The organism is Paenibacillus sp. J31R109 (assembly GCF_059692055.1).
Genome location: NZ_JCAUAR010000002.1, coordinates 1 through 57,671, shown reverse-complemented (window position 1 = coordinate 57,671; position 57,671 = coordinate 1). Strand labels below are relative to the sequence as shown.

The 57,671-nt window shown below is 44.9% G+C and carries 53 protein-coding genes and 1 riboswitch (1 of these 54 running past the window's edge); of the genes, 44 read left to right on the top strand and 9 right to left on the bottom strand.

What is annotated here, in order from left to right; genetic code table 11:
• Positions 1–281, bottom strand: partial view of a helix-turn-helix domain-containing protein gene (locus tag AC58QT_RS05835; protein ID WP_497408140.1) — the 5' portion only. Its footprint begins 616 nt before the window's first position; the window shows 281 of its 897 coding nt (coding positions 1–281); the start codon lies at positions 279–281; its stop codon lies off the left edge, out of view.
• 172 nt (positions 282–453) lie between these two features.
• On the opposite strand from AC58QT_RS05835, the gene AC58QT_RS05830 reads away from it, so the two are divergent.
• From AC58QT_RS05830 to AC58QT_RS05775, 12 genes are all read left to right on the top strand, one after another.
• On the top strand, positions 454–2,565 hold the full coding sequence (locus AC58QT_RS05830; protein ID WP_497408139.1) for a glycoside hydrolase family 52 protein: 2,112 nt from the start codon (positions 454–456) through the stop codon (positions 2,563–2,565).
• 103 nt (positions 2,566–2,668) lie between these two features.
• Entirely contained in the window at positions 2,669–3,121 is a 453-nt protein-coding gene (locus AC58QT_RS05825; RefSeq protein WP_497408138.1) for an NUDIX hydrolase, read from the top strand.
• Positions 3,121–4,119 carry a phosphotransferase enzyme family protein gene (locus AC58QT_RS05820; protein WP_497408137.1) on the top strand — a complete coding sequence of 333 codons (999 nt, stop codon included), beginning with the start codon at positions 3,121–3,123 and terminating at the stop codon, positions 4,117–4,119. Before AC58QT_RS05825 ends, AC58QT_RS05820 begins: the two co-directional genes overlap by 1 nt.
• A 37-nt stretch (positions 4,120–4,156) precedes the next feature.
• On the top strand, positions 4,157–4,738 hold the full coding sequence (locus AC58QT_RS05815) for a YdeI/OmpD-associated family protein (RefSeq protein WP_497288946.1): 582 nt from the start codon (positions 4,157–4,159) through the stop codon (positions 4,736–4,738).
• 23 nt (positions 4,739–4,761) lie between these two features.
• Positions 4,762–5,094, top strand: coding sequence for a low molecular weight protein tyrosine phosphatase family protein (locus tag AC58QT_RS05810; RefSeq protein WP_497408846.1), 333 nt, complete (start codon positions 4,762–4,764; stop codon positions 5,092–5,094).
• Between the two features lie 58 nt (positions 5,095–5,152).
• Positions 5,153–6,325, top strand: coding sequence for an alanyl-tRNA editing protein (locus AC58QT_RS05805; protein ID WP_497408136.1), 1,173 nt, complete (start codon positions 5,153–5,155; stop codon positions 6,323–6,325).
• Positions 6,326–6,481: 156 nt separating this feature from the next.
• Positions 6,482–8,374: an SH3-like domain-containing protein gene (locus AC58QT_RS05800; RefSeq protein WP_497408135.1), complete on the top strand. Its 1,893-nt coding sequence runs from the start codon at positions 6,482–6,484 to the stop codon at positions 8,372–8,374.
• Between the two features lie 59 nt (positions 8,375–8,433).
• Positions 8,434–8,886, top strand: a complete 453-nt coding sequence (locus tag AC58QT_RS05795) for a hypothetical protein (RefSeq protein WP_497408134.1) — start codon at positions 8,434–8,436, stop codon at positions 8,884–8,886.
• Between the two features lie 66 nt (positions 8,887–8,952).
• Entirely contained in the window at positions 8,953–9,351 is a 399-nt protein-coding gene (locus AC58QT_RS05790) for an RrF2 family transcriptional regulator (RefSeq protein WP_497408133.1), read from the top strand.
• Between the two features lie 77 nt (positions 9,352–9,428).
• Entirely contained in the window at positions 9,429–10,346 is a 918-nt protein-coding gene (locus AC58QT_RS05785; RefSeq protein ID WP_497408132.1) for an NAD(P)/FAD-dependent oxidoreductase, read from the top strand.
• A gap of 47 nt (positions 10,347–10,393) precedes the next feature.
• Positions 10,394–11,095, top strand: coding sequence for a class I SAM-dependent methyltransferase (locus AC58QT_RS05780; RefSeq protein ID WP_497408131.1), 702 nt, complete (start codon positions 10,394–10,396; stop codon positions 11,093–11,095).
• Positions 11,096–11,110: 15 nt separating this feature from the next.
• A complete protein-coding gene (locus AC58QT_RS05775) occupies positions 11,111–11,614 on the top strand; it encodes a GNAT family N-acetyltransferase (protein ID WP_497408130.1) in 504 nt (167 codons plus the stop codon).
• A gap of 42 nt (positions 11,615–11,656) precedes the next feature.
• Here AC58QT_RS05775 and AC58QT_RS05770 read toward each other — a convergent pair whose 3' ends face one another.
• Positions 11,657–13,462, bottom strand: a complete 1,806-nt coding sequence (locus AC58QT_RS05770) for an ABC transporter ATP-binding protein (RefSeq protein WP_497408845.1) — start codon at positions 13,460–13,462, stop codon at positions 11,657–11,659.
• Positions 13,463–13,493: 31 nt separating this feature from the next.
• Positions 13,494–15,242, bottom strand: coding sequence for an ABC transporter ATP-binding protein (locus tag AC58QT_RS05765; RefSeq protein ID WP_497408129.1), 1,749 nt, complete (start codon positions 15,240–15,242; stop codon positions 13,494–13,496).
• Positions 15,243–15,654: 412 nt separating this feature from the next.
• Between AC58QT_RS05765 and AC58QT_RS05760 the strand changes: the two genes are divergently transcribed.
• The 11 genes from AC58QT_RS05760 to AC58QT_RS05710 all read left to right on the top strand — a co-directional run bounded on the left by AC58QT_RS05760 (position 15,655) and on the right by AC58QT_RS05710 (position 29,659).
• Positions 15,655–16,983: an ABC transporter substrate-binding protein gene (locus AC58QT_RS05760; protein ID WP_310224169.1), complete on the top strand. Its 1,329-nt coding sequence runs from the start codon at positions 15,655–15,657 to the stop codon at positions 16,981–16,983.
• 72 nt (positions 16,984–17,055) lie between these two features.
• Positions 17,056–17,952 (top strand): carbohydrate ABC transporter permease, encoded by an 897-nt coding sequence (locus AC58QT_RS05755; RefSeq protein WP_497408128.1) that lies wholly within the window; start codon positions 17,056–17,058, stop codon positions 17,950–17,952.
• A gap of 6 nt (positions 17,953–17,958) precedes the next feature.
• The gene (locus AC58QT_RS05750) at positions 17,959–18,789 is read left to right on the top strand and encodes a carbohydrate ABC transporter permease (RefSeq protein ID WP_497408127.1); all 831 of its coding nucleotides are present in this window, start codon (positions 17,959–17,961) and stop codon (positions 18,787–18,789) included.
• Positions 18,790–18,823: 34 nt separating this feature from the next.
• The gene (locus AC58QT_RS05745; protein ID WP_497408126.1) at positions 18,824–19,882 is read left to right on the top strand and encodes a glycoside hydrolase family 43 protein; all 1,059 of its coding nucleotides are present in this window, start codon (positions 18,824–18,826) and stop codon (positions 19,880–19,882) included.
• Between the two features lie 319 nt (positions 19,883–20,201).
• Positions 20,202–21,479, top strand: coding sequence for an ABC transporter substrate-binding protein (locus AC58QT_RS05740; protein ID WP_497408125.1), 1,278 nt, complete (start codon positions 20,202–20,204; stop codon positions 21,477–21,479).
• Between the two features lie 10 nt (positions 21,480–21,489).
• On the top strand, positions 21,490–23,265 hold the full coding sequence (locus tag AC58QT_RS05735) for a cache domain-containing sensor histidine kinase (protein WP_497408124.1): 1,776 nt from the start codon (positions 21,490–21,492) through the stop codon (positions 23,263–23,265).
• Positions 23,258–24,874 (top strand): response regulator, encoded by a 1,617-nt coding sequence (locus AC58QT_RS05730; RefSeq protein WP_497408123.1) that lies wholly within the window; start codon positions 23,258–23,260, stop codon positions 24,872–24,874. Before AC58QT_RS05735 ends, AC58QT_RS05730 begins: the two co-directional genes overlap by 8 nt.
• A 340-nt stretch (positions 24,875–25,214) precedes the next feature.
• Positions 25,215–28,157, top strand: coding sequence for a CBM96 family carbohydrate-binding protein (locus tag AC58QT_RS05725; protein WP_497408122.1), 2,943 nt, complete (start codon positions 25,215–25,217; stop codon positions 28,155–28,157).
• On the top strand, positions 28,144–28,494 hold the full coding sequence (locus AC58QT_RS05720; RefSeq protein ID WP_310224186.1) for a zinc ribbon domain-containing protein: 351 nt from the start codon (positions 28,144–28,146) through the stop codon (positions 28,492–28,494). Before AC58QT_RS05725 ends, AC58QT_RS05720 begins: the two co-directional genes overlap by 14 nt.
• Positions 28,495–28,649: 155 nt before the next feature.
• On the top strand, positions 28,650–29,111 hold the full coding sequence (locus tag AC58QT_RS05715; protein ID WP_497408121.1) for an SRPBCC family protein: 462 nt from the start codon (positions 28,650–28,652) through the stop codon (positions 29,109–29,111).
• Between the two features lie 2 nt (positions 29,112–29,113).
• Positions 29,114–29,659, top strand: coding sequence for a GNAT family N-acetyltransferase (locus tag AC58QT_RS05710; protein WP_497408120.1), 546 nt, complete (start codon positions 29,114–29,116; stop codon positions 29,657–29,659).
• A gap of 527 nt (positions 29,660–30,186) precedes the next feature.
• On the opposite strand, the gene AC58QT_RS05705 is transcribed toward AC58QT_RS05710, so the two are convergent.
• A complete protein-coding gene (locus tag AC58QT_RS05705; RefSeq protein ID WP_497408119.1) occupies positions 30,187–31,149 on the bottom strand; it encodes a helix-turn-helix domain-containing protein in 963 nt (320 codons plus the stop codon).
• A 146-nt stretch (positions 31,150–31,295) separates the two neighbouring features.
• Between AC58QT_RS05705 and kdgD the strand changes: the two genes are divergently transcribed.
• The 4 genes from kdgD to AC58QT_RS05685 all read left to right on the top strand — a co-directional run bounded on the left by kdgD (position 31,296) and on the right by AC58QT_RS05685 (position 35,933).
• The gene (gene kdgD / locus AC58QT_RS05700) at positions 31,296–32,222 is read left to right on the top strand and encodes a 5-dehydro-4-deoxyglucarate dehydratase (protein ID WP_497408118.1); all 927 of its coding nucleotides are present in this window, start codon (positions 31,296–31,298) and stop codon (positions 32,220–32,222) included.
• A gap of 12 nt (positions 32,223–32,234) precedes the next feature.
• Positions 32,235–33,236 (top strand): mannonate dehydratase, encoded by a 1,002-nt coding sequence (locus AC58QT_RS05695; RefSeq protein WP_497408117.1) that lies wholly within the window; start codon positions 32,235–32,237, stop codon positions 33,234–33,236.
• A gap of 1 nt (position 33,237) precedes the next feature.
• A complete protein-coding gene (gucD, locus tag AC58QT_RS05690; protein ID WP_497408116.1) occupies positions 33,238–34,695 on the top strand; it encodes an alpha-ketoglutaric semialdehyde dehydrogenase GucD in 1,458 nt (485 codons plus the stop codon).
• Between the two features lie 425 nt (positions 34,696–35,120).
• The gene (locus AC58QT_RS05685; RefSeq protein ID WP_497408115.1) at positions 35,121–35,933 is read left to right on the top strand and encodes a metallophosphoesterase; all 813 of its coding nucleotides are present in this window, start codon (positions 35,121–35,123) and stop codon (positions 35,931–35,933) included.
• 74 nt (positions 35,934–36,007) lie between these two features.
• Here AC58QT_RS05685 and AC58QT_RS05680 read toward each other — a convergent pair whose 3' ends face one another.
• Positions 36,008–37,330 (bottom strand): UDP-glucose dehydrogenase family protein, encoded by a 1,323-nt coding sequence (locus AC58QT_RS05680; RefSeq protein WP_497408114.1) that lies wholly within the window; start codon positions 37,328–37,330, stop codon positions 36,008–36,010.
• Positions 37,331–37,345: 15 nt separating this feature from the next.
• Positions 37,346–38,503 carry a glycosyltransferase family 4 protein gene (locus AC58QT_RS05675; RefSeq protein WP_497408113.1) on the bottom strand — a complete coding sequence of 386 codons (1,158 nt, stop codon included), beginning with the start codon at positions 38,501–38,503 and terminating at the stop codon, positions 37,346–37,348.
• A 140-nt stretch (positions 38,504–38,643) separates the two neighbouring features.
• Between AC58QT_RS05675 and AC58QT_RS05670 the strand changes: the two genes are divergently transcribed.
• The 3 genes from AC58QT_RS05670 to fosB are packed head-to-tail and all read left to right on the top strand — an operon-like array spanning position 38,644 to position 40,804.
• Positions 38,644–39,468 (top strand): VOC family protein, encoded by an 825-nt coding sequence (locus tag AC58QT_RS05670; RefSeq protein ID WP_497408112.1) that lies wholly within the window; start codon positions 38,644–38,646, stop codon positions 39,466–39,468.
• Entirely contained in the window at positions 39,465–40,385 is a 921-nt protein-coding gene (locus AC58QT_RS05665; protein WP_497408111.1) for a DMT family transporter, read from the top strand. The genes AC58QT_RS05670 and AC58QT_RS05665 overlap by 4 nt, the downstream gene beginning before the upstream one ends.
• Entirely contained in the window at positions 40,382–40,804 is a 423-nt protein-coding gene (fosB, locus tag AC58QT_RS05660; protein WP_497408110.1) for a metallothiol transferase FosB, read from the top strand. Before AC58QT_RS05665 ends, fosB begins: the two co-directional genes overlap by 4 nt.
• A gap of 21 nt (positions 40,805–40,825) precedes the next feature.
• Here fosB and AC58QT_RS05655 read toward each other — a convergent pair whose 3' ends face one another.
• Positions 40,826–41,704, bottom strand: coding sequence for a LysR family transcriptional regulator (locus tag AC58QT_RS05655; protein ID WP_497408109.1), 879 nt, complete (start codon positions 41,702–41,704; stop codon positions 40,826–40,828).
• A gap of 108 nt (positions 41,705–41,812) precedes the next feature.
• Between AC58QT_RS05655 and AC58QT_RS05650 the strand changes: the two genes are divergently transcribed.
• The 10 genes from AC58QT_RS05650 (at position 41,813) to AC58QT_RS05605 (ending at position 50,849) form a co-directional block, all read left to right on the top strand.
• Complete coding sequence (locus AC58QT_RS05650; RefSeq protein ID WP_497408108.1) at positions 41,813–43,093, top strand: adenylosuccinate synthase; 1,281 nt, start codon at positions 41,813–41,815, stop codon at positions 43,091–43,093.
• A 106-nt stretch (positions 43,094–43,199) separates the two neighbouring features.
• A complete protein-coding gene (locus AC58QT_RS05645; protein ID WP_497408107.1) occupies positions 43,200–43,652 on the top strand; it encodes a YoqH family protein in 453 nt (150 codons plus the stop codon).
• Between the two features lie 146 nt (positions 43,653–43,798).
• Positions 43,799–44,215, top strand: a complete 417-nt coding sequence (locus AC58QT_RS05640; protein WP_497408106.1) for a hypothetical protein — start codon at positions 43,799–43,801, stop codon at positions 44,213–44,215.
• 47 nt (positions 44,216–44,262) lie between these two features.
• A complete protein-coding gene (locus tag AC58QT_RS05635) occupies positions 44,263–44,721 on the top strand; it encodes a RidA family protein (RefSeq protein WP_497408105.1) in 459 nt (152 codons plus the stop codon).
• Between the two features lie 11 nt (positions 44,722–44,732).
• Positions 44,733–45,659 carry an apurinic/apyrimidinic endonuclease family protein gene (locus AC58QT_RS05630; RefSeq protein ID WP_497408104.1) on the top strand — a complete coding sequence of 309 codons (927 nt, stop codon included), beginning with the start codon at positions 44,733–44,735 and terminating at the stop codon, positions 45,657–45,659.
• A 52-nt stretch (positions 45,660–45,711) separates the two neighbouring features.
• The gene (locus AC58QT_RS05625) at positions 45,712–47,340 is read left to right on the top strand and encodes a hypothetical protein (protein WP_497408103.1); all 1,629 of its coding nucleotides are present in this window, start codon (positions 45,712–45,714) and stop codon (positions 47,338–47,340) included.
• Positions 47,341–47,400: 60 nt separating this feature from the next.
• Positions 47,401–47,478, top strand: a riboswitch (ZMP/ZTP riboswitch).
• Between the two features lie 51 nt (positions 47,479–47,529).
• Complete coding sequence (locus AC58QT_RS05620; protein WP_497408102.1) at positions 47,530–48,381, top strand: bifunctional 5,10-methylenetetrahydrofolate dehydrogenase/5,10-methenyltetrahydrofolate cyclohydrolase; 852 nt, start codon at positions 47,530–47,532, stop codon at positions 48,379–48,381.
• An 18-nt stretch (positions 48,382–48,399) separates the two neighbouring features.
• Positions 48,400–48,924: a DUF6886 family protein gene (locus AC58QT_RS05615; RefSeq protein ID WP_497408101.1), complete on the top strand. Its 525-nt coding sequence runs from the start codon at positions 48,400–48,402 to the stop codon at positions 48,922–48,924.
• 104 nt (positions 48,925–49,028) lie between these two features.
• The gene (locus AC58QT_RS05610) at positions 49,029–49,793 is read left to right on the top strand and encodes a sugar phosphate isomerase/epimerase family protein (protein WP_497408100.1); all 765 of its coding nucleotides are present in this window, start codon (positions 49,029–49,031) and stop codon (positions 49,791–49,793) included.
• A 114-nt stretch (positions 49,794–49,907) separates the two neighbouring features.
• Positions 49,908–50,849 (top strand): methylenetetrahydrofolate reductase, encoded by a 942-nt coding sequence (locus AC58QT_RS05605; RefSeq protein WP_497408844.1) that lies wholly within the window; start codon positions 49,908–49,910, stop codon positions 50,847–50,849.
• A 67-nt stretch (positions 50,850–50,916) separates the two neighbouring features.
• Here AC58QT_RS05605 and AC58QT_RS05600 read toward each other — a convergent pair whose 3' ends face one another.
• Entirely contained in the window at positions 50,917–53,553 is a 2,637-nt protein-coding gene (locus AC58QT_RS05600) for a WD40/YVTN/BNR-like repeat-containing protein (RefSeq protein ID WP_497408099.1), read from the bottom strand.
• Between the two features lie 193 nt (positions 53,554–53,746).
• Between AC58QT_RS05600 and AC58QT_RS05595 the strand changes: the two genes are divergently transcribed.
• Both AC58QT_RS05595 and AC58QT_RS05590 read left to right on the top strand, forming a co-directional pair.
• Positions 53,747–54,460 (top strand): aspartate/glutamate racemase family protein, encoded by a 714-nt coding sequence (locus AC58QT_RS05595; protein WP_497408098.1) that lies wholly within the window; start codon positions 53,747–53,749, stop codon positions 54,458–54,460.
• Positions 54,450–54,995 carry a GNAT family N-acetyltransferase gene (locus tag AC58QT_RS05590; protein WP_497408097.1) on the top strand — a complete coding sequence of 182 codons (546 nt, stop codon included), beginning with the start codon at positions 54,450–54,452 and terminating at the stop codon, positions 54,993–54,995. The genes AC58QT_RS05595 and AC58QT_RS05590 overlap by 11 nt, the downstream gene beginning before the upstream one ends.
• 20 nt (positions 54,996–55,015) lie before the next feature.
• Here the strand turns inward: AC58QT_RS05590 and AC58QT_RS05585 are convergent, their stop codons facing one another.
• The gene (locus AC58QT_RS05585; RefSeq protein WP_497408843.1) at positions 55,016–56,077 is read right to left on the bottom strand and encodes an AbrB family transcriptional regulator; all 1,062 of its coding nucleotides are present in this window, start codon (positions 56,075–56,077) and stop codon (positions 55,016–55,018) included.
• A gap of 132 nt (positions 56,078–56,209) precedes the next feature.
• Here AC58QT_RS05585 and AC58QT_RS05580 point away from each other — a divergent pair, with 132 nt between their 5' ends.
• Together AC58QT_RS05580 and AC58QT_RS05575 are read left to right on the top strand one after the other, a co-directional pair.
• Positions 56,210–56,863: a hypothetical protein gene (locus tag AC58QT_RS05580; protein ID WP_497408096.1), complete on the top strand. Its 654-nt coding sequence runs from the start codon at positions 56,210–56,212 to the stop codon at positions 56,861–56,863.
• 23 nt (positions 56,864–56,886) lie between these two features.
• Positions 56,887–57,375 carry an NUDIX hydrolase gene (locus tag AC58QT_RS05575; RefSeq protein WP_497408095.1) on the top strand — a complete coding sequence of 163 codons (489 nt, stop codon included), beginning with the start codon at positions 56,887–56,889 and terminating at the stop codon, positions 57,373–57,375.
• The last annotated feature ends 296 nt before the right edge of the window (positions 57,376–57,671 follow it).

Sequence of the window (57,671 nt, the reverse complement as noted above, 5' to 3'; positions counted from 1 at the left end):
ACAGCACCCAAGCTGGCATGAACTTCATTCGGCAGAATCCAGACCAAATCACCTTGCTTCTGTACAAAATGCTTGTCACCAACCCGCATACGCTGGGAACCGTCTACAACAAGATTCAGCTCAAACATCGGATGCTGATGCTCTGGGAATGACCATTGCGCGTTAACCTTGCGAAGATGCGCGGCAAAGATACGAAAGGATGCTTGCACATCAGGCAGCATGCCGCCATGAACGACGTTGTCGAGTCCACTAGGTAAAGGTTTTTGTTGATAAACTTCCATATATAAGGCTCCTTAGTAAGGTTATGATCTACTTGTACAACTACTATCTCACCTAACGAAGGTGAAAATCAAATGTTTCTTTTGTCCAAATGAAAGATTGTATTGCCCATGGGTTCAAGGTTTCGGTCATTGTATAATAAGGGCAAATGACGGAGAGGGGCATCATTCTGATATGAAGAATCAATTTTTTAACGCACACCATTCACCTGTTGGTGCATTTGCAAGCTTTACACTTGGATTTCCTGGGAAAAGTGGAGGCTTCGACTTAGAGCAAGCGCGTCCTCCTAAGCAAAATATATATATTGGTCTCGAAACCACCCAAGGTGGTACCTATGATGCACTGCCATTCTTTGAGAATGTTGGTGAAGACGAGAGTCTTCGTTACGATATTGAGAATCCAGATCCAAGACCGAAGAGGAAAAAGCTGTTGTTTCCATTCGCAGACGAGGAGATTCGTCGAGATTTCAAAGTAAGCACAGATACGTGGAGAGCTGGTGATTTGGAATTTAGTCTTATTTCACCGACACAATCGGTGCCAGATCCAGCTACTGCTAGTGAAGATGAGCTTCGTTTAGCGCTCGTGCCGGCTGTTCTCGCTACAATTACTGTTGATAATACAAAAGGTACTTCCCCTAGAAGAGTTTTCTTTGGGTATCAAGGAACGGATCCATACAGTGCGATGCGTAGGTTGGATGATACGATGGAAGGCGCCGCGGGTGTTGGACAAGGTCGGATTACGGCGATTGTTTCACGAGATCCAGAAGTGCGTTCGGGGATGTATTTCCGAATTGAAGATATTTTGGGAATGAAAATTGTGGAAAACTTGACCTTTGGTCTGGGTACTGTCGGCGCATTGTTCGCAGATACACCTGCGGGTGAAAAGCGTACCTATCAGTTTGCGATTTGCTTCCATCGTTCAGGAATTGTTACCGCGGGAAAAGATGCCTCCTACACGTATGCACGTTTATTCAAAAATATAGAAGCCGTAGCTGATTACGCCTTGGGCAATTTCGACAAGCTAGCAGCACTAGCTCAAACCGCAGACGCCAACATCGCAGATTCTAGCTTGTCAGCGGATCAGAAATTTATGCTTGCGCATGCCATCCGTAGTTATTATGGAAATACGCAGCTTCTGGATATGGATGATGAGCCATTCTGGATCGTCAATGAAGGCGAATATCGCATGATGAATACGTTCGATTTGACAGTTGATCAGTTATTTTATGAGTTGGCTGTGAATCCATGGACCGTTCGTAATGAACTGGATATGTTCGTGAAACGGTACAGCTATGAAGACATGGTTAGTTTTCCAGACGATCCTACCGAATATCCTGGTGGTATCTCGTTCACACATGATATGGGAGTAGCCAACACGCTATCACGCCCAAGTTTCTCTGCCTATGAGCTTTATGGTTTGGACGACTGTTTCTCCCATATGACGCATGAGCAGTTGGTGAATTGGACGTTGTGTGGAGCAACCTATGTGGCGCATACGAATGATCAAGCGTGGCTGCAAGCGAATCTTGATATATTTGACAAGTGTTTAACAAGCATGCTCAATCGGGACAATCCAAATCCAGAGCTGCGAAATGGCATTATGTCGTTAGACAGCTCACGCACCATGGGTGGAGCAGAGATTACGACTTACGATAGCCTAGACGTCTCGCTAGGACAGTCACGAAACAATATTTACATGGCGGGCAAATGTTGGGCTGCTTATGTGGCCATGGAGTCTATTTTTGCTCAAAATGGCAGAGAAGATCTGGCGCTTATTGCAAGCGAGCAGGCGTTGAAGTGCGCGAAGACGGTTACATCATTCGTTACGGAAGATGGTTACATCCCTGCCGTCGTTGGCGAAGGGAATGATTCCAAAATCATTCCTGCGATTGAAGGCTTGGTATTCCCTTACTTCACAGGCAATAAGTCTGCACTTGATGAAAATGGGCGTTACGGCTTCTATATCGAAGCATTGAAGAAGCATCTAGATGTTGTGCTTGTTGAAGGCACTTGCTTGTTCGAAGATGGCGGCTGGAAGCTTTCCTCAACGAGCAACAACTCTTGGTTAAGCAAAATTTATTTGTGCCAATTCGTAGCACGTGAAATCCTTGATTTGGCTTGGGATGAGACAGGTGCTGCAGCGGATGCAGCCCATGTAGCTTGGCTAACACATCCAACCTTGTCTATTTGGAGCTGGAGTGATCAAATTATTTCCGGTGAAATCACGGGCAGTAAGTATTATCCTCGTGGTGTAACAAGCATTTTATGGCTGCAAGAAACGAAATAATGGCCTGTGAGCAACCAAAGCTAACCGCTTTGGTTGCTTTTTTGTTGGCACTATTTGTAAAATGGAGGAGAAGTGTGTGTTGGACTGGGGGTAGATGAAACGAATGACGAAGAAGGAAATCTCAGCAGGCGGTGTCGTTTACCGTAATATAGGGCAAGAAGTTCACATATTGCTCATTGTGGATCGGTATCGTAAGCTGGCTTTTGCAAAGGGAAGAATGGAAGCTGGAGAGACCATTGAGCAGGCTGCGCTTAGGGAAATTAGAGAAGAAACGAACATTGTCGGCAGGATCATTCAGCCGCTGACCATTAACTATTATCAGTTTGAGCATTCGGAGCATGGACATGTTGAGAAGGAAACTAATTATTTTCTAGTTGAGGCGATCAGTGGAGAACTCAAAGCTCAAACCGAGGAGATCCGTGATGTTCAGTGGCATACTGCGGAGGAAGCGTGGACTTTACATAATCAGAATGGCTATGAGAATAATCGTGTTATTTTGAAAATGGCGTTAGAAAGCTTAGGTTTCTTAGGTGATAGAAACGAGATGGAGCTATAATGAATGGGACTCCAGAGATTCGAATCGATCAGGTGTTGGATGAAATAATCACAAGTATACACATGCAATTTGGGATGAACGTTGTGGGAACAAGTATCCTAACCAAGGGTTGGCTAAATGTGAAATGGCGTTTTGATATTCAACCCGATAGCACGTCTGTGTTTGTTAAATATTATCACCCTGATCGTTACAAACTGCATCTACCGGAAAGACGGGCTAAGATTGAAAGAACACTCTTCTTGCAACAGCGCTTACATGAGCGAGGATTTACTTGTCCAAGGGTCTATGAAGGAAATGGAGCATACATCCAAGAAACACCTAGTGGCTTTTTGTTTGCCATGATGGATTGGGTTCAGGGAAATGTTAGAGAAGCAGGGAAAATGAGCAGATCTGACATGTACGATTTTGGGCAAAAGACAGGACGAATGCACCAGCTTCTCTGTGACGAAGAACTGGATGCAAGTGCTTGGCATCCTGATCAAACAGCATGTTTGGCTGATTTACAAAGTAACTTGAAACAAGCAAAAGATGAGCAATGCCATCCATTAATTGAACTTCTAGAGCAAGCGATACATCATGTAGAGATGTTGGATTTTCGTATTTTTGAGGGTAGTCGGATAGGTTGGACACATTGGGATTTGTGGGCGGATAATGTCATATTGGACGAAAACAAAATTGCAGGCTTTGTTGATTTTGACAGAATGGCTGTGGCTTACCCGGAAATTGACGTAGCGCGTGCGATCCTATCAGGTGCATTTGATGCAGGAGGCATCCGAGTAGATGCCGTTCAAGCCTATGTTGCCGGATATCGTGAGTATATAGAAATACCGTCTGGACTTATTTTACGCAGTTTTAAAATGTTATATCTCATTGAGTCTATCTGGTGGCTACGTACGCCAGTATTACGTGATACTGCTGTTCCTAAGCGGTTTCTGGAGGAAATGATTTGGCTGACGCAGCATTGGGACGAGCTACCATACCTATTCAGTGATTATTAATAAACAATTGGTTACACGATGACTAGGAGGCGATAGATTGAACACGAAAAACGAATTGCCGCAGATGCATTTTGAGGATCAACTTGCTTTTGAAAATTGGCTTGCGCTTCATCATAACTCTTCACCTGGACTTCGATTGCAGATCGCGAAGAAAGGTGCTCGCATGAAATCAGTTTCTTATGATCAGGCACTTGAGAGTGCGTTGTGCTATGGTTGGATTGATAGTCAAAAAGAAAAAGCAGACGAGCATTCATGGCTTCAACGCTTTACGCCACGTGGTGTTAGAAGCATTTGGTCCAAAGTGAATAAAGACAAGGCTGAGCTTCTGATTGCAAATGGGAGAATGAAGCCTTCCGGCTTGAAGGCGATTGAGGCTGCCAAGAAGAATGGACAGTGGGAAAAAGCCTACGAACCGCAGAGTAATGCCTCCTTGCCAGCAGATTTTGCTTTAGAATTAGAGAGAAATCGTGAAGCAAAAGCCTTCTATGATACACTGGATCGGCAGAACCAATATGCCATCACGTTCCGAATTCATACGGCGAAGAAGCAAGAAACTCGTGTGAAGCGAATACAAGAATTTATTTTGATGCTGGAAAATGGGGAGAAGATTTATCCTTAGCATTGAACCTAATTTACTCAGGAGTGGTTAATACGAAAATCTTGTTTATTTGTAGTAAAAATAAATGGAGAAGTTTAACGGCTGAGAACATTTTTGATAAGCGTAATGATTACATCGTTAAATCTGCGGGCACAGAAGATGGCGCAAGAATTCGAGTGACGGAAGGCCATATTGGTTGGGCAGATTTAATTTTTGTGATGGAAAAAAAGCATTTGAGAAGATTAAAAGATAAATTTCAAACGGAAATCGCTAATAAACGGATTATTAATTTGGATATACCGGATGATTATCAATTCATGGATGAAGAATTAATCGAAATTCTAGAAGCGAGAGTATCGGAGTATATTGAGATTTAAGTGAAAGTCCGGAGTCGATCATCAAACGATTGCACCATGATGGAGGAAAACGAACAACATGACGAAAAAACTATATTATGATTCAGCCTATAAGAAGGAATGGCAAACTACTATCCGCGAAAAGATTGAACGAGAGGATGGCAGCTATGTCCTCTTGGAGGAGACAGCGTTTTATCCGCATGGGGGTGGACAGCCCTGTGATGCCGGTGAAATCAACGGAATTCCTGTCTTGGATGTACTTCTGGAGGAGGATGAAGTTCTCCATAAGGTAGACAGAATGCCAGAAGGAACAAGTGTGACTTGCCAAATAGATTGGAAGCTTAGATTTGATCATATGCAGCAGCATAGCGGGCAGCATCTGCTTTCGGCTGTATGTAGAGATCTATTTGAAGCGAATACGGTGAGTTTTCATCTTGGGACCGACTACTGCACGATAGATGTGGAGACGCTCGACTTGGAGCCGAGAAAGTTGGTAGCCATAGAGTTCGAAGTTAACCGTAACATCTACGAGAATCGAGCGATTACCAGCTATTTCGTTAGTCCGGAGAAGTTGGCGCAGCTGCCGCTAGTCAAACAACCGAAGGTGACGAAGAACATCCGTATCGTTGAGATCGCTGATATCGAGTATAATGCATGCGGTGGTACGCACGTGAAGTCGACGGGTGAAATCGGGATGATTAAGCTGTTGAAAACGGAGAAACAGAAAGGAAATACACGTATTTACTTCCTCTGCGGATTCCGCGCATTAGCTGAGTTTAACGAGAATGTCAGAATTCTAGGCACGTTATCCGCCAAATTCAACACGGGTAAAGATGAGATTATGGACCGTATTGAGAAGTGGGAAAATGACCACAAGCAGGTTCAAACGGAACTCAATGAGCTAAAAGAGAAGCTTGATAATTATCTGGCTGACGGACTTTTGGCTGAAAGTAAGGATGTCATTTCACAACAGTTCGTCGATAAATCCTTAAAAGACATGCAGAGCTTAGCAACAAAATTAGCATCACGAACTGATCTGCCTATCTTATTTGTAACAACGATGGAGAACAAGGTTGTATTAGCGCATAGTGGGAACTATTCGATTGCTTGCGGAGCTTTTTTCAAAACCAATTTGGGGATTTTCCAAGGCAAAGGTGGTGGCAGCGATAAAATGGCCCAAGCCGGATTCGCTAGTAACGAGGAAGCTTTAGCGTTTTATCGTTTCGCAGAAGAGCATTTTAGAGGCAATTAAACTTGTGGCATGCATGACGCTAAGGAGGTGTCGGTCATTAAGCATAGCAGAAAACGCCCTATCGCCTTATTAGCTTCACTAATTGTAGTCGCCTCATTATGTGGGGGAATCCTCCTCCCGCAAACTTCAAAGGCAGCCGAGATCACCTTACAAAATATGGCGAATTGGACTGTGTACGGTGGATCGCAAGTTCCAGAAGGTCTACGGATACCCGATACGATTGAGCTTCTGAAAGACACGCCTTACTATGCGAACCCGGATGATCCTCAGGATAAAGCGGAAGGTATCTTTGCACCGCAATCCGTGCGTGTTCTTAAGGGAGAAGCTACCTGGTCCGTAAGCAGTGGCTCCCAGTGGCAGATCGAGACGATGTACGGTCCAAGGTGGGTTCGTCCTTTTATGTGGGACATTAGCATTTCGCAGCCGGATTCAATTCTGCTGACGGAAGTGACGCAACTCTACCGAAGTCAGAATGACAAAGCAGCATCCGTTGCTTCTTTATCACCTCAACTCGTGGAAGTCGTTGATATGGAGGATAAATGGTTCGTCGGCGACAGCCGGAGCGGTAAAGCTTGGGTGCAGATTCACACGACATGGCTTGGCGATCTGTGGGCCCATATACCAATCAATAGTATCAGCACTGTGCATCCGAAATCTCAACGTACACATTATAACGATGAGCCCTACTACACCGAAGTCGGTACAGCGCTTCAAGATAATGATCATACCGCCGGTGTCAATCAACTTGCCGTTGGTAAGTTAAAGAATGGTGATTATGAGATCATTTCCGAATTAACGACCGTATATGATCGCAGTTTTCTTGTTCGTACGGCAGAGGGAGATCGATGGGTGCGTGGCACAGGATCGTTCATCACAGATACGAATGAGAAACTCGAATTGAAAGTAGAAACACCTCTTTTGTCTGATGTATGGTCGACGGAAAACCAAGAACTTGGTGTATTAAAAGGTGTTACAGTAAGTGCATTTGAAACGATACAAGATCCGTTCAATGGGACTTGGTACCATGTCAGAACGTCAGATGGCACGATCGGCTGGGTAAATAAACGACGAGCTGAGCCGGAACAAGCTGTTCCTATCCAATGGAAGATTAAGCTGTCTGGCGTAAAAGCGCCGTTTCGTTACCCTGGGGTGAATTTTGCAGAGGAAAAGCCCAATCTGACACCACAAACGGTGACAGCGATCGCATATTGGGATGAACCTTCAGGAAGTAAGTGGATTAAAATTCATACGGCTGACGGGTATGTCTGGGTCACGATTTCACCGGATGACAGGATACAAGATCCGGAAGCTACACTTCAGATCACCTATAATGAGCGAAATCTCGGGTATGTGATGATTATTCCAAAAGGTGAAGATCTGACACTGTTCGGTCAGAACAAGATTGGCTATCACTCAGAGAAGGGTACCGATTATCTATCTGTCATTCAGCTTGCCAAAGCACTTCGTTACGAGTCGAAATCAGATGCTATCACGCATTCGCTTTCCATTTCCAAAGGGGATTATACGTTTGTACTCCAAGCAGGCAAACCAGAAGTCCAAATTTACTGGCACCATGTTTTTGAGAAAAAAATACAGCTTAAAGAGCCCCCTCAAGATTCGGACCGTGAGTGGTATTTGAACTTGGAAGACCTGCGCAATTTGTTTGGCTTATCGCTAGAAAGTTCGCGAAATCCAGATAATTATTCATTAATCGAAAAAGACTATCTGGTCGAGCTCGCCAAATTCCCAGCGGTCAGCGCAGATAAGAAAATTGAGTTGCAGGCTTGGCTTTATGAGGCGTGGAGTCTACCGATAAATAAAATGCGATTGCCTGCGCTGTTAACAATCGAAGAGGCAGACGATGATTCTGCCGACCGTTCAATTGCGCGGCAAGAGAGAATAGGGACGGAAGCGAAAGTAGCCATGGTATGGTATCAGCTCCATGCTTCTCGGACCTTGCTTCCTGGATTTCATCAGCTGAACGCTGTTCTTCGTGTAGGTGAGCGGATCGTCTGGAAGCAAACATTTTCAGTGGATGTGCCTTCGTGATTTAAATACGTCATCTGCGGGTTTTCGGAGTTAGCCATACAGTGATTAGGGGGGCTGGTATGAAGAAGCGATTAACCTTAATGATTGTAATTGTTGCCTTTTTCCTAGGAGCCTATTTTATAAGTGATCTGTTTAGAATGGAACCTCCTAGACCGACTATTATGGCAGGAAAAACTATAATTAATTTCGCACAAGGCTCTTATTGTTGGAGTGGATTCGGAAAAGGGACGTGTTCGGATATGCCGTCGCCACCAGACATAGTAAAATATCAGAACCTTATGCCTGAAGTTGTCCCAGCTCAATACCCAATAAAAATCACATTTAGAAATAAACCTAAGCGAGATACCTTAGGCGCAATGAAATGGACTAGTTCTAATGGAACGTCCGAGGGTGTCCAAGTCAAGGATAATGTGTTGATCGTTCCCAAAGAGAAAGGCGTCTATACGTACAGCATTTACGCCAATTGGCGGCGAGGAAGTTCCAGTTATGTTTTTGTCATCGAAGTTAAATAAAAAAACTTGCTAATCAAATGAATCAACGCTATTATAGACTCATAAAGTCCTTAATGGAGGTGCGAGATGAAATATTCACAGGCGACCGACTACGCCCTTCATGCTATGCTCTTTTTGGAAGCATCAGCGCCAGACAAACCTGTCGGTGTGCAGTTGCTTGCTGAGAAGTTGAGTGTTTCCCAGACATATTTATCTAAATTAATGACCAAGCTTGTCAAGGCCGGATTAATTCACTCTTCGCCTGGGGCTAACGGCGGCTATCGAGTCAAGCGAAAGCAAGAGGAGATTTCATTTCTCGATATCATTCGTGCTATCGAAGGGACTGCTTCTTTGTTCGAATGCAGCTTTGATCATGGAACTGAATGTCAGATTCAGCAGGTTGTAATGGAAGCTGAACGACAGTTGGAGCATTATTTGGCAAGTAAGAAAATAGCCGATTTGGTGCCAGCGCATAAGACGGAGTAGATCCGTCCTTTTTTTAAGTATATTAAGGATATTAAGAGTCTATTAAGTCTCCAATGAGATGAGGAAGTGAGGAAAACATGATGAAGTACGATTGTGTCATTATCGGCGGGGGACCAGCAGGTCTGAATGCAGCTCTAGTATTGGGCAGAGCAAGAAAAAAGGTGATTGTTATTGATGAAGGGCGTCCGCGCAATCAAGTTACTCGCGAATCCCACGGTTTTCTTACGAGAGATGGTATTGCGCCAAGTGAATTTCGGCAGATCGCCAAAGAGCAGATTCGTGCGTATCCTACTGTCTCCTTTGTAGACGATACGGCTATATCGATTTCGGGCAGCGATGGTGAATTTAACATTCATACAGCTCAAGGTTTGAGTTATGTATGCAAGAAGGTGCTTTTTGCAATTGGCAAAAAAGACGTTCCCCTGCCTATTAACGGTTTGGCCGAGGTATACGGCAAGAGTGCATTTGTATGTCCGTATTGTGATGGGTGGGAACTCCGAGATCAAGCACTCGTGCTGATCGTGAATGGCGCCAGAGCGCTTCATTTAGCGAAAATGATTACTGGCTGGACGAGTCAATTTACGATTTGCACGAATGGACCTAATGAAATGACGCAAGACGAGAAAGAGGAACTCATGCAACACAACGTTCCCATATTTGACTCGCCAATTAGGAACATCGCTTCGATGGAAGGAAACGTCCAGCATGTTGAGTTAGAAGATGGGACGCTCATTCCGTGTACGGGAATATTCTTTGGTCCCAAACTTGTCATCGGTTCTAACCTTCCGCAATTGCTCAGTTGTGATATGACGGAATCGGAATCGGTCGTTGTGGATTCTATGGGCAAAACGAGTGTTCCCGGTGTCTATAGTGCAGGTGATGCTGCAACGGAAATGTATCAAGTCATTATGGCGGCTTCCTTAGGCGCGGTAGCGGGAATGTGCATCAACGGTGAACTTCTGATGGAGGATTGGCACAAAGCACCTAATCAATAAATGTATGTTTCAATGTAAGTATAATCAAAGAATGGAGATGGACATCAATGAATAACGAAAACACACACAACGCGAATAGGTCGCATATGTACGATACGAAAGCTCGAATCTCGATACCATCTTATGATGCGTTATTTGCCATGATTCAGTCCTATTTCCGCGTACAAATGGATGGGGAAGGCGCATCATTGCTAGTCATTGGCGCTGGTGGTGGAAATGAACTTACCGCATGGGGACCTGCGAACCCAGCATGGTCTTTTACAGGTATTGATATCTCGGAAGAAATGTTGAAAATCGCACAATATAAAGCGAATCAACTCCGCATGGAAAACCGCGTTAACCTCATTCTTGGAACGATTGATGAATTGCCCGCGACTGACGAGAAGTTCGACGCGGCAAGCTGTATCTTAGTTCTTCATTTTATCACGGATGTTCAAGAGAAATTGAAATTGCTTAGAACGATTAATACGCATTTGAAACCAGGTGCACCATTTGTACTTGTGAGCGCGTTCGGGGACCGAGACAGCGCAGAGTTGCAGAACAGATTACAGATTTGGAAAAGCTTCTGGTTGGATGCTGGAGACGAAGCCTCTTCAGTGGATGAAATGGTGAATAAAGCGCTTATGAGCCTTTCATTCCTATCTGATGAGCACATAGAAAAACTATTGACAGAAGCTGGATTTACGAATATAAATAGATTTTATACGACTGGTCTTTTTGGTGGATGGATGTCAACCGCAGCTTTGTGATAGGGAGGAAAATCAGTGCATATTCGTATTTTGGATGAACAGGATGCTGCCTTATATCAAGCTTTAAGATTACGTGCTTTACAAGTCAATCCAGAAGCTTTTGGCTCCACTTACGAGCGAGAGGTGCAATTTTCGTTGGAAACGGTAGTTGAGCGTATAAAGCCAACGAACGAGAAATTTGTTCTTGGGGCATTTCATGATCAGGATTTACTAGCTGGAACCGTAACGTTTGTACGAGAGAGCGGTCAGAAAAGCGCGCATAAGGGCAATGTATACGGTATGTTTGTGGCTGAAGAAGGCCGTGGACAAGGCTTGGGGAAATTGCTTATGCTTGATCTTATTCGTCGGGCAAAGTTGTTCGAAGGGGTCGAGCAGATTAACTTAATGGTCATGTCGGATAATGAGTCAGCGAAGAAGCTTTACAAGTCGCTTGGTTTTGAAGTGTATGGTGTGGAGTATCATGCTTTAAAGTACAATGGGCAGTATTTTGATGAGGATTTAATGGTTCTCAAATTGTAAAATTAAGAAACCCCGGCTAAGTAAACAAGCCGGGGTTATCTGCTATTCTGGCGTATTACTCTGTGTGACAAACTGATTGGAAAACATTCGATAATACGTGCCTTGCTGACTCATTAAGGCACTGTGATCGCCTTGCTCCGCAATCTCTCCGCGAGAAATAACCATGATCGTATCGGCATTTCGTATGGTATTCAAACGATGCGCAATGATAAAGCTCGTTCGGCCCTTCATGATCGAGAGGAGGGCTTCTTGAATGTGCAGCTCAGTCCGCGTATCGATAGAGCTAGTTGCCTCATCGAGAATGAGAATAGAGGGATCTGCCAGAATAACACGGGCAATCGCCAGCAATTGGCGCTGACCTTGGCTTAAATTCCCGCCGTTCTCGGAAAGCAGCGTCTCATAGCGTTTGGGCAGCCGGCTGATGAACGCATCCGCATTCGCGAGCTTCGCTGCTGCAAGTACTTCGCTATCTGTCGCTTCAGGCTTGCCATACTTGATGTTCTCTTTAATCGTGCCAGAGAACAGATACGTATCCTGCAGCACGATGCCAAAGCTGCGGCGAAGACTGTTGCGGGTATACGATTTGATATCTCTGCCGTCAATCAAGATTGTGCCGCTTGTCGCGTCATAGAAGCGGGTAACCAGATTGACGATGGTCGTTTTCCCAGCGCCGGTCGGACCGACGAGGGCAAGGCTGCTGCCTGCCGGGGTCTCGAAGCTGACCTGATTAAGAATCGGCATATCGGGTCGATAACCGAACGTCACATCCTGGAAGATCACTTGGCCAATGGGTTTATCCAGCTCAACCGCGCCTGGTTCGTCCTCCACTTCCTCAGCTTCATCTAGTACCTCAAATGCACGCTCTGCCCCAGCCACACCGGATTGCAGGACGTTATATGTGTTCGCAATCTCATTCAATGGTCTTACGAATTGTCGTGAATAGCTAAGAAAACTTGCAATGACACCGACAGTTATGTGCCCTTTCACCGCCAACACACCGCCGACGATCGCTACGGCGGAAAAGCCAATATTATTGATGACACTTAGCAGTGGCATCAAAAATCCAGACCAGATCTGCGCCTTCAAGCCAACCTCATATAAGCGACCATTCACTTCGTTAAATTCATGAACCGCTTTCCTCTCACGATTGAAGGCTTTTACAACAAGAAGACCTGAGATGGTTTCCTCAATATGTCCATTTAGCTTGCCAAGTTGTGCTTGTTGTTCTTTGAATAGTACACGGGTGCGTTTGGTTATGGTTTTGGCCAACATGAATACGAGCGGAACGGTGATGAGACTGGCAAGTGTTAGCGTGGGACTTAGAACCAGCATCATGATTAAAGAACCGACAATGGCAATGGAACCTGACATCAACTGTGTTGTCGATTGTGAGATCGAATTGCTTACGTTGTCAATATCATTCGACAGTCGACTCATGATATCTCCATGCGTCCGTCCGTCGAAGAAAGAAAGCGGCAGTTTCTGGAGCTTGGCAAACATTGTTTGTCGTAGGCGCTTTACTACACGTTGCGCAAGTCCTGCCATGACCCAGCTTTGGAGGAAGGTAAGTCCGCCATCGGCAATGTAAGTGCTGATGAGAACTATCATCACCACATCGAAGACACGATAGTTCACTTGTCCCCCGGCCATGGCATCTATGGCTACCCCAATGAGATAGGGGCCTGCTAAGGTTAAAGCGGAGTCAGCTAATATAAAAAGAAAGACAATGGTCAGCCATTTGCGTTCTGTCCCTAAATATGACCATAGCCGAAGCAAGGTGCCTTTAAAGTTTTTGGGTTTTACCGTTGGAGCTCGTCCACCTCCTCGAGCCATCGGCCCCGTAATCATCGGAACATCAGGTGCTGGTTGACGAGAACTTTCATTCGGCTTTGACATGATGAGGCAGCTCCTTTCCGAATTGGGATTGACATATTTCCACGTAGACCTTACAGCTTTCTAGTAACGACTCGTGTGTGCCAATGCCGACAATTTCACCATCGTCCATGACGACGATTTTATCCGCATCCATGACAGAGGTTATGCGCTGGGCAATGATTAAACAAGTTACGCCAGACGCAAAGGCTTTGAGTGATTTTTTGATTTCGGATTCCGTTGCGGTGTCGAGCGCGCTCGTACAATCATCTAGGATTAGGATATCTGGCTTCCGCACGAGTGCACGGGCAATCGAAAGTCGTTGTTTTTGTCCGCCGGATAAGTTCACACCTTTTTGTCCTAGTCGGGTGCCATAACCTTCGGGGAAACCCACAATGAAGCTATGCGCTTGCGCCATAGTCGCAGCTTGTTCAATCTCTTCACGTGTCGCATGCTCATTACCCCATTGTAAATTCTCTTCAATCGTGCCGCTGAACAGAATCGTATTCTGTGGCACAATGGCAATGCGATCTCGCAGTTTGGCGGGGTCTAATTGACGGATGTTCACACCATCCACACTGATCTCGCCAGAGCTTGTGTCATAGAAACGGGGAACAAGACTTACAAGGCTGCTTTTCCCAGATCCGGTAGAGCCTATAATGCCAATGGTTTCACCAGGGAGGCAGGTTAAGTTAATATGTTTCAAAACAGGTTCTCCGGCAGCTCCCTCATAGGCAAACGACACATTCGTGAAGTCAATTCGGCCGCCTGGGCGATGAGCAGGAAGTTCCGCTTTATCATCCCAAGTCATTTCATTCAACTGACTGAACACTTCACCGATCCGAGTAGCGGATGCTTTCGCTCGAACGAACATATTAAAGACCATTGAAATGGTTAGCAAAGCAAACAAAATCTGTGTCATATAGTTGACGAACGCTACGATATGCCCAACCTGCATCTGGTGTTGATTCACCCGCCAGGCTCCGAGCCAAAGCACAGCAACAATTCCAAAATTGACCGTCAGCAGAATGGAGGGGTTAAAGATGGCCAACAGCCTCGTCACTTGGATGGATTTGTCTTGATACTCGATATTGGTCTTCTGAAACTTATCGGCTTCATGGTCGAAACGATTAAAAGCTTTAACCACGCGTACACCAGATAAATACTCTCTAATGACGCGATTTACACCATCTAGCGCTTTCTGAACGTTAACGTAACGGGCAAATCCGACTTTCAAGTTCAGGGCTACGAGTATACCAACGATAGGGACTACGATCAGTAGGACGACAGCCAAGTGCATATTTAGCCTTACTGCCATAATTAGACTTCCAATACAGAGGAGAGGCGCTTTTACAAAGATACGCATGAGTCCATTCACAAAATTTTGAACTTGAGTTACATCATTCGTTAAGCGCGTAATTAAGGAAGCACGTTCAAATCGCTCAATATTATTAAAAGAGAGAGATTGCATTTTTGCAAATAAATCGGCTCTAAGCTCAGTGCCGAATTTTTGTGAAACATGGCTGGCGACAATATTTCGCAATGATGCTGCGACTGCACCGAAAGCTGTGATCATTAGCATGATGCCGCCCATTTTAAGAACATAATCAAGTCGTTTCTCCGCAACACCGACATCCAAAATGTGAGACATAATTGTCGGTTGCAACAAATCCGCAAGCGCTTCCAGCATGACGAAAAAAACAGCCACTAGAAACAGTTTCCAGTGCTTTCTAACATATTTCTTCATGAAATCCATCGTGCACACTCCTCTTTCGGCAGTCAACTACTCTCTTGAACGATACTCCCATTTTAGCAAATTGTCATCCTTAACTCGTATTCATTTTCCTGAAAATATGTCCAATGGTTCATGAATATCGTCATGGTAACGCTTTCTGATAAACCTTATAGTTAAATTGTGGTTAACACAACGAATCAAGGAGGTATAAAGCATTCGAATTCACTTATATACCAGACAATTCATGAGGGTATGGGGATGGCAAGCAAAGGAAAGAGCGATCTAAGGTCCATTGGCGTGGGAACTCCTTAGAATCGCTCTCGGTAGTGAGAATGAATTTCGATTGAAATTCACAGCTCACTACAATTTTGACACAAATTCAACGAAGTAAGCAAGTACAAATTGTGTTTAAAATTGAAGGGAGATTACAACGATGAGAAAAATGAAAAACTTACACTTGATGGGTGCAGCAGGTTTGTCGATGGCATTGGTTTTAGCGGGATGTTCCTCAACGAAAACAGCAGAGACTTCACCGGCTGCAGCTTCTCCAGCAGCTTCACAAGCAGCAACGGCAACGAAAGCGCCTGAGCCTGTCAAAAGTGGCGAGAAAATAACGGTTAACTTCTGGAACCCGTTCTCGGGGAATGATGGTCCATTCATGAAGAAAATCGTCGATAACTACAATAAATCGCAAGACAAATATACGGTAAAAATGACCATTCAACCGAATGGCGACTACTACAAGCTGCTTGATACAGCCATTGCTACGAAAAAAGGAGTTCCTGATGTCGCGATTATGCATCTTGACCAAACACCTACCTACATTGCGAAGGATCAGCTGCAACCTCTGGATGCCATTGCTAAAGCGGTTGGCGTTGAGAAAAGCAACTTTCCTCCAGCAACCGTGGAATACTCGACAAAAGACAATAACTGGTACAGCATTCCACTCGATATTCATCCGCTAGTCATGTACTACAACAAAGATTTGTTTAAAGCTGCCGGTATTACGAAGGTACCAACGAACCGTCAAGAGTTTGTTGATGCTGCAGTTAAATTAACCGATGCTTCCAAAGGCGTTTGGGGAGCAGCAATGCCAACCTTCTGGATCCAAAACTTCTTGTTCCCAACTATTTTATTCCAAAATGGCGGCGATTTCTTAGACGATAAAGGCAACATCGCCTACAACTCACCAGCAGGTGTAGAAGCAGTTACTTTTATGAGAAGCCTAACAACGATGAAAGTTTCACCTCCAACCGTTGCAGCTGATGGCGATTTTAACCTGTTCCAACAAGGAAAAAGTGCGATGCACTTTAATGGTCCTTGGTCCAAGGATGCCTTCGATAAAGCGAAAATTAACTATGGTGTAGCACCAGTTCCACAGCTTGGAACAGTTAAACAAGCGGTTTTCGGCGGATCCCATAACTTTGTTATTCCAAAAGGAACGACAGACGCGAATGTACTTGCCGGTGTAGGTGATTTCTTGAAATATGTGAATGCGAATTCCATTGACTGGGCAGAGTCTGGTCAAGCCGTTGCTTCCAAAGTTGTTCGCGACAGCGCAGCTTTCCAAGCAATGACACAGCAACAAACAGAAGTAGCGAAGGAATTTGAGTATGTGAAATTTGCACCAAAAGTATTAAACTGGGGTCCGATTTCCGACAGTATCTGGAGCGAACTTGCGAATGCCCTTCAAGGTAAAAAAGAACCAAAAGCTGCGCTCGATGATGCAGCAGCCAAATCAACAGCAGCCATGAAGAAGTAACCATAGCTTATCATCATGGAAAGGCGGGTACCCAGTACCCGTCTTCCCTTTTAAAGAAGAGGAGGGAATCAAGTGCCTACCCCATCACATTGGAAATCAAAGCTGACATCAAGCTTATTCATATTACCTTATCTTATTGCTTTCTTAGCTTTTACACTGATCCCCATCATTTATGGGTTCATCATTAGCTTAAAGCAATACAACTTGCTAGATCCTGTGCATCCGTTCGTGGGACTCGATAACTACCGCAAAATATTTACGAGCGGAACGCAAGAGAATGATTTGTTTTTCATCGGAATGAAAGCTACCTTGAAATTCGTCGTGTTTTCAGTACCATTTTTAGTCATCGTAGGACTTGGATTTGCCCTATTATTAAATGCACTTCCAGCAAAATTACGCTCCCTTTTCCGTTCGATTTATTTCATTCCATATGCCGTTTCTGCTACCGTTATGGCGGTCATTTGGAAGCGAATGTTCGACGTTACAGGCGGATTCTTCAACCTCCTTTTAGCAAAAGTAGGCATTCGGGAGTTCGATCCTGTTCCGTGGTTGTTGGATACACCGTTCGTGTGGTTTGCTCTAGTTATTGCAACCTTATGGTGGACGATCGGCTTCAACATGATCATTTTCGTAAATGCCCTGAATGGTGTGCCTGAGGATCTCTATGAAGCCGCCAAAATTGATGGTGCAAACGGTTGGGATCGATTGAAGGGGATTACGCTTCCTTTCATTAGACCTGTTCTTATTTTTGTTTTGATTACCTCAACAATTGCCTCTTACAACGTCTTCGCTCAGCCTAATCTGATGAGTAACGCAGGGGATGAGACCAAAGTGCTCTTGATGGGGATTTTGCAAACCGCGTATACAGCTAGAGAAATCGGGTCCGCATCTGCGATGGCGATTCTCATGGGGTTAACGATCATGATCGTGTCTGTTATTCAATTCAAAGTCACGAGCCGGAAGGAGTAGAGGACGTTGAAATCACTAAAAATCTTTTATGTGCTGCTCGCTTCGATACTAGGGATCATTTTCATATTGCCGATCTTATGGATGTTTTCCAATTCATTTAAGACGGATATTGAAGTCATGTCACCTGTTTTTCATTTATTTCCACAAGAGTTTACATGGGACAATTTCCATACTATTTTTGTTGGCGGAGCTGTGGAGGTTCCGATTTTCCGTTGGATGTTTAACTCCTTTTTCGTTGGCTTTGCTGCGACACTCCTAGTCATTTTACTGGATGCGATGGCTGCTTACGCGTTAGCGAAATTGGATATTCCTTTTAAAAGGACACTATTTGCCCTATTCGTTGGATCGATGATGGTACCGGGCATTATTTCTTTCTTACCTCAATATTTGAATTTCAGTAATTTCAATCTGATTAATACGTATTATGTGCTCATCTTGCCATACTCAGGTGGGGCGCTCGGCGTGTTTATGTTAATTCAATTTTTCCAATCATTTCCCAATGAGATTATTGAGGCGGCACGGATTGACGGGGCTAATAAATGGCAAGTATTTACGTCGGTTTTGATGCCATCGTCCATTTCCATTGTAACGACCCTGGCTATTTTCACATTTATGGGTGTTTTCAATGACTATGTATGGCCTTTCTTTACAGTGACTGATCTTGAGATGCGAACGTTAACGGCTGGTGTGGCGGTTATGGCTACAGGTAGTTTCACACAATCTTATGGTAAATTAATGGCACTAGCGACGCTATCGACAATCCCGACACTGATTATTTTCCTCATCGGTCAGAGACAATTTATTCAATCGATTACGGCAACTGGGGTCAAGCAATAGAGGTAGAGATGTGAGGCGAGGTGAATAGATAAAGGTGAGTTTATTCTTACGAAAATGTAGTGTGATAAGTTTAAGTTTGATGCTGTTAGCCGGGTGTACGAAGGGAGCTGTGGAGACTCAAGTGAAGGAAACCAATAATGTTGTTTCACCGACAAAAGAAGCCAAAACATTTACCAATCCGATTATCGATAATGGTGCAGATCCCTGGGTGACTAGTAAGGATGGCACTTACTACTACACACATACAACGGGAAATTCCATCCGCGTGTGGAAATCGAAGACGCTAACTGGGTTGGCTGAAGCCGAATATAAGGACGTCTGGTTCCCGCCAGTTTCTGGACCGAATACGTCCAATATTTGGGCGCCTGAATTACATTTCATTGCTGGAAAATGGTACATCTATTATGCCGCGGATGACGGCAAGAATGAGAACCATCGTATGTTCGTGCTAGAATCCGTAACGGATGATCCGCTTGGTGCTTACGTTGACAAAGGAATGATGGACACGGCTGGCCGCTGGGCAATTGACGGGACTACGCTACAGAAGAAGGATGGATCGCTCTATTTCATCTGGTCAGGATGGGAGGGAGCCGTTAACGTGAGTCAGCACCTCTACATTGCACCGATGAGCAATCCCTACACAATTAGCGGAAAGCCTGTGGAAATTTCACGTCCCACGTACGATTGGGAGCTGGTCGGTAATCCGACGATTAATGAAGGACCGCAGGTCTTGCTGCATGAGGATCGGATTTTTGTGATTTATTCGGCTAGCGGGAGTTGGACCGACGACTACTGCCTAGGCATGCTGAGCGCGGAGATGAGCAGTGATGTACTGAATCCGGCTGCTTGGAAAAAGGGAGAAAAAGCTGTGTTTTCGAAAACGGAGCAGGTTTTCGGACCTGGGCACAACTCGTTTGTGAAGTCGTTGGATGGTAAAGAAGACTGGATCTTGTACCATGCGGCCAAGACGCAAGGATCCGGCTGGAATCGCAACGTGCGTATGCAGCCGTTTCAGTGGAATAAGGATGGTACGCCGAATTTCGGTACACCGATTGCGGAGGGCGTGCCAGTCGCGGTGCCAGGCGGGGAGTAACGCTTAGCGCGTAGCTGGCGTCGAAGTATCGGATCCGCCGCGGAAGCGAGGAGAGAACACCTTTTTTTGGCGTTATTGTGCCCGCGCGAGCGACATATCCCCCTCATGACAAAAAGAAACTGAAATCCCGATTCCGGGCATTTCAGTTTCTTTTGTCTAGAAATCGAAAAATATGTCCATGACTAACGGAAATAGGTCATTGGCTTGCCTCAGCTTAAGTTTGTATAATGAAGGCATAGTTTGAAGGCAGGAGGGGTTTCATCTGAGTAGAAGACAACAACCAGGTAGGAAAGCAGCAAAAGCGATATGTTTTCTTCTCATGTTGAGCCTGTGCACGGTAGGCTGCGATAATGCGCAGACGAATGTGGCAACGGAGGAGCCAGGGGCTAGTAAGCTGCGAATTACTTTTTGGACACCGTTTAGCGGTGGGGATGGGCAATTTATGGCGGAGCTCATTCAGCAATATAACAATGAAAATACGGATCATGTAAAAATAGAGCAGATCAATAATAATTCAGGTGATTATTATACCAAGCTGTCCACGGCAATCGTAACCGAAGAAGCCCCTGACATTGCGATCGTTCACTCGGCAAAATATTCGCAGTATGCGCCAGCGGGATTTTTGACGGATTTGAATGCGCTAGCGATCGAAGCTGGCGTCCATTGGGACGATTTTAACCCTACGATTCTCCAAAGCACAGTTGCTGACAATAAACATCTCGGAATCCCGCTGGATACACACTTGGAAGTGATGTATTACAACAAGGATTGGCTGAGAGTCGCCGGTCTATTGGATGAGAAAGAAAAACCGATTATGGCAGAAGGCGAGGCAGGTTATTTAGCGTTTCTAGAGAAGATACGCGCGAGTGTACCGCCGAATATTACGCCATTAGCTGAACCCAATGTTCGGATTGACTCGTTCTGGATCTGGTTCTCCTTCTATAACCAAATGAAGCAGGATGGCGGTAGGTTTTATACCGATGATGGGAAAGCGGCTGCGATTGACAATCCATCTGCATTGAAATCGTTGGAATTCGTCAACTCGCTCTACACGAAGAAGCTCATTTTGCCTAACATTAATGATCAGATTCAAAGCTTCGCGAAGGGCAATGCGGCGACGTTAATTTCGGGGGTATGGGGGACGGGAACGTTAGAGAAAGCAGCAGATTTACACTTCGGGGTGACCAAAATCCCACAAATCTACGATCACCCTGCAGCTTGGGGGGATTCGCATACGTTTTCACTCCCGTTCCATGAAAAACCGGATAAACAAAAGCAATTAGCTGCGATCAAATTTGCGAATTGGGTAGCCGCTCACGGCGCGAGCTGGGCGAAGGCCGGCCATATTCCTGCCGTGAAAAAAGCAGTCGCTTCAGAAGAATTTCAAAAGCTGAAATACCGTCCGGATTATGCCAGTGCCGCAGATGATGTGAAATATTTCCCGAATCAACCGCGGCAGGGTTCGATTAATGATGAGCTTGTGCGTGAGTTCGAGAAGATGATGGCGGGACAAATCTCGCCGCAAGAGGTGCTGCAAAATGCGCAAAAGATCATTAATATCAATCTTCAAATCCAGCAAAATACACCTCAGCAATAGGATGCAAGGGATGAAAGATTTGCCTATTGCCATTAAGTTAATTGTGATGAGTGCTATTTTCATAGCGGTACCGTTAGGCATTGCCAGTTATTTAACCTTTACAAGCTATTCAGCCTCAATTCAGAAGAATACAGGGAAATATCAGATGGACGTAGTGAAGGAGCTCACTGCCAACATTGATACGTATTTGAATGAGCTCAATCTACTGACGTTATTGCCTTATCAATCTCCTCAGATTATGAAGTATTTGGAAGTAAGCGAGAAGGCCAATGAGAATCTCTCATTTAATGACCGTGTTACGATTGAGGATTTCGCGAAGCGTGTTTTTGCCAATGGACGTGTGGATATTTCGGGCTTGACGTTATATCGCACCAGAGGCGGTAATGTGTATACGGCCATAACGGAAGAACAGGCCAATTATACGATGCGTGACGTGAAGAAGGAAGTCTGGTACGACAAGGTTTCCCAAACGGGCAAAGTCGTATATCTAGGAACATTTAACAAGAATGGATTAGGAACGACAAGTCAGGTATATTCTTTTGCAAGGAAAATTCGGAGTGTGGATACAGGGGCTGTACTGGCCTATCTTGTTCTCGATGTGGATAAAAATGTGATTCGCAATAAAATTGAAGCGATCTCGAATGATAAGAAAAATATCATGATCGTGGATAATGAAGGTTCCATGATTTATAAAAGCACCCTGACTGGCCCAGATGCGGAGCAAATCAAGCAGTTCAAAGGGATGGGGACTGTTGTCTATAAGCAAAACAACGACTCCGAGTTGGTATCCTACTATACGTCACCTTTAACGGGTTGGACCATGATCGAGATGGTTCCTTTGGCTATATTGCTTCAGGACACGGTGTATGTGCGGAATTATATTATTCTAATCGGTGCGGTGTGCTTGCTGATGGCGATTATTATTTTCACGTTATTTGCCCTTCGGATCACCAATCCGATTAGTGAGTTACGTAATCTGATGAAAAAAGTTGTAGTAGGCGATCTTGCTGTTTCCATTCCTATTCATAGCCGTGATGAAATTGGCCAGTTAAGTCAATCTTTTAACATCATGGTATCGAAGCTCAGTGATCTGGGATATCGGTTGTACGAGTCGGAGATTCGGGAGAAAAATGCACAAATTTCGGCGCTTCAGAGTCAAATCAATCCTCATTTTTTATACAATACGCTTGGTTCGATTAGTATGTATGCGGAAATTCAAGGCAATAAAGAAGTTGTGAAAATGACCAATCATCTAAGTAAGCTGCTTCGTTATAGTATCAATAGTCATCAGAGCCAAGTCCCCCTACATTTGGAACTAGAGCATGTGACGGGGTATATGGCGATTCAACAAATTCGTTTTGAGGATAAAATAAAGTTCAACGTATGCATAGAGCCTGAGTTGCTGAGCTATTCGGTGATTCGATTTATTTTACAGCCGATTGTCGAGAACAGTATTGTTCATGGGATTGATAAAGGCAACGGCTACGGAACGATCAGCTTATTTGGGAAAAAGCAGGATCATCAGATGTTGGTTCAAATTCAAGATGATGGCGCAGGGATGAGTGCCCAGCAATTACAGAATCTGAAGGATCGGAAGTTCCAGATGACGACAACCGAAGAAGGAACAGGCGGTACAGGGTTAATGAATGTACATCGTAGAATCGCCTTACGGTACGGGAATCAGTATGGTGTGACCATCGAGAGTAGTCTCCAGCAAGGTACGACGATTTCATTAACTTTACCGCTCATCGAAGGTGATCACGAAGGGAGGATGAAAGATGCCTAGTATCTTAATCGTGGACGACGAAACCATATTTCGCAAAGGGATACGGTTGATGATTGGGGATATGCAAAGTGAATGGCATGTGATTGATGAAGCGAGGGATGGTGCTGAGGCATTAGAGAAACTCGAGGAATTGCAGCCTGATTTAATTATTACAGATATTAAGATGCCAAGGATTGATGGTATTCAACTTCAATATATTGTGAAAGAGCGCTATCCACATATTTCCTGTGTCGTGATGAGCGGTTATAACGATTTTCAATATGCGCGTGAATCCTTGCGATTAGGTGCGAAGGATTACTTAATGAAACCTTTTGGGCGGGAGGAGCTGTATGCTTTGCTTGCAAAGCTGCAGGAAGAGTGGCTCTCCGAGAAAAAACCTAATAAAACGCATGGCATGGATCAGCAGGTTCAGAATCAGATGCGGCAGCATGTGCTTGCGGGGCTTCTCACAGGGAATGTACATCACGAAGAGACGGAGTTGCTTGAGAATGTTGGGATACATTTTCCGCATTCGTATATTAGTTGTTTAATCGCCAAATTGGATCGGGATTCAGTAACAGATGAACGTTATTATCAGTTGAATCCATCACTTTTTTCTATCTATATTCAGCAGTTTATTCAAGAGAGTCTTAATGAGAGTTTCAATGGGTATGTATTCATTCACCACGACACGGAAGTTGTCGCATTGATTAATCATGCAGGTACGGCTACCATCAATGCGGATATGGAGAAGCTAACGAATCGAATTCGAAAAGATATTCGGGTGCAGTCTAATTTTACACTGACATTCGGGTTAGGCAGTCCTGCAAAAGATTTGGAAGCCATTTCCAAGTCTTATAAAGAGGCTGGATTAGCGTTGTTGTACCGTTTGGTTATTGGTGGAGATCGCTTGCTGTCCAATGAAATTGTTGCGGAGATGACGATGGAAAAGCACGATTGGCACGCCGCCGATTGGCATTCCTTAAATCAATTCGTCCAAGAAGGGGACTTAGCGAATGTTCAGCAGCAAGCCAGTCTTTACGTGACGAAGCTTTGCCAAGAGTGGAAAGATCCTGAAATGATTCACCAACAAATTTGTAAAATGCTGCTGCATTTCTACGAGTTGGCCGTGAATTTGGCCGTTGTGAAGATGTGGTTGCAAAACACGGATGTAAAGCAGGTTTTGGTGGACATTTACTCTTATTCATCCAGTAAAGAATTGATTGAGCGCTGCCAGAAACTGCTGGGTGATCTCACCGTATGCATTGGGAATCGCAAGAAAAAGATGGTGACCAGCCCAGTCGAAATCGTGGTGCGTTACGTTGAGGAGCATTATGCGGAATCCATCACATTGAATACGATGGCTGAAATCGTGTATCTCAGCCCGTCTTATTTAAGCAGCTTGTTTAAAAGTAAACAAGGAAAGTCATTCATTGACTTTTTGACGGAGAAACGGATTGAGAAGGCGAAATCGCTGCTGCTCTATTCCGATGAAAAGATTCAAGCAATCTCGGATTCTACCGGGTTTACGAATATTAGACATTTTAATCGGGTGTTCAAAACGATTACGAATCGGACTCCCTCTGAGTTTCGGGAGGGGAAAAGCGTGGAACCGTTCAAGGTGAATTAGACTTGAGCGGTTTTTTGTATTGGGGATGGGACATACCCAATTGAGCGGGAGCTCGTTCTCCCTCGCTTTTCCCCTCGCACACGCGCAAACCAATCGCCTCCCCCAAAAAATAGCAATCGCCTCCCCCAAAAAATAGCAATAGCGTGCAACAATTAAGCAATAACCGCCTATAACAGCGCTTACAAACGTGCTACGCTTGATGTAGACGAAGCTCATTACCTGTCTTGACGCTAATCCGTGTAAAGGAGGGAATTCGAATAGTTACCTAATTGAACTAGATACTCGATGAACGCTACTTTACTGCTTTTAAAGAAACGGTCCCTATAGGAGGAAATCAAGCATGCGTATATCAAAGGCAAGCAAGCTGCTCTTCCATTCAACACTAGCCTCTTTACTAGTCTCAGCAACACTCGGAATCACACCCGCATTAGCTGCAGTCGATCCGACTTTACCTAACTGGACAACAGCGGGGTATAAAGGTGGTCAGGCACTGCCGACAGGCGGCACTGTAATTGATTTAACGACAAAAGGGATTACAGCCAACGATAGCATCGACGACTCAAACGCTTTGCAGCAAGTGATTAATGATATTCGCAGTGGCACGTTGACAGTGAATGGCAGTGTTGTAAGCGATACCAATCGAGCGATTCTGAAGTTTCCTGCTGGTCAAATTGACCTCAACAAGCAAATTCGTGTAGATGCGAGCTTCATTACGCTTCGTGGTGCAGGGAATAATCCGACAACGGGTACGAAGATCGTGTTCAAGCCAACTGCGACGTACTCGGAAGATCCGGCTAATCCAGGGGCTCCACTCATCGATGGCAAAATGTGGCCTGGATATGCAGCCTTCCGCGTGGAGGATCGCGCCAAAGACTCAGGAGACACAACCTACGAGGGAAGTGTTAACTTTCACTGGTTAACGGGACAACGAGTTGCCTCAGCAGGCGGTGGCACCAAAGGCAGCACATTGGTGAAAGTTGCCTCAGGCAAAGGATCTCAATTCGCAGCTGGAGACACGATTTATGTTGGGGCGGCCAATACGGTTGCTTTTTATGATGGGATGCAGGCACCGCAAGCTTATCGCTACAACGGCCATATGCGTACGCAAATGTTCAAGGTTGTCAGTGTCAGCGGCGATAATTTGACGATAGATAAGCCGCTTGAGTTTGATGTCCCTTTTAGCAACAGTGGGCAGCTTCCGGCAGACCCTGGCGGTTCCAATTCGACGTATTATAGTAAAGTCATGAAGGTTACCGCTGTGAAGGGCGTGGGATTTGAGGATTTTTATTTTACACAAGATATTTCGTATACGCCTTACAATGGTCTCATTAATGCTAATGACTACGATGCGGTTACCAATCCAGGCGGAGTGGGACTCAAATATAAAAATGAAGCGCTGGAGTACGCGGTTCATGGTATTTTGTTCAAATTTGCACAGGACGGCTGGGTCAAAGGGATTCGAACCTACATGACGGGCTCTCATCCGATCGTGACGGAATTTGCGAAGAATATGGAGATTACGAATAACATTATTTTTGGAGCATGGAACAAAGGAAAAGGCGGTCATGGTTACGTTCGTGGTTCCAAATTGTACGATTCCAAAATCACGAATAATACAATTGATCGTGTTCGACATCTAACCTTGCAATGGTCGGCGACCGGCAATGTGATTCAAGGGAACGCACTGAGTGCTGACATGAACCTACACGGAGGTTGGGAGCGTCACAATTTAATTGAGCAAAACACGATCAGCATCCCATTCGAGCATAGCTCTTGGGGAGAGGGTGAAGGCGGCCAGGATATGCTAGAGGGCACGTGGTATCCGATATGGTACGGCGCTGGCCCACATGCTTCCAAATGGTCTGGCGGTACGGGAGAGCAGAACGTATTCTTTAACAATACGATGTCTAAGCAGACGACGAAAGACGGTGCTTATGTTCCTTTTGCCCCATACAATAATGCGAACACAATCTATCAAATCGGATGGGATGGCACGCAGTGGACGCATTTACAGAAGCCCACAGGGACTTTTATTTCTACATGGGGGCAAAATGAGACCGTCGATTTCTCCCAAGCGCCAAATAAGGGCGTATATGCTTGCTTGAGCTTTACGGGAAGCTCCTTGTTAGGGAGTGGAACGGCAACAAACTCGTGTACCGGAGGTACTGACACGCAAGCACCAACCGTGCCAGCAGGGCTGACGGCAACAGTAGCCTCAAGCAGTCAGATTAACTTGAGCTGGACGGCATCCACGGACAATGTCGGCGTAACGGGATACGATGTGTACCGTGGTGGCACGTTTTTGAAGACGGTAACGGGCACATCGACGACGGATACAGGCTTAACGGCAAGCACGGCTTACAGCTACTATGTCCTTGCGAAGGACGCAGCAGGCAATGCTTCTGCGGCAAGTAATACAGCGAGCGCAACGACGCTTGCAGCTACTGACACGCAAGCACCAACCGTGCCAGCAGGGCTGACGGCAATGGCAGCGTCAAGCACGCAGATTAATTTGAACTGGGCGGCATCCACGGACAATGTCGGCGTAACGGGATACGATGTGTACCGTGGTGGTACGTTTTTGAAGACGGTATCGGGCACATCGACAACGGATACAGGCTTGATGGCAAGCACGGCGTACAGCTACTATGTGCGAGCGAAAGATGCAGCAGGCAATGCTTCTGCGGCAAGTAATACGGCGAGCGCAACGACGCTGAGCGGCAGCACTGCGGCAACTTTGAATCCCACGGATGATGCGTATGTACACGAAAGCAATCCGACCACCAACTATGGCAACGATACAACGATGTTCCTCAAGACATCGTCAGGAGCAAATCGGTATGTGTATGTGAAGTTTGATTTGAGCAGTATTTCCAGCGCTTCGAGCGCGAAACTTCGCATTTACGGCAGCGCATCAGCGAATACGACGGTAACGGCTTATCAAACAACGGATAGCTGGACGGAAGCTGCATTGACGTGGAACAATAAGTCTGCGATTGGCAGTGCAGCTGGCAGCATCGCTATGAATGCGACCAATGCTTATTATGAAATTGACATCACATCCTATGTGCAAGCTCAAGTTGCGGGAGATAAGATTATATCCATCGAACTGCAGGAGAGTGCAGGCAAATACACGACGCTGAACACGAGTGAAAATGGGGCTAATAAGCCATATCCCCGAATGGTCGACTTGATAGTATTACTTTCCGACATTAACGCATATGATTCGTTAGGAAGCGAATTTATGCAGGCCGGGGAGTGGGAGTGGCATGTCATTTTTTGATAAAGTGAAGCAAGGGGCATCTGAAGCAGCGAGGAAAGCGCAACAGACAGTAGAGATTACGAAACATAAAACACATATTTCCTTAAAAGAAAGAGAAATTGATAAGATTTATAAATTAATTGGCGAGTCGGTTTATACGTCGTATCTATCCGGTGATTATTCACAAGTGGAAGCGAATGTTAAGGACTATTGCCAAGGTATTGCTCAAATTAACCAAGAAATCAGTGAGATTGAAGTCAAGATTACCGAGGTTCGGAATGAAAAAGAATGCGTGTGCGGCAAAGTAGTTGTTGCTGACACGAAGTTCTGCTCATCCTGCGGCCATCATTTTGTCTAACTAAATGACACTGGTGTTAGGCAGCAGCTTCCGTAGAGAATGATTCTCTGGAAGCTGTTTTTGCTTTTCTTAGGTTTTGTTGCTTAGGTTTTTAGTTGCATGTCCACCTATGCTATGATGAAGAGAAATAGGCCAGTGAATGGAGGCATTAAAAGATGGAAGAACACATACAAGCGCCGATCGTAAAAGTAGAAATGTTAGTTCGTAGACCCGTACATGAGGTGTTTGAGGCTTTTATTGACCCTGAGATCACATCGAAATTCTGGTTTACCAAAGGAAGCGGAAAATTAGAAACTGGAGCTAACGTTCAATGGGATTGGGCTATGTATGGCGCTACCGCGAAGGTTGAGGTCAAAGATATTGAAGTTAACCAACGAATTCTTCTTGATTGGGGCACCTTGGTCGAGTGGACATTTACCTCGCAAGCTGATGATGCGACCTTTGTGACGATCACGAATACGGGTTTCACAGGCAGTGATGATGAGATCGTCAAGCAAGCTCTGGATGCAACTGAAGGTTTTACGATTGTTTTGTGCGGATTGAAAGCGTATCTAGAGCATGGGCTCCGTTTGAATCTTGTATCGGACAAGGCTCCGTACGCGCATATTCAGATATAGATATGAAAGTCATTCACTCAACCAAACGCATGTCCTTAGTCCAACTTGACTCCGCTTCTTGTGAGTTAGTCGTGGATTACTTTCGTCGGAATCGGGACTTTCTAGAACCATGGGAAATGGTGCGGGAGGCGTCATTTTATACAGCAGATTACCACGCAGAATTGTTGGAGAAAGAGAAGAAATTGCACGAGGACGGACAGCTCTTTAAAGTATGGATGCTGTATGATCATCGAATCATTGGATCCATTGCGCTCAATAATATCGTGCGAGGAGCCTTCCAATCGTGTCATTTGGGCTATCGGATGGATGGCGAGCTGCTCAATCAAGGTCTGATGACGGAAGGACTCCAAGGCGTGATTGCCTATGCGTTCGCAGAGCTGCAGCTTCATCGGATCGAAGCCAATATTATGCCTCGCAATCAAGCTTCGATGAAGGTTGTTCAGAAGTTGGGCTTTTATGAGGAAGGCCTAGCGATCAAATACTTGAAAATTCATGGCGTATGGGAAGATCATATTCATATGGTGCTTCGGAATGCGGCGATGGAGTGAGTAGTTGGCAAAACTCCAGTTAAATTTCACCAATTTGGCCGAATGTGAGCAAATTGCTGAAAATAGCTGGAGTTTTGAGACTGTCGATTAACTGTTTATCCTGAATATCCTATAAACATTTGAAATTTAGAGAAACATCCGGGAACTTTTGCAACTCGAGATAACTTATCGCTTCCATGACATAGAGATGAACCTCGTTTGCAAAATAGCGTTATGAAAACATCTTATTTATTAGTTTAGTAGAGAATACGGGAGAATAACGTTATAGAATAGCGTTATTTCAGTCTAAATGGATAAATTCCACTCCATTTGGTCGAAATAGCGTTATTTCGTAATGCTATATTTTCACAGAACATGTATATGTAGCAAATAACGTTATGCCACACCTTTATTTGAAATCGCATGTGACCGTACCTTTGTAAGGAAAGACAACCTCCTCTGAAACTAACAATTTTTATAAAAATTCACTAAGTTGCATGTTTATTAAGCCTCGATTCATTAATCGACAGTCTCGTTTTTCCAGTTAATCACCCCGGGGGAGTTTTCTGATATCGCGTTGCCACCTGAGCCAAATAAGTATGAATCCAGGCATCAACCGTTTCGGAATTCAAACAATGTTTACGAAACTGACTAGGCGGTGTGCCCATTTCCCTGGTAAACACCTGGGTAAAGTAGTGGATACTTTCAAATCCGGTATCCTCTGCAATTTGTTTCAGGGGGACATCCGTGTAGCCGAGTAGATAGGCAGCGCGTTTGATTCTCTCCGTTTTGACAATAGAGGGGAAGGATTGTCCCAATTCATCAGATATCAGACGTGATAGCTGTCGTTCTGATAGGTGGAGGCTCTGTGCCACGTCACTAAGTGCTATTTTATGAGAAAGATGATCCTGAATGTAGGCTTTGACTTTCTTCAAAGTACCTTGCAGCTCCAAATTAGCTGTGGACGAAGATGTTTCACCAGAGCGGCAATGCTGCAAAAATAAAGAGATACAACTCATGACCAGCGTATAGGCTAAATGCGTAATGGTTTCTTGGTACCGATCGTTCGTCTCTGAAGCTTGGATGAGCAGAGCTTGCCAAATCAGCATCGATGCCGTGCGGTCTGCATGAGGAATAAACAGATGTGGATACGCACAGAGTTGGCTGAAATCCTGCATAAATGCCTCACTCGATTCAGCAGCGACAGGCTCTAGTGCGAAAAATAAGAGCAGCATGCCCTCATCGCTTTGGATCGAATGGCGACTCTCGGGTTTCGAGCAATATAGTGTTCCTGGCCGGAGTGGATAGGTAATCCCATCGTGAAAGTATTGTCCTTCACCTTCGGCGACGTAGCATATTTCGAAAAATGAATGCGTATGTGGACGATTTCCCTTATGCTGCGGTTTAGCTCCCCAGTAATGAACAAAGATGGAGGCGGAGGCACCTTGCAGCTGCACCACATTTTGATTGAGGTACAGGTTGCTACGCGAATAAACGGATGGACTCAGCATGCAGGGGTCTCCTCTCGAGTAGATTGAAAACTATTATAGCATGGTTTTTTTGAAAAAAAGCGGCCTGTTTTTATAAAGACGAAAACGCCTTCATTTTTTATAATTACGTTCATAGACAAGTAGAATTTGCAAAGGGGCTGTGAACAGTGGGGAAAGATGTGAACATTTCACTAGCAGGAATTATGGGATTTCCAGTAACGCCGTATGATCGTAATGAACAGTTGGATGAGAAAGCTTTTCAAGCAAATGTCCGATTTTTGGTGGAAAATGGGTTGGATTCTGTGTTCGTTTGCGCGGGCTCAGGCGAATACCAATCCTTAGATATCAATGAATATGAACAATTAGTTTCTGTAGGCGTAGCGACTGCGTCTGGTAAAGTTCCTGTTTTTGCAGGGGCAGGCGGTAATATTAGAGAAGCGATACCACGTGTTCAGCTTGCAGAAAAACTTGGTGCAGATGGACTTTTACTGCTGCCGCCATATTTGATCATTCCTGAGCAAGAAGGATTGTTTAACTACTATCGGACACTTGCCCAGAGTACTAGCTTACCTGTCATCATATATCAGCGTGATAACGCGATTTTTACGTTAAGTACGTTAGAAAAGCTAATCAGCATACCTAATGTCATCGGATTTAAGGATGGTTTAGGCAATTTTGAGCTGAATATTGAATTCGTACAATCAATCGGCCCAAGGTTACAATGGATGAATGGCATGCCGCTCGCAGAATTAACCATGCCAGCCTACTCGGCACTAGGTTATCTATCCTACTCATCGGCCATTTCCAATTATATTCCGCAGGTATCGAGAACTTTTTATACAAGCTTGCTTGCTGGTGATCAGGCGACGGTTAGATCCATCTATCAGGAAGTCATTTTACCAATTCACCGGATTCGTCAATTGCGTAAAGGCTACGCGGTATCACTAATTAAGGCAGGTATGAACATTGTTGGTTTGCCAGTAGGGTTGGAGGTTCGGACGCCGCTCGTCCAAGTCGAACAAGAGCATTATGAGCGTTTGGAGACGATTATTAAACGAAGTTTAGACCTTGTCGCGATCGCCAATAACGGTTAGGAGGAAAATGTCATGATGAAAGTGTCGATTCAAGTTCCCACTTGTGAACTATCCGATAGTGATTTGAAGCAAATGTGTCAACTTGGGGTTGACTGTATTGATTTTACGCAAGGTGGTTCTTTCCCAGGTGTTCGAGAGTTAGGATATCCTGATTTGGATAAGCTGTTGCAATTAAAACGCAGAGTTCGCGCCCATGGTATGGAAATTAATCGGGTGACGCTGCCTGACATGTCAACGAGCTTTATGCTGGATGAGCCAGGATCTGAGATACAGTTGGACAACGTCAGCAATGCGATTAAAACCTTCGGCGAAGCGGGGATCACGTTAGTTCGGCAGCGTTTTGCAGGTGATGTGTTTCCCTATATGGCGGAGGAGTACACAGCTGTACATCGTGGTGGCGCGTTAGTTCGCGGAGAGTCATTGAAACGTAATCTGGATAAACAACCGCCAACGGTAGAGCAACTGAATGCATGGTGGAAGCGCTTTGATCTTGTCTTCAGCAAGCTGGTTCCTCTTGCAGAGGAATATGATATGAAACTGGCTGTTCATCCTTCAGATACGCCTTATCATAACACACCGTTCGGCGGGCTTGGTTTGAACCGGGTAATTGACAGTTTTCCTAGCAGAAATGTGGGTCTTGTCTATTGTGTTGGCAGCCGTGGAGAAGCGGGAGGAACACCACTTGTGCTGGATGAAATTTATCAATATGGCCGGAAGGATAAAATCTTTCTTGTCCATTTCCGCAATGTGCGGGGAAGCTTAGCGACAGCAGGTGCATTCGAAGAGGCTATGCTAGACGATGGACATATGAATATGGCTAAAATATTGCTGGAGCTTCATAAGGTTGGTTATAACGGTTGTATTAATCCCGATCACATTACGTCGCTTGAGATGGATCGCGCGCCGCATCGAAGTGCTGAATCCAAAATGAACTGGGTCGGTTGGGCGTATGCAATCGGTTATGTGAAGGCGCTATTAGCCGCATTGACGGAGTTTAGAGGCGGGAGAGATTAATATGAGTGAGATTAATACGTATCTGAACTTGATCAATGGCAAGTGGCAACAGGCGAGCAACGGTGAAGTTGAGGCAAGTATCGATCCTGCAAATCGACATGAAATCGTGGGGTATGTGCAGCAATCGTCCCTTGCTGATTTGAACGATGCTGTTGGTGCGGCAAAAGCAGCGAAGCTTAGCTGGCGCAAATTATCTGGCTCTGCTCGTGGAGAGTACTTGTTCAAGGCTGCGGATAGGCTAGAGCGTCGATTAGATGAAATCGCGGAGATGATGACCCGAGAAATGGGGAAAACGTTCCCTGAGGCAAAAGGTGAAACGGCAAGAGGTGTCGCTATTCTGCGCTATTATGCAGGCGAAGGCATGCGAAAGGCCGGTGATGTGATTCCATCAACGGACAGCACAGCATTGATGTTTACAACACGTGTGCCATTAGGCGTTGTTGGGGTTATTACACCGTGGAATTTTCCTGTTGCCATTCCTATTTGGAAAATTGCGCCTGCCTTGATTTTTGGGAACACCATTGTGTTCAAGCCCGCTCAGGAAACAGCTATCACGGCTGCCCTCGTCATGGAATGCTTCCAGGAGGCGGGAATTCCAGCAGGTGTCATCAATATGGTGACAGGTCAAGGGGATGTCATAGGTCAGGGAATCGCCGATCATCCAGACGTACAAGGTATTACCTTTACCGGATCAGATCGTATAGGAAAGCTTGTTGGTCAAAGCGCACTTGCCAAAGGGGCGAAGTACCAATTAGAAATGGGAGGTAAAAATCCTGTTATTGTGCTCAACGACGCAGATCTCGATCTCGCTGTTGAGGCCACTGTTAGCGGAGGCTTACGCTCAACCGGGCAGAAATGCACGGCCACGAGCCGTGTTATCGTGCAAAGCGAAGTGTATGAAGCTTTTAAAAGTAAGCTATTAACACGTATTGGGCAAATCCGCGTAGGTCCAGGGATGGATCCCTCCACGTGGATGGGGCCATGTGCGAGTGAGAAGCAATATCATACCGTGTTATCCTACTTAGCCAAAGGGATCGAAGAAGGTGCTACGTTGCTTTGCGGTGGAAGTAAAGTGCAAGATGAGGCTTTAGATGCAGGCTTTTATATTGAGCCTACCGTTTTTGAAAATGTGACAAGCGCGATGACGATCGCACAGGAAGAAATTTTTGGACCTGTTCTCGCCTTAATGAAGGTGGATACTCGCGAGGAAGCGATTGGCATTGCTAACGATGTGAAGTTCGGTCTTAGTGCTTCAATTTTCACGAGGGATATTTCGAATATACTAACCTTCGTACAGGATATTGAGGCAGGGCTCGTGCGTGTCAATGCTGAAAGTGCCGGAGTTGAGCTGCAAGCACCGTTCGGCGGTGTCAAAATGTCGAGCTCAGGCTCACGTGAGCAAGGCCAGGCGGCTATCGAGTTTTACACAGATGTAAAGACGGTGTTTATTAAATCATAGTCGTGGTTTTTTGGGGTAAGCGAAGCTTACTCCTATTTTTGTTTCCATTAAGCATCTCGATAGGAGCAGAGAACTGCAAAAATACATCATTTTAAGGAGAAAAGACTGTTTATTGAAGAATTGCTGCGAAAATACATCCTTTTTTGCCGATTTTCCATAAAAAGGATACATGGGGAGGAAAAAGATGCATATTCGCATCTTTCCTAATAGACCGCGACTTCTCGAGTGGAAAAAGATGCAAAATCGCTTCTTTTTTTAGATTCTGACTAAGGCTCTCCAATGAAATTTCAGTTCTCTACTCTACATAGGTTATATTTGGGGGAGTAGAGGTGAATCTTGTAAAAGTGGCATCCGTGAAGCAGAAGGTGTATATTGGCATGAATGTTATTTTAAGAGTCGTGAAATTGTCTGTGGGAGGTTAGGAGTTGGAGTTGGTCATCACCAGTATTCTCGTCATACTAGCGCTCGGCGCACTTTTTATTCTATATAGTACCTTCTGGGTTAACTATTTCTATATTCAGCTGGGCCAACCAGATAAGAAGAATTTCACCGTAGTTCAGATATCCGATATGCATGGGCAAACCCACTTCATCAATGGCTCTCTGAGTCAAAAAGTGAATAACGTCAACCCTGATCTCGTGATGATCACAGGGGATTTGGGTTCAACGAAGGTGCAAGTGGAACATGTTTTAGCGGAGATTCGACGAATCAACTGCACGCATTTATTTTTTGTTCCGGGAAATCATGAACGGTATATAGGCAGCGAATTACCATCTAAGCAAAAAGCGGATCAAGCTTATGACGCTTGTATGCGAACCATAGAAGAGTCTCATATCGCTGTGCTAGCCAATCGTGGGGTGCCTTTCCAAATGGGTGAGAAGACGGGGTTGGTTTACGGATTTGACAACTCCCTTTATGATAAAGAACGGATGACACTTAGTGAAGAAGAATTACAACGCTATGATTTTGTCATCATGCTGGCCCATTCCCCGAGTATCATCAAGACAGCACTCGCACATAAGCATCCGTCCTATGATTTGCTGCTCGTTGGGCACACACATGGCGGTCAGGTTAGGCTGCTTGGGCGCACGATAGGGGCGTATAAAGATTTTCATGTTGGACTCAAACAAATAGACGAGCGAAAGCATTTTTATATCAATCGAGGCTTAGGGACTTCGCGGTTACCCATTCGCGTGGGCTGTTCGCCGGAGATTACGGTTTTTAAGATAGGGGTTTAGATCCAGGCAGAACCATGTAACCCATAAACGGCAACCTAAGGCATTATGACTATCTTAGGTTGCCGTTTTCTTATTTACCTAGCTTGTTCTAGATCATGTTCTTCGCTGTGTACGACGGGCCTCCCTACAGGTATGTAAACGACATCTTCTTGCGTCATCAACCGCGCAATCATCGCATCTGACAAGATATTTCGACCGTCCAATAGGATACGCTGGTGCATCAATTGAACCATGAGGACCCAGTTCAATTCAGTGAACTGCGGCCATTCCGTTAGGATGATGACCGCATCAGCACCAGCCGATACTTCAAAAGCAGAATCCACCTGCGTGACCTCTTTCATAGAGAGATGCTGAACGACAGGATCATAAGCTTGCACATCGATGCCATAGAGGTGACAGAGCTGCACCAAAGTGAGAAATGGCGCATCACGCACATCATTCGTATGCGGTTTAAAGGAGATACCGAGTACACCTAAACGCTTGCCGCGAGGATTTCCCCATAGAGCAATTAGTTTATCCATCATTTGCGGAATTCGCTCCTCATTAATTTGAGCTGTTGCTTCAAGTAAGGGGAGTGAGCGACCGATGGCTTTGCCGGAAGTCAGCAGGGACTGTAAGTCTTTAGAGAAGCAAGAACCACCGTAGCCGAGGCCTGCTTGCAAAAAGTGAGGACCGATGCGTCGATCTGCACCAACGCCTTCCATCACTTGGCGAATATCCGCCTCATATCCTTCACATACATCAGAAATCATATTGGCAAATGAAATTTTCATTGCAAGGAAAGCATTGGAAGCGTATTTGATAAGTTCCGCACTGCGTCGATCACAGACTTGAATGGGGGCATCAATTCCTTGGTAAAGTTGACGAAGTTTAGCCTCAGCTTGGCGCGAATGGCAACCGAATACGATACGATCTGGGTGCATAAAGTCCTTAACGGCACTGCCTTGACGTAAAAATTCAGGATTGAAGGCAACTTCAGTCCGAATGCCAGCTGCCTGTAAACTTTGTTCTAGCTTGTCACAAGTACCAACGGGAACTGTACTTTTCATAATGACTAGCGGAGGACAGCTGCCAGCTGCATACAATTGAGCTGCTACTTGTTCAACTTGACTAAGATCAGTCTGACCATCCTCTCGCGTAGGGGTGCCGACAGCAATCATGAGGGCATCAGCTCCTGCTGAGGCTTTTATGAGATCGGTTGCGAACAATAATTTCCCTTCACTGCGGCTTATGACAAGCATGTCAAACAGATTCGATTCCCAGATGCTCAAGTGATTATCTTGTAAATCTTGGACTACATGTTCCCGATCCACAGCTGTTACGATATGTCCTAGTTTAGCTAAGCAAACCGCAGCTACTAACCCCACATAACCGGCCCCAATAATCGTTATACGCATGCCAATGTCCTCCTCTTATGCCGAATAGAAGCCAGATTTTTTTCCGATGCGACGCGAATCAATAATGTGCTCATAATCATGAATTAATTGGTCGAAGATAGCATCCCACGAACGTCCAAGAGCGAACTCCCTGGCCTCAACACGGAAGCTACGCATACGTTCTTCATGTTTCACCAAGTCACAGATTTCTTGTATAAAAGACTGCGGCTGACGTGGTGTACATAAGACGCCATTCTCCCCATGGCGCACCATTTCGAGTACACCACCGCTGTTCGCTGTAACTACGGGGAGTCCAGATGCCATGGCTTCTTGAACGACATTTCCAAACGTTTCGGTACTGGAAGGGAAGACAAAGAGGTCAGCAGAAGCATAAATCTGAGCAAGCTCTTCGCCATGTTTATACCCAGCGAACGTCACATTCGCAGGTGCTTGCTCACGCAGCTCTTGAAGCTGTGGTCCATCTCCCACGATGAGCCAGTGCACATTGGCTTTCATGGAATCGGGCAAATCTTTCATGATTGCGGATAAGGTATCGATGTCCTTCTCAGGTGCAATTCGACCAACGTAAAGAAAGAGGTATGGGGCCGTAATGCCATAACGCTCTCGAACCTGATTATTCTTCTTGTCAGGGGTATATAACAGGCAATCGACACCTCGCGTCCACAGCTGCAGACGTTCGATACCTTGTTTCTGCAACGTATGAATGGTATCGCTGGATGGCGCAAAGGTCGCATCGCAGGAATGGTGAAACCATTTGATGTAACTCCAATAAAGGGGGACTGCTGCCTTCATATGATAATAAGTCAGGTACTGATCAAAGTGGGTGTGATAGGAGGCTACATGAGATATGAGTCGCTTACGCGCGTAATGAAGCCCACATAAACCTAAGTTAAATGGGGTAGCAAGGTGGAGTAAATCAGGACGGAAACGGTCGAGTTCAGTTCGAATGGCAGCTAAGTTGGGGAAGGCAAGTCGACACTCAGGGTACAGAAACAAAGGAATGCTGCGAATGGGCCGAATGGGATCCGAGTACACCATATCAGCCGTGCTTTTCGGTGAAAAAACGAGATGATCGATGCCACGGCGATTCAAATAGGACGTTAACCGACCCATGGTGAGTGCAACGCCGTTCATCTGTGGAACAAAAGTGTCGGTAAACAACGCGAGACGCATAGGAATCCCTCCAGTAGTTCCAATTTAGCTTCAGCGTAGCTGGGAAGTATTCGGGGAATATCAATGGCGTATTAATTTTATATAATAATTTCTGATTGGAACTTTCTATACATAAATGTATACTAAGTGAAGGGGCACAAATGCAAGCCTTCAGAGAGGTTGTGGGCGTCATGATTACTCATTATGCTGGGCTGCAAGTACCGACAGTTTCCTTGCAGGGCGCTAAGCAATTTTATAGCCAACAGTTGAAATTTCCAGTGATCTCGGAATCCGAGGACGAAATTTGTTTTCAGCCTACCGACGACTTCACCTTAACATGTAAAGAGACAGAAACAGCTCTGCATCCAGTGCATATCGCATTCGAAGTTCCGTACTCGGAATTTGATGCGGTTGTCTCCAAGCTGCATGCTACGGGTGTTACTTTTTTAGACTGGCCAGACGGCCGAAGCATCGACCAGTTCGAAACGGGAAAGAATGTGTATTTCCGCGATGGAGATGGGAACTTGCTGGAAATCATTGCACATTCCTATGTCAAGGAGGGGATCTTACAGCCTCATGGTGATCTCAGCATTCTATACTTGCGAGAAGTCGGTTTTCCGGTAGAGGATGTTGTAGCGTTCCGGGAGATGTTCGTACGTCTATTTCATTTCAAATTAGATAAAATGATGGACAATTTCTGCTTTGCGATTAGCGGCACTGCGCATGCCGTGATCCCTTCGACGAAACGCAAATGGATTCCGATCGCGATGAAGGCTTTGCAACCAACCGCCATGGTCACCACTTTTGGTGTAAGCAGCCATGTTTTTATTAAACAAGTGCAAGAAAGGCTAGACGAAGCTGGCATTCTTGGTGAGCTAACAGCAGCGGATGAACTTATTTTTAAGTTGGATGCCTACTGTATACATCTCAGAGTGACATCCTTTCCTGAAGATATCCCTGTACAGTTGAATTTGCCTCTTGCATGAAAGTTGATCATAAACGATTACATGTCACCCAGAATCCTTTTGTACTCATGCCCCTTTTGCTGCTCATATGGGGATCGGTTGCTGCCGTGAGTAAATTGGTCTTGAACCAATTAGACAGTTATCAGGTATTATTTTATATGTACGGCATTGGTGTGTTTATTTTTGCAGCAATTATCCTCATCAAAACGCGAGGAACGATCTTCCTAACATGGACGCTTTCCGAGTGGATGCTTGTGCTTGCCTGCGGCGTATTTACGTTTTTATATGACTTTCTCTATCTAAAATCCTTAGAACTCATACCTGCAGTAGAAGCATCCATGCTAAATTATTTATTTCCCATTTTTATCGTGATTTTCGCAATTCCCATCCATAAAGAAAAACTCAATCGCTACAAAATTCTCTCTATGATTATGGGTTTTATGGGAACCGTTTTATTGATAACAAAAGGTAAATTCACCAACTTCAGTTTTACAAACCTTGAGGGCGATCTATTGGCGATATTTGCTGCGGTGAGTTGGGGGTTGTTTACGAATCTAGTGAAGAAAAACAAGAAAGATATGCTAATGAGTACCTTTGTCATCACTTTGGTAGCTTGGCTGCTGGCGATTGTAGGGATGTTGGTTTATTCACAGGGCAAGTTGATTCAAATGGTCGACTTCTATGGTGTCTTATGGCTCTGTCTCAGCAATATTGTATTCGGATTTTTCTTATATTTCAGAGCATTGAAGTACTCGTCTGCGTCACTTATCGCGAGCTTTACCTTCTTTGCTCCGTTTGTCACACTTGTATTTATCATGTTGTTGTTAGGAGAGAGGCTGACTTGGATGGATGGTCTATCAGCTATGCTAATTCTGTTCAGCGTTCCGGTGCAAAGGGTGGGAGAGGTTATTCATAGGCGAAAGGGGAATGTGATATGAAAATAGGAGTGATTAATCATTTACTGTTCTCCGTCTCCGATTTAGAGAAATCCATTCACTTTTATCAACAGGTCTTTGATGCGAAGCTATTGGTAAAAGGAAGAAATCTGGCCTATTTTGACTTGAACGGACAGTGGTTGGCTTTGAATCAAGAGACGGATATTCCACGCCAGGATATTCAATATTCGTATACTCATATCGCGTTTACGGTTGACGAGTGTGATTTTGATGCGTTAGAAGAAAAGCTCCGCCAGTTGAATATACCCCTGCTTCCTGGTCGAACCAGAGATGAGCGAGATAAAAGGTCCATCTATTTCACGGACCCTGACGGACACAAGTTTGAATTCCACACGGGGACGCTGATGGATAGACTCGCATATTACAAAGCGGATAAATCTCATATGGTGTTTTATGAGTAAATAGGTGAGAGTATCTTGAGATTAAGGCAGCAAGGCCATAAAAGACTTCGACGCCGCGGAGAGTGGAACTCCCCGAAGTGTTGCAAGTCCTATTTGGCGTGCAGGAAGAGGTTGGGTTAATGGGATTTCAATTAACTCGCCTGAAGCAAGCTCCTCAGCGATATAATTGCCTATGACAAAAGCCAGTCCGAAACCACGTTTGGCAAATTGAACGAGAAGATCGATGCTGCCCAGCTCGAATTCGGGTGAGAGTGTTACGCCCTTCGAAGCAGCAAAGTCCTCGATATAGCGCCTCGTGCTCGCCGTATGTTCCAATAATAGCAGCGGGTGTGCATGTAAATCTGCTAAAGCTATCGGATTACCAGCAAGGTGTGCATAGGCCTTGCCGCCGACAAGACAATCTTGAATCGGGGAACTTTCCCGGAACTCAATTTGTTTGTCCGAAGCGGGCAGACTAACGATCCCGAAATCAATTTTGCCTTCTTTGAGCAAGGCCAACGTTTCAGGCGTCGTACGGTTCGTAACCCGTATTTTCACGCCTGGATGCTGATTGTGAAAGGCTTCGAGATAGGGTAAGAGATAGTATTTACAAAGGGTATCGCTAGCCCCGATATTAATTTCCCCGCTTTGCAAGCTATGCATGTCAGCGATAGCTTTCTCGCCGATTTTCATAAAGCTAAAGGCTTGCTCTACATAACGAAATAACACTTCACCTTCAACGGTTAACGTAACTCCCTTCGCCGTACGGAAGAAGAGCTGCCCGCCAAGCACGTTCTCAAGCTGCTTGATGGTGTGACTCACCGCGGGTTGGGTGATGTGAAGCACTTCGGCCGCTTTTGACAAACTGCCGGTCTTGGTGGTCCAATAGAAGACCCGATACCACTCCAAATTAACGTCCATAATATTACCTCACTTTATATCTGATATTACTTATATCAATTATTCTAATGTCATTAGAGCCATTATAATAAGCGGTGTAAGACAAAACAAGTGTTGGAGGCGTTCAATTTGACAGTAACTGCAATTGTAGGTGCGAATTGGGGAGACGAGGGCAAGGGCAAGATGACGGATGTTTTAGCTGCACAATCATCCTTCGTTGTAAGATACCAAGGTGGAAGCAATGCGGGACACACGATCATTAACGATTTCGGGAAATTCGCTTTGCGGATGCTGCCTTCTGGTGTGTTCTATTCACATGTAACGAACGTGATTGGGCCGGGAACGGCTCTTGATGTGGATATATTAATAAGTGAATTAGAGGCGCTTGCAGGGAGAGGTGTTCCTCAACCGAAGTTGGTTATTTCTGAGCGAGCTCAAGTCGTTTTGTCAGTTCATCAACGTTTAGATGAACTCGAAGAAGAGCGGCTTGGCGCACTCAGTTATGGTTCCACGAAGCGTGGGATCGCGCCATTTTATGCCGACAAATATGCGAAACTCGGCATTCAGGTAGCCGATTTATATGATCAGAATCGATTACAAGCCCGTTTGGAACATTTGCTCACATCGAAAAATGTGTTGCTCCAACACCTTTATGGACAGCCGGCCATTCAGGTGGATGAACTTATGGCGCAGCTGCTGTTGCAGGCTGAACACATTGCTCCGTATGTGTGTGATACGACAACACTACTCCAACAAGCGAATGCAAAGGGAGAGTCCATCCTAGTGGAAGGACAGCTCGGAGCCTTGCGTGATCCTGATCATGGCATCTATCCGTACTCGACATCCTCCTCGACCCTTGCAGGTTTTGCTCCAGTTGGTGCAGGTCTACCTGCTAGTTCGATAACGAACGTGTTCGCGGTAGTAAAAGCCTATTCTAGCTGCGTTGGAGCGGGACCTTTCGTCACGGAGCTGGAGGGGAACGAAGCGGAAGAATTACGTCGTCGTGGGGGCGACGCTGGTGAATATGGTGTCAATACCAAGCGTCCAAGACGGATGGGGTGGTTGGATCTCGTTGCCACAAGATACGGCTGTATGATACAGGGAGCGACAAGTGTGGTTTTAACCAATTTGGACGTATTAGGCTACTTGGATGAAATTCCAGTCTGTGTCGGATATGAACTGGGAGATGGTTCGATCGTTGATCGGTTTCCAGTCACAGCGGTAATGGACTCGGCAAAGCCCATACTGACTCGTTTGCCTGGATGGAAACGCGATATTTCTCAGGTTCAACGCATGGAAGACCTGCCGCTGGAGGCTAGAAACTATATCGATTTCGTAGAATCTGCCATCAGGGTGAAGATTTCAACCGTTTCGGTGGGACCAAGACGTGAGCAAGTAATTCCAAGATAACCACGCATCGAAAGGAAGCAGCCACCGGGAGGTGGCTTTTTCCTAAACGTCATAGAAATCGGGGAAGTAGGAAAAATAACCATATGAAACCGATGGAGGGATAGTGATGAAGAAAATAATGACGGTTACGTTGATTGTGGGATGTGTGTGGATTCGTCCAGCATGCAGTAAGGCCGAAGTACCCATGCCTTGCAGTGCAGTGCTTGAGCCTATCGCTATGGACAATGCGAATGCCAAAGGAGGGGCGCTCGTCTACAAAGTGAAGCTCACACCAAGTTTTCCTCGCACCAGTATCAGCATGCATGCGAATCACTTACCTGTCCCCGCAACACTTGGAGATTACGATGGATATGAAGGATTTACGTTTATTCCGAATGAGATTAGTTGGCGGTTCAAACTGTACCCAACACCTCAAGATGGAGGGCCGACTTGGGCAGGAAGATTGGATGATATTACAGCGGATGTAACGAAAAGCACGATGGTGATTCGACTCTCCAATGGGAAAACAGGTAAACTTGGCCCGGTTATTTTATCCAGTCCAATGAATGTTTGTAAATAAGTGAGATTACTGTGAAACTTATCGATGTTACACCTCGTCTAATGAAGTGAATTGTTAAAATATGGGTTGTTGGCCATACTAACTAAAGTAGTAAAGTTAGTTCTGTTGTATAAAAACAACGATTATTCATTAGACGAGGTGACACTATGAAGTGGTTGAGAACCCTTATCTTACTTGCAAGTGTAAGCTGTATGACAGGTTGCACAGCCCATGCGGTTATAGCTCCAACTAGTGAGATGAGTATCCAACAACAAGATGATTTGAAGCCGATTGTAAAGAAACTATTTGCAGAACAATTAGAATTGGATGAGCAGTCATCGGTATCCGCGAGTAAACGAATTTTACAGTATAAGATTCATGATGAGATTCAAATTTTACATAAAGATGCAGACACCTACTTTATTGTCTCTTACGACATATTACCGGCATCCATGGAATTCATCCTAGCTGGGGGTGGTGAACGAACTGAGAATGGTTGGATTATAAATCGTAAGCTTTACATCACGCTCCAAAAAAACTCAAATGGTCAGTACCAGATAAAGAGCTTGAGTTCTGGGCCATGAATCGATAATAAGTAAGATAATCTCACAACAGCGTAGGAGGATCCCATATGTCCGAACAAACCATTGCTCAAAGGTTAGAAGCCCTAGGAATCGTCCTACCCATAGCAAGTGAACCAGCAGCGAAATATGCTAATTTTGTGAAGGTGAACGGTTTATTGTACGTTTCGGGAAAAGGCCCTTCAGGCAACCCGAGGGGAAAACTAGGGAAAGACTATTCGACCCAAGATGGATATGAATTTGCTAGATTAACTGGAATTGAGATTCTAGCCGTTCTGCAGTCTGCGGTAGGTTCTCTTTCGCGCATTAAACAAGTGGTGAAGCTGCAAGGATTTGTCAATGCAGTCCCTGAATTTGAGGAACATCACAAAGTGTTGAATGGTTGTTCGGATCTCATGTTGGATGTATTTGGAGAGAATGGCGTGCACGCTAGATCGGTTTTTGGTGCCGTTTCTTTGAGAGATAACTTGCCGATCATAGTAGATTCTATTTTTGAATTTGTAGAATAGGACGGATGCTTGTGAGGAATCGATTCCTGATTGGTCAATATGGTAGTTTTGATGAGTCTAAAATGAAGAGGGATTTCCGCAAAGGTTTTTTCGGCATTGAAGCATGCCTAATTGAGACAGAAGAAGATAGGCACAGGCTTATACTAGCGTCGCAGCGTAACCATTTTCAAGTGGGTATTCATTTTCCATTACGTCCTCATATATCTAAAATGCGAGATGCCTTATTTCTGGCAAATTCGCCTGAAATGAGAGAATCCGCCTATGCTTGGGTGCAGAGTGAGCTGGAGTACCTTGCTTCCATGAACCCAACGTACATCCTTTTTCACTATCCGAAGCCAGTTATTCTGGATGATCGAGTCGATTGGCGTACGTGGAGATTCTCTGATAAATCGGAGTATCTGTCTGAAACTGAGATGACACTTACAGAATTAATTGAAAGAACAGAAGTGCTTTTTCAATGGTTGACTATGAAAAGCAAGACGTATGGCTTCATTCCTGTTCTTGAATTTGATGCGTTGAATCGATACATCTATGAGACGACTTTTCTTGAGGAGCTATTAGGGAAGTATCCCCACATCAAAATCTGTCTGGATACAGCGAGACTGTATCTGCAGGAAAAGTTAGATCCATACTTTGATGCTAGAAAAGTGATACATAAATTTGCGCGTTTTGCCTATTCGATTCATCTAAGTACGGTGCAAATCAAGGATTCTATTACCAATTCTCGTCATCCTGTCCTACCAGAGTTAGATCAACGAGACGGTTGGGCTCCAATCGAGGATTATCTCGCGATCATTACTGAGCAAAATGATCAAGTGAAGATCATGTTTGAGCACCGTTCTGATTTAATTAGTGAAGATCAATTGAATCAATGTTATGATTGGGTGACGCATTTATTGAACAATGGAAAATTAATGCGCAGCAATCATTCTTATTAGGCAATCATTTTAACTACTAGGGCAGTATGAAAGTTTTGGAGGTTACTACGAAGTGAAAAAATCAAGATGGAAGCTGTTCACGTATGTTCCTTTTTTGGCGGCGATCATCGTCATCGGCTTGATTCAAACGTTCATGTTGGCGAATGAAAATGTAAAGCCTTATCCTGAACCTTTTGGTCGTGCAACGGAATTAACGCAAACAGCAACGGTCGGTGAACCCGTGCAAATGGTTGGCGATAGCAGCTTTGCGTATTTGGCAGGAAAAACGCTTGAATGGGTCACGATTGATGATAAGGGGCAGAGCAGTTCGGAAACGCGCGGCTTGCCTACGGAAGGGCCGTTTCGTTCCTATAGACAGTTGGATAAGGATCATGTGGTCTGGATTGGGAACGGAAATAAGCTATATGCGAGCGAATGGAAGAACGGTTCATGGTCACCGATGAGTATAATAAATGACAATGAAATCACGGCTGTTCAAACGGTAAAGAGTGCACAAGGGGACAGCATCTTACTAGCTTACAATGATACAACGCTGTATGTGAGTGCTTTTCATCCGAATGAGAAGCTAACTTGGTCCCAGCTGGATATCCCCAATATCAGACATATCCAAGGTCATAGGGATGCGTCTGGCAGTCTTTCACTCGTCTACGCAGTCAGTCAAGAAGGCAATGAATCTTTTCACTACGTTCAACTCGCATCAGAAACTTGGAAACCGCTTGTACAGCGCAAGTTAAAGGATGTCGATTATGCAACGAGTAGTTTAGATGATATAGCGCTGGCTGTCGATGGTTCATCAATGATGACGGTGTATACGACGAGTTCTCGTAAATCTGGGAAGAGCACGTTGCACTTGCTCACCTTCCCTTCGAGTCAACCAGATAAGTTGGTAGATGATGTTATCAATCTGCCTGTCTCGACAAAGAGCGATTCGGATACAATTTTGCATCCCAACTTCACACAATCTTCTTCTGGTGAAGTAACCCTTGTGGTATCGTCGGTTTATGAGAAAAATAGGCGTCAAACGAGTCAAGAGGTGTACAAAGTTAGTTTCAAGGATGGTAAATTGAGAGATTCAGCTCGGATTAGTCAATTCAGTGGTTTCGCGTCCTACCCGAGCTTAGCGACTAGAGCAGATAGTTCCTTAGCTGTTTGGCTGGATGCCGTGAATGCGGAGTCCTATCGCGTGTATTACGCCACAGATCAACTACCTTATTTGGAGCGTATGAATCACATAGGCAAAGAGGATTTGCAAGAAGCAGCTGGAAACTTACCGCTTTTTTGGGGGATTGGTGTTCTCACAGCACTTATAAGCTTAAAATGGATTTTACTACCTGGCCTTTATTTAGTCATTATCAGTGTATTTTGGCAATATCATTATGATGAGCATGCCAAGCGGCATTTTGGGATATCCCTTGCGATGTATCTCATCGTCAAAGCCCTTTTTATCGGGGATTTTCGAAAATCAATAGCTCTGCAAGTCATGCCAGATGTCTTGCAATCTGTGTGGGCTGGCTTGTTGTTACTCGCTATTTTTGCCGTAATTTCTTATGGTGTAACTCGCTTATGGCGAAGAGGTCTATCTGAACGAAATGTTGGGCTCGAGATTTTCTACTTTGTTGTGCTTGATGTATTCATGACGAATTTGTGGTATTCGTTCTTCCTGTCACCAGCATCTTTATAGTCATTTTTTTGACAAACATGTTGAACATAAGGGAATGGATTGCTATGATATACCTATTAATAAACGATGTGTAACTGGCGGAGCATGGGTAACCATGAGGGAGCACACCGATAATAGCCGTACGCCTGGGCAGAGGTAAGGGGAATTCCCCTTACCTCTTTATGTTCTTACCTTGGGAGGAATGATGAGATGAATGTGGAAACAGTAATCTTGGACGGTAATCGGGTGGCAACGAACATGAAAGAGGCACTGATAAGTAGAATTAGTCAGTTAGCTTTGAAAGGGGTCACACCTTGCCTAGCGACGATTTTAGTTGGCGATGATCCTTCTTCAGCTACTTATGTGAAAATGAAAGGAAATGCGTGTAAACGACTGGGTATCCGTTCTATTCGTGTTGAGCTACCCGCGCATACAACGACTGAAGAATTAATCGCAACCATTCAGAAACTGAATGCTGACCCAAGTGTGCATGGGATTTTGCTGCAACATCCTGTCCCTCATCAAATTGATGAAAGGGCAGCATTTGAAGCGATTCATATGGATAAGGATGTAGATGGCGTAACGACACAAGGTTTTGCTCAAAATGCCTTCGGCATTGCTGCTTTTCCATCCTGTACACCAGCGGCTATCCTAGCCATTATGGATGATTACCAGATTCCCATAGAGGGCAAACACGCTGTGGTGATTGGCAGAAGTCCCATTCTGGGGAAGCCAGTTTCTATGATGCTATTAAATCGGAACGCGACGGTAACCATCTGTCACTCAAAGACGTCGAATGTGGGAGACATGGTTCGATTAGCTGATATTGTGGTAGCGGCTGTTGGTAAACCGAATTTTGTGCAAGGAGATTGGATTAAACCAGGAGCGGTCGTGATGGATGCGGGATATAATCCAGGCAACATTGGAGATGTTGATTATGAGGCTTGTCGCGTAAAGGCATCAGCGATTACACCTGTTCCTGCGGGAGTAGGACCCGTAACCATAGCTACCTTATTGAAACACACAGTTGATGCAGCGGAGAAGTATGTAAATGCTAGATGATTGGGGGCAGGAGCATAGGTGAAATTATTTCACGTAAGCGAAGAGAAAGACATTGCTATTTTTAACCCTAGAATGCCTACAAGAAAAGACTTGGATCCAGAAAAAGGATTAGTATGGGCGATTAATGAACAATGCCTACCTAATTTTCTGACACCTCGGAATTGTCCAAGAGTGACCTATCATTGCAATGAAACCACTTCTGATGAAGATAGAAGACACTTTATTTCCTCGCAGTCATCGATGCACGTTGTTGCTATCGAGCACAAATGGTTTGACATTATGAAGCAGACAACGCTATATTTGTACGAATTTGATTCAACCGATTTTTACTCGCTAGATCCTGGAGCTGGGTACTATGTGAGTGAGAAGTCACAACTACCTATCCATAAAGTTGAAATTCGAGATTTGTTTGGAGAGCTCTTTAGAAGAAACGTGGAAGTTCGCATTTTGAATAATTTATGGGACTTGTCTGATAAAATTCAGCAAGCGAGTTTCAATTATTCCATGTGTAGGATGGGATTTGCGGAGCAGCGAGAACCATAAATGCCTTATAGATAAAATAGCCAAAGAATTGGACAAATTCATGATCCTATTCTTTGGTTTTTTTGCTATATTAAAAGAGTAAGTAACGATAGGGAGGAATGGACATGTACACATTTGGATGGTGCAGTGGAATTCAGGAAGCGGAAAGACTTCAACGTATTGGCTTCGATTATATGGAATGCGCTCTCGTATCATTAAATTTAGAAGATGAGGCGGACTTCAACACCAAGCTTCCTTTGTACGTGAACAGTCCACTGCCGGTGCAAGCTTTCAGTATATTTTTTCCTGGAGACTTAAAAGTGGTAGGTCCAGAAGCGGATGAAGAACGCATCCGTCGTTATGTTCATAAAGCTGCAAGCGCTTTAAATAAGATAGGAGCTCAGACAGCCGTATTGGGAAGTGGAAAAGCACGTCAAATCCCGGACGGTTGGGAGCGCAATCGTGCAGAGGAACAGCTGCTTCAATTACTCTCTGTCATCGGTGAAGAATTCCAAGATACAAGTGTTTCATTGGCAATAGAGCCTTTGAATCGCAAGGAATCTAACATAATCAACACGGTTTCTGAGGCGGTGGCTTTTGCTAAACAAGTAAATCATCCTTCCATACGGGTTTTGGCTGATTTCTACCATATGGATGAAGAACAGGATTCAATCACTACCCTGATCGAAAATAAAGAATGGCTCCAACATATTCATCTTGCCGATACAGGACGATTGTCCCCTGGGACTGGACAGTATCCCTACGATCAATTCGTTACGGCTTTGCATGCATCCGGGTATAAAGGTATGATTTCCGCTGAGTGTACGGTGCATGATCCAGAGAAGGAGTTTGCAGCAAGTTTGGCCTTTATGCGAAGTAAGTTCCTTTAACAGGTATTCCGATTCCAAGAGGAATTCGGTATTTGGGGGTCGAACTATAGAATACCGAGTAGTTTGCTATGATTTCATTTTTTCGGGAATTAGAGAGATAAGGTTGTGACACATATGCTAAAAGACAAAATACTGCGAAGAGAAACAGGTATCCTTACCTATGGGATGACGCCGCCGAAAGAAACACAATCCCTAGAGAAAATGGCTGAAATTTCACAAAAGCAATGTGAGCGGCTTCAGAAGCTTCAAATAGATGGCTTAATTCTTTACGATGTGCAGGAAGAAAGTGATCGGATTGATCAAGATCGGCCTTTCCCGTATTTACAAACCGTTGATCCGACGACTTACAGTAAGGCATATTTATCCAAGTTAAAGGTTCCCAAAATTATTTATCGCTGTGTTGGTAAATATACGGAGGAACAATTGTCAGATTGGATTAGGGCCGATCATGAGGAAGAACGGTTTTCCGTGTTTGTTGGCGCGTCCTCTAGTCATCAAGAAGTTCATATGGGGCTTCCGGAAGCTTATGCGTTAAGTCAGAAGCTGAACAATAATCTTACCTTAGGTGCCGTTGTCATTCCGGAAAGACACATGAAAAAAGACGATGAACATCTTAGAATGGTCAGCAAGATAGCGAGTGGAAGCCGCTTCTTCATATCTCAAGCAACCTATAATGTGGAAGCGTCCAAAAACTTCTTATCCGATTATTATTACTACTGTAGAGAAAATAAGCTAGACATGGTGCCAATATTGATGAATATTGCGCCTTGCGGATCAACCAAAACGTTAGAATTTATGAAATGGCTAGGGATCAGCATCCCGAAATGGTTGGAAAATGATTTGAAATACTCCCATGATGTTCTGGACAAATCAGTAGCGGTATCACAACAAATATTCGAAGAATTATTCGAATTTGGATTGGAAAAAGGAATTCCCATCGGATGCAGTGTTGAGAGTGTCTCCACGCGAAAAGTCGAGATTGAAGCTTCCATTCAACTAGTCCATGAGATTAAAGCGATGATGGATAAGAAGATGCGATCTTCGTTTGTTTTTTAAGTGGTGGAAGAAAGAGGCTATTTCAAAGTCTAGAACGACTTTGAAACAGCCTCTTTCTATATGTTGATTAATTACGAGTTACACCAGGTTCTTCCCAAGTCCGACCACCATCTTTCGTCACCAAGACACTGCCGTTTATAAGTACCCAGCCAAAACCACTCATGCGCAGGTGAAATTGGGTAGCATTTTGCAACGAAATGTTGGGCTTGATTGCTTGCCAGTCTGTACGGTTGTAGGTATCCATCGTGTAGATCGTTTTGCCATCCTGAGAAAGAGCTCTGCCCATGAGCAAGTTATCGAAGTGCAGGACTGGAATGTCTTGTAAATCATGTAATCGATAAGGGAGCGGGATCCAGGTATCGCCAGCATCTCTCGATTCATAAATGACATAGGTTTTCGTATTGTCCTGTACGAACTCAGCGATGAAAATAGCGTGATAATTGCTTTCTTGATCGAAAACAGGGGGATAAGCGTTAGCATACCCCTTCTGCAAATCGATGGGGACGTCGACATGCTGCATCGACCAGGTTTCGCCGCCATCCTGCGTGCGATATAGCGGGATATGGTTGGTGCCATCCTTCAAGGTGGTTAACCAGCCCTCTTTCGCATTGCGGTAACTGAGGCCAGTTGGGGAACCCGAAATGTCAGGGCTTAGATTCCCTACACGTATCCATGTTTTACCACGGTCATCGGTGCGGTAAAGTGATTTTAACGTGTGATTATCCTTAGTTGATGAAGTCAGCATGATATAAGCGGGATCCGTGTAGAGATTGGCTACGATCGGTTTAACATCAGCGGACGTTTCCCATGCTTCTGTCGTAGGCAGTACGACCGATTCCCAGACTCCATCGTCTACTTGATGAGTGGCAATGAGATTTGGTTGCGGATCGTCGGTGAGATAAACCGCATAGCCCCAGACAGGTACCTCAAATTTAGCAGTGAGCAGACGATCTTTGTCAGCAATCCCATCCGGTATGACCACCTGCCAAGAAAGACCATTATCCGATGTCTGCAGCAGCTTCCCATCACGCCAGCTCAGACCATCCGATGATTGCATGCCTTGAATGCCGGGGAGGTTCTCTCGGTAATCAACATAGAAACGAGCAACGTCGATGTAGGTTGTAGTTTGTCTTGGAGAAGGAATAGATAAATTAGATCGAAGTGTGACCCGATACCGCCCCGTTCCATGCGTTAGCGGCAGCGAAGCTGCAAATCGTTCCTCTTTAAAAGGAATGAGAGCTGTCTCTGGTTCAATCCAGGTTCCGTTGTCTTCTTTTTCGATGACAGCTTGTAATCCGCTGCCTTGTGCTTTAAGCACAGCCCCTTTGAGCTCAATGTTGCCGTTATCAGAGTGAATGAGTCCGGATTCAGGCGAATCCAAGGTGATCGAACTGAAGCTGCCCAAGCCATTCGACAAATCCCTGTAATTAATAACCGGGTTCAGCAACAGTGGTGTAAGGGAGTTGACGAAAGCGTTACTGTATATAATACGGTTCCCAATGTGGTAGACGATCTGGATGTCATTGTTACCTAAATCAAGCTGCACAGATGAGGAGAATTGATATATCGGCGATCCGGTTGCCGACGTTTGTTCCATTAACGAAGTCTCAGAATTACCTCCGAACTTCGTACCGTCCCGAGAGACAAACAGAGAAATTGTCGGCATTTCCATACGACTTGGTCCCACATATAATCCCTTTAAGGTGTACAAATAGTTATTCGTATGTGTGGAAACGCCAAAATCCTTCACATCGAAATGGGCATAATCGATATCCAATTGCTTCAGCTCCGATTGCCAGTTACCGGAATAACCGAATAATTGTTTTAAATCATATTCAGAAACGTAGAGTTCACCAGCGCGTTCTATCGTTGGAAAAGTGAGTTTGACCTCGTTGGTTTCACCATTGAACCAATATAAACTAACTGTGTCTAGATGCGGGGTGATGCGAAAACCGTAAGTTTTGTCAGACAAATAAAGTCCAAGATCTTGGATTTCCGTCTGATAGGTAAGTAATTGTGCCATTTTCGTTACCGAGAGCATCGCTCTGCCATCTTGCCCGAATCCAATAAGAGAGTCTCCTACATAAAGACCGTCATCCTTAAACTGAATGGTAAAGTGAGTGTTCGACGATTGTTCTACCTGTAAGGGGTATTCGACACTCTGGACTGCCCGTGGATCAGCAGCCAAAGTAGTATCCGACAGGAAGGACGCGGTATGTAGTTGATCATTCCACGTGAGTCCGCCAAGTAGCGGTGAGAGATCCTTCAGAAACACGGCCGTTCTGCCTTCTACATTGTAGGAAGGAATCTCTTTGCCTAAGGCAAATGTGTGAATATCTGTTGCGACCACATCGGCGATTTTGATGCCAATCCCTGAGCCAGTAAAGCCTAGGTTAGGATCGCTCTTTGATGGATCTAATTCGTTGGGGTCTGGGAAAATGGAAACTTGGCGCTGATTCGGTTCCCATGCAATGTGAAAGCCGTGACTTCGCAAATCCTCGAGGTAAACAGCAGTATTGCCGTCAATATTCATCGAACGGATGGCACTGCCATTTACGAAAGCGCGAATATCTGTTGTAAGCACGCTTCCAACGACGGTTCCAACAGGGAGATCGTTTGCATGAACGTTTGTTAAAGCCAGAGGAATGATAGCAATAGCCGCACCTAGTAACGTTGCGAGTCCTACAATTGATTTGCGTCTCATTGAGGTTAAATCTCCTTTATTAGGAAGTAGTAACACTCATTAAACGCCAGAAAAAGGAAAAAGTTGCATTTTTAAGAAAGGGTATTCCGATGAGAAATAAGCCTTCATAAAGATGAATGCTACTTTCCATTTTATCATAAGGACCAATTTCTGCTATTATATTAGGAAATAGTTGATGGTGAGGAGTTCACGGATGAAGACAATTGGGTTAATCGGTGGAATGAGCTGGGAATCATCTTTACTTTATTACCAAATCATTAATCAGCGTGTAAAGGAGAAATTAGGCGGCCATCATTCGGCCAAAAGTCTGATGTACTCGGTAGATTTTCATGAGATTAAGACGCTCCAGCATGAGGGGAAGTGGGACGAAGCAACCCAAATCATGGTGGATACGGCTCGCAAACTGGAGACTGCGGGTTCGGATTGTATCGTCATTTGCACGAATACCATGCACAAGATGGCCAAAGAAGTGGAAGAGGCAGTAGCCATCCCTCTCCTGCATATCGCGGATGCAACAGCGAAGAAAATTGTTCAATCAGGTAGAAAGAAAGTAGCCTTATTGGGCACAGCGTTTACGATGGAACAAGATTTTTATAAAGGTAATCTAGTGCGAAAATATGGACTAGATGTCATCGTGCCTGACGAAGCTTCACGGAAAATCGTCCACGAGATTATATATGAGGAATTATGTCTGGGTATCATCCGTGAAGAATCGAAGCAATCCTATATCACGATTATCAATCAGTTGGTCCAAGATGGGGCAGAAGCTGTTATTCTGGGCTGCACAGAAATCACGTTGTTACTATCGCAAGGGGATGTTGCGGTTCCTTTATTCGATACGACTAGAATTCATGCCCAATCTGCAGTGGACTTTGCATTAGGGGAGTATGAATTGGATGATCTATGAAATAACGACTTCTTGGAATGAAGACTTATGGGAGCAAGCGGAGCATGTTTATGAGGAAGCTTTTCCAGCACATGGAAGAAAAAATCGTGCGCTCATTCAGAGCATGTTCGAAAGAGGCATTTGTATGCTGCACACCTGGCGTGAAGGTTCAAATGTGATTGCGATGGCGTTGACTGCTTGGAATCAAGCGGCACACGTACTTATCATCGACTATATCGCTGTTGGACGCACTCAGCGTGGGCAAGGAGTGGGTTTGGCATGTATGGGTGACATACGTAAGTGGGCAGATACAGCAGGCTGTCATGGTATCGTTATTGAAGTTGAGGCTGAGCTAAGCAAAGAGAATGCGGAGCGAATTCGATTCTGGGAAAAGGCTGGATTTCGGTTAACTGACTATGTACATACCTACATTTGGGTGCCAGAAACGTACAGGGCGATGTATTTGAACATAGGTGAGTTCCCCCAACAAGATGACGGCAGGCAATTGTTCAGTTACATTACGGAGTACCATGAACAAGCCTACCGGCGCGAATAGCTGAAATGCCAAACAGCCCCCTAGGAGGGGGTGTCTCGAATGACTCTTTTTGCAGCACTGTATTTGAATATCAAGCGCAATAGCGGCGGTACTGCGAAGAAAATGAAAAATGTGCGAAATAACTGGTAGCCGACAACGACAGATAAGTTCGCATTGATTTCGTGAGCGATGATCCCCATCTGATCCATGCCACCTGGAGCTAAACTAAGCAGGGCGGTAGATTTGGATACAGCATGGAGCTTCATAAAGACATAACTTAGTCCGAATGATCCAAATAAAAGCACAACACTGCTGCCAATCGCCAGCGAAATAATTTGAAGCTTACGCGTTAATTGAGCTGGCTTTAACATGAGTCCAACATGAATGCCAATCATGATTTGGGCTGCATTGATGATAGGGGTGGGCAGCGCGGGTCCATGAATACCGGTAAGTTGCAAGATCGCCGTACTGAATGCGGGTCCAAGTAAGAACGCAGTTGGGAAATTAATTTTATTTCCTAGAAGTGCACAGCCGATACTTACCGCGGCAAATAGAAAAATATTCGGCATCAGCGATCCCCAGCTCGCAGTCGAAGTGGTAACGCTGTTTATTACTGTTTCAACGATTTTGTGATTGCCCATGAGCGGGCTAAAAACCAGCAAAGGTACGCATACAACAATCATCATGAGTCGGATTACTTGTAATACAGTCACAATGGTTAGCTGGATGCCTTCCGTTTCTTCCGCCAAGATGACCATCTGGGTGAGACCACCAGGTATGCTGCCAAGAAGTGCCGTTTTGTAGTTGATGTTGGACATCTTGGTTATCAAGTAGGCAAGTATGGCGCAAAGCAGCATAAGTAGAAGTGTCATGATCAACATGGAAGGTAGCTGGACGGCCATTTCATGCAATGCGGCTGCCGTCATCGAAAGACCAATGGTATATCCAACGATGATGAGTCCTGCGTTTCTAATGGGCGTAGGCCAAGCATAGCGATTTTTGAATAGATTCGACCCTAGTAATACCGCAATCATAGGCCCGAGCAGCCAAGGAATGGGAATATGTAAGAGTTTAAATACGTATCCGCCTAGAAGGGCAGTTATCAGGGCAACGATCAGCTTAAGCGAAGTATGGTAGAAGTTAAGTAAAATAAGTCTGTTCCCCCCTTGGTAGAGATGAACTTATTTTAGCAGAGTTAGATTTGGTGTTCAAATACGACGCGAGGTGAGCAATTAATGATTCAACGTAGGATGTATCGGGCGCAATGGCAGATAGGACAAGAGGATAGTGGCCTGAAGGCGTTGGTGTTGAACCAACAAGCTCAACAGCTAGTGGAACAGGGAGAACTCATGACCGCTGCCGCTTTTATTTGGCGGACAAATCTATTTCTCTATTATGAGTGTATAAACAGAGAGGTGTTACCCGATGAAATCGCAGGGGCTGTGGTCCCGTTCTTACAAGATTGGCCTGGACAAGATGAGCCTCGAAAGTGGATAGTAATGATCGACGTGTTCCACTTTAATGAACCTGCAAGCTATGAACACTGGTTGCGGAAGGAACCTGTCGAGTCTCGGATAGGGAGAGTTGCCCATTTGAAGCCAGAGATGATGAGCAGTTACATCTACTACCATTATCAGCTGCAAGAAGAGCGTGCGTTCCATGGTGATAAATATGAGATTATTGCGATGCATGAGAATCTCTTATTCGGTTATCAGGAATTTCCGAAAGTCATTGAGGAGCCGGAAGTAGCGGGTCGTTTGAACACGAAGGGAACCCCTGAGAATTGGAACGATTCACGCATGGATCTGCATTTTCAGCCATGGGAAGATGGACATTTGTATTTTAAGCCGATTGAGCAAGTGTTTGCTTATTATAGAGGTGACCAATAGTCTGAAAAGTGGGGGGGGGCGACGTGGAGGAGAAGTGGCATCGTCATTTGGGCGTATACGGAATTTGTGAGAGGCATGGGAAGCTTCTTGTGATTCATAAAAGTGGCGGCCCCTATACAGGGCGATTCGACCTTCCAGGAGGCACAATTGAACCTCAAGAAACCGTCATTGAAGCTCTTCACAGAGAGATTCAAGAAGAAGTTGGGGTGGAGGTTCAAGTGAAGAAGCAAGTAGGCGTTTGTGATTATGTAGTCCCCTATGCACTATCTAAGCGAGGAACTTCACATATCCATCATGTAGCGTTATTTTTTGATGTAGACTATCTAGGTGGACAGATAACAGCGAAGCTGGAGTTATTCGAGGGGCAAGATTCTTTGGGAGCAAGTTGGGTATCGTTAGGGGAATGTACAGTTGAAAATGCTTCACCACTTGTTTTACATGCCGTGAATTGGCTGCTGACGGGAGAAATACCAATTCAAAGCCAACGTCTGGATGATTGGTTCGTCAAATAGTATAGGTTTCAATAAAGAGGCTGTCCCAAAAGACATTAAATGACGCAACCAGTTTAAATAACGTTATGGGAAAACGCTAATTAGTGCTAATGGACGACCGGCTGAACAATAACGTTATGCGTGCATAACGTTAAAAGCTCCAAAATCGAAGTTTCCTGCGTATTTCAACACTTTAGCGTTATACCTGCTCTTCTGTCAAGAAAGTGGACGTCACTAAGTTAAGCCACCTGCTGGTAGTATAGCTGCTCAAATTGAGCGGGAGATATGTAACCAATTGTGCTATTCGACCTTGTTCT

What these genes read in the sequence shown, in the direction of transcription:
- AC58QT_RS05830 (WP_497408139.1), top strand. Translation starts at nt 454, where the DNA reads ATGAAGAATCAATTTTTTAACGCACACCATTCACCTGTTGGTGCATTT.
- AC58QT_RS05825 (WP_497408138.1), top strand. Translation starts at nt 2,669, where the DNA reads ATGACGAAGAAGGAAATCTCAGCAGGCGGTGTCGTTTACCGTAATATA.
- AC58QT_RS05820 (WP_497408137.1), top strand. Translation starts at nt 3,121, where the DNA reads ATGAATGGGACTCCAGAGATTCGAATCGATCAGGTGTTGGATGAAATA.
- AC58QT_RS05805 (WP_497408136.1), top strand. Translation starts at nt 5,153, where the DNA reads ATGACGAAAAAACTATATTATGATTCAGCCTATAAGAAGGAATGGCAA.
- AC58QT_RS05800 (WP_497408135.1), top strand. Translation starts at nt 6,482, where the DNA reads ATGGCGAATTGGACTGTGTACGGTGGATCGCAAGTTCCAGAAGGTCTA.
- AC58QT_RS05795 (WP_497408134.1), top strand. Translation starts at nt 8,434, where the DNA reads ATGAAGAAGCGATTAACCTTAATGATTGTAATTGTTGCCTTTTTCCTA.
- AC58QT_RS05790 (WP_497408133.1), top strand. Translation starts at nt 8,953, where the DNA reads ATGAAATATTCACAGGCGACCGACTACGCCCTTCATGCTATGCTCTTT.
- AC58QT_RS05785 (WP_497408132.1), top strand. Translation starts at nt 9,429, where the DNA reads ATGATGAAGTACGATTGTGTCATTATCGGCGGGGGACCAGCAGGTCTG.
- AC58QT_RS05780 (WP_497408131.1), top strand. Translation starts at nt 10,394, where the DNA reads ATGAATAACGAAAACACACACAACGCGAATAGGTCGCATATGTACGAT.
- AC58QT_RS05770 (WP_497408845.1), bottom strand. Translation starts at nt 13,462, where the DNA reads ATGATTACGGGGCCGATGGCTCGAGGAGGTGGACGAGCTCCAACGGTA.
- AC58QT_RS05765 (WP_497408129.1), bottom strand. Translation starts at nt 15,242, where the DNA reads ATGGATTTCATGAAGAAATATGTTAGAAAGCACTGGAAACTGTTTCTA.
- AC58QT_RS05760 (WP_310224169.1), top strand. Translation starts at nt 15,655, where the DNA reads ATGAGAAAAATGAAAAACTTACACTTGATGGGTGCAGCAGGTTTGTCG.
- AC58QT_RS05740 (WP_497408125.1), top strand. Translation starts at nt 20,202, where the DNA reads ATGTTGAGCCTGTGCACGGTAGGCTGCGATAATGCGCAGACGAATGTG.
- AC58QT_RS05735 (WP_497408124.1), top strand. Translation starts at nt 21,490, where the DNA reads ATGAAAGATTTGCCTATTGCCATTAAGTTAATTGTGATGAGTGCTATT.
- AC58QT_RS05730 (WP_497408123.1), top strand. Translation starts at nt 23,258, where the DNA reads ATGCCTAGTATCTTAATCGTGGACGACGAAACCATATTTCGCAAAGGG.
- AC58QT_RS05725 (WP_497408122.1), top strand. Translation starts at nt 25,215, where the DNA reads ATGCGTATATCAAAGGCAAGCAAGCTGCTCTTCCATTCAACACTAGCC.
- AC58QT_RS05720 (WP_310224186.1), top strand. Translation starts at nt 28,144, where the DNA reads ATGTCATTTTTTGATAAAGTGAAGCAAGGGGCATCTGAAGCAGCGAGG.
- AC58QT_RS05715 (WP_497408121.1), top strand. Translation starts at nt 28,650, where the DNA reads ATGGAAGAACACATACAAGCGCCGATCGTAAAAGTAGAAATGTTAGTT.
- AC58QT_RS05710 (WP_497408120.1), top strand. Translation starts at nt 29,114, where the DNA reads ATGAAAGTCATTCACTCAACCAAACGCATGTCCTTAGTCCAACTTGAC.
- AC58QT_RS05705 (WP_497408119.1), bottom strand. Translation starts at nt 31,149, where the DNA reads ATGCTGAGTCCATCCGTTTATTCGCGTAGCAACCTGTACCTCAATCAA.
- AC58QT_RS05695 (WP_497408117.1), top strand. Translation starts at nt 32,235, where the DNA reads ATGATGAAAGTGTCGATTCAAGTTCCCACTTGTGAACTATCCGATAGT.
- gucD (WP_497408116.1), top strand. Translation starts at nt 33,238, where the DNA reads ATGAGTGAGATTAATACGTATCTGAACTTGATCAATGGCAAGTGGCAA.
- AC58QT_RS05680 (WP_497408114.1), bottom strand. Translation starts at nt 37,330, where the DNA reads ATGCGTATAACGATTATTGGGGCCGGTTATGTGGGGTTAGTAGCTGCG.
- AC58QT_RS05675 (WP_497408113.1), bottom strand. Translation starts at nt 38,503, where the DNA reads ATGCGTCTCGCGTTGTTTACCGACACTTTTGTTCCACAGATGAACGGC.
- AC58QT_RS05670 (WP_497408112.1), top strand. Translation starts at nt 38,644, where the DNA reads ATGCAAGCCTTCAGAGAGGTTGTGGGCGTCATGATTACTCATTATGCT.
- AC58QT_RS05665 (WP_497408111.1), top strand. Translation starts at nt 39,465, where the DNA reads ATGAAAGTTGATCATAAACGATTACATGTCACCCAGAATCCTTTTGTA.
- fosB (WP_497408110.1), top strand. Translation starts at nt 40,382, where the DNA reads ATGAAAATAGGAGTGATTAATCATTTACTGTTCTCCGTCTCCGATTTA.
- AC58QT_RS05655 (WP_497408109.1), bottom strand. Translation starts at nt 41,704, where the DNA reads ATGGACGTTAATTTGGAGTGGTATCGGGTCTTCTATTGGACCACCAAG.
- AC58QT_RS05645 (WP_497408107.1), top strand. Translation starts at nt 43,200, where the DNA reads ATGAAGAAAATAATGACGGTTACGTTGATTGTGGGATGTGTGTGGATT.
- AC58QT_RS05640 (WP_497408106.1), top strand. Translation starts at nt 43,799, where the DNA reads ATGAAGTGGTTGAGAACCCTTATCTTACTTGCAAGTGTAAGCTGTATG.
- AC58QT_RS05635 (WP_497408105.1), top strand. Translation starts at nt 44,263, where the DNA reads ATGTCCGAACAAACCATTGCTCAAAGGTTAGAAGCCCTAGGAATCGTC.
- AC58QT_RS05620 (WP_497408102.1), top strand. Translation starts at nt 47,530, where the DNA reads ATGAATGTGGAAACAGTAATCTTGGACGGTAATCGGGTGGCAACGAAC.
- AC58QT_RS05610 (WP_497408100.1), top strand. Translation starts at nt 49,029, where the DNA reads ATGTACACATTTGGATGGTGCAGTGGAATTCAGGAAGCGGAAAGACTT.
- AC58QT_RS05605 (WP_497408844.1), top strand. Translation starts at nt 49,908, where the DNA reads ATGCTAAAAGACAAAATACTGCGAAGAGAAACAGGTATCCTTACCTAT.
- AC58QT_RS05600 (WP_497408099.1), bottom strand. Translation starts at nt 53,553, where the DNA reads ATGAGACGCAAATCAATTGTAGGACTCGCAACGTTACTAGGTGCGGCT.
- AC58QT_RS05595 (WP_497408098.1), top strand. Translation starts at nt 53,747, where the DNA reads ATGAAGACAATTGGGTTAATCGGTGGAATGAGCTGGGAATCATCTTTA.
- AC58QT_RS05590 (WP_497408097.1), top strand. Translation starts at nt 54,450, where the DNA reads ATGATCTATGAAATAACGACTTCTTGGAATGAAGACTTATGGGAGCAA.
- AC58QT_RS05580 (WP_497408096.1), top strand. Translation starts at nt 56,210, where the DNA reads ATGATTCAACGTAGGATGTATCGGGCGCAATGGCAGATAGGACAAGAG.